Genomic DNA, 57671 nt, shown 5'->3' on the forward strand with positions numbered 1-57671 from the left:
ATAATATAAGTTGATTAAGTGTCAACTTATTTTAGGACGGGACAAAATAAATATAAAAGCTCTGTTCTGAAACAGAGCTTTTTCGATTTGATATAGAACCTTTGCTTTATTGTTAATTATTGTCCGGTGTAATAAGTCTGATCTTGCCATTGACACATTTGACAGACGTAGGCGGCGTGATCATCATACAGTCAGACGCAATATTATACTTTTCATTAAAAGCTTTCACTTTATCCGTATACTCATTCACTCTTTGCAGGAAAGTCTCTTCTATTTTCTTAGGATAGGCAATGTATTGCTGAGGGCCGCCACAGGATTTTGACCCCATAGGAGCAAATGTCCATTCACTCGCATCCGTACATTTTTCTCCTGATACTTCAGATTCAATGGAAGCTTTTAATCTATCCAGCTGTGCCTGTTCGTATTTCTGACTTTCTGCGTCAGCAGGCCTGTCTGCAATATCAATAGGAAGATTGGTATTGGCATTCTTTGATGTATTACATGAAACCAATGTTAATGTAGAACACAGTACTATTGCCGGAATATGAAAGAATAATTTTTTCACAATAAACGTTTTCTTTTTTATAATTTTTCAAAACTTATGCCAAGGTAAGAAATTCAAATTCATTTCCGTATTTTTGACGAAGATGAATAATCATTTTTTTGACTTAATAGAATATACCAACAGAAGCGTTTTTTTAACCGGGAAAGCCGGAACAGGAAAGACGACATTTCTTAATGATTTTGTAAGGCGTACAAAGAAAAAGCATATTGTAGTGGCTCCCACGGGAATTGCTGCCATTAATGCAGGAGGAGTAACAATCCATTCCATGTTTGGGCTGCCGTTAAGAACCTTTCTTCCTACTACAGAAAGGATAGATACCAGTTTGGCCAATAATATTGCCGATCTGATGCCTCATTTTAAATACCGCAAAGATAAACTGAAACTTCTGAGAGAGGTTGAAATCATTATTATCGATGAGGTTTCAATGCTGAGAGCTGATGTTTTGGATATGATGGATTTCTCTTTGAGATTCATCAGAAGGAATAATCAGAGATTTGGAGGGGTACAGATGCTTTTTATTGGAGATTTGTTTCAGCTTCCTCCGGTGGTAAGGGATGAGCATATCCTGAAAATGTATTACAATTCACCCTTCTTTTTTGACAGCCACGCCATTAAGGAAATTCCTATTGTTACCATTGAGCTGACAAAAGTATACAGACAGTCTGATGAAGAGTTTCTGGAAATTCTGAATGCGATCCGTGACGGTGATGTGGATAATATAGATTTTAATCATCTCAATGAAAGGTATGATCCTGACTTTGATATGGGAAAAGAATCCTATGTGTATCTGTGTTCTCACAACAAAATGGCAGATGAGATTAATCAGGAAAAATTAGCTGAAATAAAAGTAGATCCTCAGATTTATGAAGCTAAACTGGTAGGAGACTTTAAAGAGAACCAGTTTCCTAATGACCAGTTTCTGGAACTGAAAATAGGAGCCCAGATTATGTTTATCCGAAATGATATTTCCGGAGAAAAGAAATATTTTAACGGAAAACTGGGCGAGATTATCGGGTTGGATGAAAATGAAATCCGTGTTGTTCTGGATGAAAGTGAAAGGGAAATTGTGGTAAAAAGAGAAACCTGGGAACAGAAAAAATATTTCCTTGATACGGATAAAAATATCAAAGAAGAAGTGCTGGGAAGTTTCGAACAGTTTCCTATAAAATTAGCATGGGCGGTTACCATTCACAAAAGTCAGGGATTAACGTTTGATAAAGTCATTATTGATGCCGGGAAAAGTTTTACTGCCGGTCAGGTGTATGTGGCTTTATCCCGCTGCAGAACACTGGAAGGGATTGTTTTGAAATCAAAAATTACTCCTGAAGTTATTTTCAAAGATAACAGGATTCTGCATTTCCATACGGATACTATTGCCAATGATCATGTTGAAGCAATTCTGAATCAGGAAAAATATGATTACAGCATCAGAAAAGTATTGCGTACATTAGACTGTACATGGTTTTTGAAAGAAGTGGAAGAGTGGAATAATCTTTCTATTGTCACTAAAAATATTGATCATGTTAAAACCAAACAGCTTTATCTTCAGTTGAAACATGAAGCGGTCAATCTTGGGAAAATTTTTGAGAAGCTGGAACGTATCATTTTTCAGAAGGTTAATCATTTTATTGAACAAAAAGAAGAATGGTCCGAAATTGAAAGCAAATCAAAAGGAGCTGTCAACTTCTTCTTTACAGAAATCAGAAATAAAATTTTCGATCCTTTAAAAGAATTTTATGCTGAAATAAAAGGTGCAAAAGGTTTAAAACAATATAACGAAGAATTTAAAAACTGGCTGGAAGATATTGAAGAGTATCTGAACAGTCTGAGAGATATTCACTTACTGGAAAAGAAACTTTTAGATGAAAAGAATGATAAGGAAATCAATCTTAAAATTGCTAAAGTTCCTTCTCAGGTTTTAACCTTCCAGCTGTTTGAACAGGGGAAAACTATCGGAGAAATTGCCTTAGAAAGAGGGTTGGTGAAAGAAACTGTTATCGGACACCTTGCCAAATTTGCAGAACAGGGATTGCTGGACATTGCCAGAGTCATTACTTCAGACAAGATCAAAGCTTTTGAAGATGAATTCTACAAAAATCCACACGAAACTTTAACCGAGTGGAAGAATGCACTGCCAAGTCATTTTGAATTTAACGAAATCAGGATTTTAATTAATCACTATAATTATAAAAAGGAAAAGAACTCGTAAGAGTTCTTTTTTTGATTAATAAGCGATTCTTAAAAATTTAAGGATACATCGCATTGATAGTATTGATATCTCCGGTTGTGAATCCGGTTCTGTTATAAGTGAAATTACTATTATCAGCTCTGGTAATTGTTGGAAGCCCATTTTTAGAATAAGAGGTTGGCCAGTACATCATCACAGAATTAATATTGAATGGCCCTATATCTGTTCCGGAATTATAGATATTGAAATTATAAGATTGTCCGTTTTGGATATTGTTCCACAGGATTTTTACATATTGATCTCTGTCTTTACGCGTATGCTCATGGTAAAGTCCTACCGTATGTCCCATTTCATGAATCACTGATCCTACAGAAATGTACTGATCCAGAGAAACCGTTTGTTTTCCGCCCCGATATCCTATATGAGCCCAACCATCCGATCCTGATGAGCTTCCGAAAATAAATTCAACATAATTGGACTGATTGGTACGGTAGATCCACTGAGTATTGGTTTTATTATTATACTCGCTGATCGCAGAGTTGATTTTATTGACATTGATAGAACCCATATTGCTGGCAATGGTATAATAAATTTTACCATTGGGCCATCTTGAATAGCTGGCACCCCCTTTATTAACTTCATTTCCTTCGGATAACTGTTTATCAGTAAGAACAATATCTTCCTGGAAAAAATTCATTCCGTTTTTTCTTTCATAGGTAATTTCCTGGCCGTTCAATTGTCCCTTTTTTACATTGTCTGCGTTGAAGGCATTCGTTTGTGCTTCGGAAATAATTTCTTCATTGTTCTTACTGCAAGAGGAAAATGTAGCAGCAATAAGAAAACTCATAAAGACAGTTTTTCCTGTCAGCATCTGCTTACAAAACAGGCTGTTTGTTTTTTTGTTCATATTAAAGTTTTTAAAATTTGGTATACGAATATAATAAATATGTCTCTTTTTATTGAATTATTTTTGTTGAAATACATTTTTAATATGATTATTTAATTTTAAAATCATATAGACAAAACGATGTATACAAAAATTTTATTCCAATAGTTTTTCCCTGAACTGATCAATTGTTTTTATTAATTACAAAAAGTAACTAATGAGGTTTTTATGTTTTAAATTTGCCTTGTTTTTCAACTAAAGAAAAATTAACATCATAACATGAAAAATTTTGAAATTTCTGTTTTAGATCTTGCACCTGTAAAGCAGGGCAAAAGCATTCATGATACTTTTCAGGACAGCTTATCACTGGCCAATCACGCTGAAAATTTACATTATAAAAGATTCTGGCTGGCAGAACACCACAATATGGAAAGTATTGCAAGCTCTGCAACCTCTGTTTTAATAGGTTTCATCGCTAACGGAACGAAAAAAATCAGAGTAGGTTCAGGAGGGATTATGCTTCCGAATCACAGTTCTCTGATTATTGCAGAACAATTTGGTACTCTGGAATCTCTGTTTCCGGGAAGAATTGACCTTGGTTTAGGAAGGGCTCCGGGAACAGACGGACTCACAGCACAGGCTTTGGGAAGAAATCCTGCGATTATTAATGAACAGTTCCCAAGACAAATTCTCGAACTTCAAAGATATTTTTCAAAAGAAAATTCGGATGCAATGGTTCGTGCCATTCCGGGAGAAGGGCTGGATATTCCATTATATATTCTGGGATCAAGTACAGACAGTGCGTGGCTGGCTGCGGAACTTGGTTTGCCTTATGCATTTGCAGGACATTTTGCTCCTGAGCAGATGGAAATGGCTTTTAAAATCTACAGAGAGCATTTTGAACCGTCAAAATATCTGGATAAACCTTATATCATTGCCTGTGTTAATGGCGTAGCAGCTGAAACTTCTGAGGAAGCTCATAAAATCGCGACGACTTTATTCCAGGCATTCATCAATATTATAAGAAACGACAGAAAACCTTTTGCTCCACCGGTGGATGATATGGATGAAATCTGGTCACCGATGGAAAAATCCATGGTGTTGCAGAAACTGAGATATACTTTTATTGGAGATCAGTCCGAAATTCAGGAAAAGCTTACAGATTTTCAGGAAAGATTCCAGGTAGATGAACTGATGATCAATTCACATATCTACAATCATCAGAAAAGATTGAGATCTTACGAGATTTTCAGAGAGGCGGCTAACTCCTTATCCAAAGCTTAATAAACCATTCATAATTAGTTGGCAGATGCTTATTTTTATGAGTATCTTTGCAAAAATAAAAAGTAAAAATGTCCGATATTAAATTAAATACTATTCCAGAGGCTATTGAAGACCTTAAAAATGGTAAAATAATCATAGTAGTAGATGATGAAGACAGAGAAAATGAAGGCGATTTTCTTTGCGCTGCAGAACTGACAACGCCGGAAATTATCAATTTTATGGCCCTTCACGGAAGAGGGCTGATCTGTATGCCGCTTCCGGAAAAAAGATGTGATGAACTTGGCCTTGAAGTAATGGTAAGCAGAAGCAGTGATCCTAAAGAAACGGCTTTTACTGTATCAGTAGACCTTTTAGGAAACGGAACATCTACCGGAATTTCTGCAGGAGACAGAGCAAAAACTATTTTAGCACTGATGGATGAGAAATCCAAACCTACAGATTTTATGAGACCTGGTCACATTTTCCCGCTTCGTGCAAGAAAAGGTGGTGTATTGAAAAGAGCCGGACATACTGAGGCTGCCATTGATCTTACACATTTAGCAGGTTTGAAAGAAGGAGGAGTGATCTGTGAGATCATGAATGAAGATGGTACCATGTCCCGTCTGCCTGAACTTCACACTTTTGCTCAAAAGCATAACATGAAGATCGTTTCTATCGAAGATCTGATCCACTATCAGCTTAAAAAAGGTAATCTGGTAGAAAGACTTGAAGAGAAAAAAGTAAAAACGCATTACGGTGATTTTGATTTTTATGCTTTCAGAGAAACGTCCAATGATCAGATCCACTTTGCATTGACAAAAGGAGCATGGACAGTAGATGAGCCTGTTTTGGTAAGAGTACAGTCTTCAGATTCTTATTTTGATGTATTGACCAGATTAAATAATGGTGAGAAACCGCTATTGGAAAAGGTAACCAATATGGTAAATGAGGCAGGAAAAGGCGCTATTATTTTCATCAACAACGTTTCTAATTCTGAAAATACGTTGAGAAAACTTCAGCAGTTTCTGAACTATCAGGACGGCCAGGAGCAGCATCCTACACTGGCGTACAATTACAGAGATTATGGAATCGGAACGCAGATCCTGAAGAATTTAGGAATCAATAAGTTCAAAGTAATTACTCAAAACCCTAATATCAAACCTCAGGTTGGAGGATATGATGTAGAGGTTACTGAAATGGTGCAATTGTAAAAAATGAACGGGCAGTAGTGAATTATTTTCGCAATAAATAACTGCTTGTAATACAAAATATAAGGTTTAGGATTTTTCTAAACCTTTTTATTTTTAAACGATGACTGAGTCCTTAAAGAAACATATCCGGGAATATATTGATATTTCAGACGAAAAGCTTGAAAAATACTGCAGTGCCTTCATGCTTCGGAAAATAAAGAAAAAAGAATTTCTTTTAAAAGAAGGGGAGATCTGCGAATTTGAAGGATTCGTGGTAAGCGGATGTTTTAAAGTTTTTCATACCCATCATAATGCAGCCGAACAGATATTGTATTTTGGAATTGAAAACTGGTGGATCTCCGATATTGATAGTTTTGTGAATCGTATTCCTTCAAAGCTCAATATTCAGGCGCTTGAGGATAGCGAGATTCTTCTTATTCCCAAAAATGAAAAAGAAGAATTATATGCTGAAATGCCGGAGATTGAAAGATTAATGAGACTTAAGTTTCAAAAATCAATAATAGCATTGCAGCGTAGAATTATTGATAATCTAAGCAAGCCTTCAGATGAACGTTATGTTGAGTTTTTAAAAGATTATCCACAGACAGCACACCGTCTTACCAATATTCAGATTGCGGCCTATCTGGGAGTAACACCGGAATTTATAAGCAGAATCCGGAAGAAAATTGTCAGTAAAAGCTGATGGCTGAAAAATAAAAAGTCCCGAAAGTTTATCTGTAAACGCTTTCGGGACTTTTCTATGTCAGATAAAGATCTATTTTAGTTTAATGTAATTCCGTCAAAATTTCGGAAGCCATTCAGAAAATCTTTTACCATCATCCTTTTTTTACCTTCCAGCTGAAGTTCCAAAGGATAATAGATTCCGTCCTGAGTATAGATTTTAAATTCATTTTTAGAAATATCGAGACTTCCGGCTGGTTTTCCGTGATCAGAAAGTTCAAATTTCCCTCCGAATATTTTTAATCCTTTTTCTTCGTTTTCAATTTTTAAAGTGGTGAAAGCTGCAGGATAAGGGGACATTCCCAGAATAAACTGATGAACGGTTTTTGAAGGCTGTTCCCAATTGATTCTCGTATCTTCTTTAAAAATTTTATAAGCGTTTTTAGGATATTCTACGTGTGGCTGGGGCTTTTCTTCAATAGCATTTTCAGCAAGACCATCCAGTGTCTTAACAACAAGTCCTGAACCCATTTCCATCAGTCTGTCGTGAAGGCTTCCCGCATTTTCATCCGGTAAAATTTCTATTTCCTGCTGAAGAAGAATATTTCCTTCATCAATTTTTTCATTAATAAAGAAAGTAGTGGCTCCGGTTTTTTCTTCTCCATTGATTACTGCGTAATTAATAGGAGCTGCACCTCTGTAGTCGGGAAGTAATGAAGCATGAAGATTGAAGGTTCCCATTTTAGGCATTTCAAAAAGTACCTTAGGCATCATTCTGAACGCTACCACTACAAAGACATCAGCTTCCAGTTTTTTAAGTTCTTCCAGAAACTCTGGATTTCTCAACTTTTCCGGCTGGAAAACAGGAATATTGTTTTCTTCTGCATAGATTTTTACCGGTGATTGGTGAATTTTCTGTCCTCGTCCGCTTGCTTTATCAGCCACAGTTACTACACCTACCACCTGATGGTGAGATTGATGGATGGCCTCCAGAGAAGTTTTTGCAAACTCAGGAGTCCCTAAAAAAACGACTTTCAATGATTTCATGCTGCAAAGATAAGTTTTTGATCTGAGAGTCGGAAGATATTGGAGTTAGAGGGTAGGAGAGTTTGAGAGTAGGAGATGAGATCATAATGTTTATCATTACTCATTACTCATTACTCATTACTCATTGCTCATGATTAAGCGCATATGTTCTGAAGTTGAGCATTCTTACTTTTCCTGAATCCAAAAGGAAAATCAGATTTTCCAGGATATTTTCTTTGGAATGATAGCTGAGCTGGATAGACAGTTCTTCAATAGTAGCTGATTTTTTAGCTAATAAATTAATGATCTGCTGGGAGATATTTTTTCCAAAGATAGACTGCTTATTTTTTTCACATACAGAACACTGGCCACAGTTTTTTGAATTTTTTTCACCAAAGTAGGCCAGGATAAGTTTCATTTTACAGTAGTCATTGTTTTCCACATAAAACTTCATCTCTTCCCATTTCTGAATTTTGTTTCTCTGAATATGTTCAAATAGTTTCCAGTAAGCACTATTTACGGCCCTTTCATCGCGGGGTTTCAGGAATTTAATACTGGCTAGTGCTCCATCTATATATTCAAGATAGTTCTTTTGCTGAAATTCTTTCAGTCGTTCTTTGATCAAAGGAACACTGATGTTGATTTTGTTGCTTAGCTGCTGTTCACTGAACATTACTTTGTGGGTGGTAATCCCTGATATGTTACGGAAAAGAAGCTCTATAAAATAGGCGTCCTTTTGTGGCAGCAGGTCTATCTCATCAGCTTTGATAAACAGCTCGATTGAAGACAGGCTTTTGTAATCATTATAGTAGACAATTTCCTGGTTATGGAGAAAATTGAGTACATTGCTGATCTTGGCTTTCGACAGTTTGGTGAAATTCTGTATACTAAGATTATTCAGTTGAAATGTTTTTTCCGGAAGCTCAAATTCTGCTACCTGAAAAATAGAGTAGAGGTAGCTAATGATCTTCAAAAACTCAGCTTTGTTTGGGGTCTGATTTTTTAAAACCTGATCAAAATTAAGAAGTTCCTGTTTATTCCAGAGCATGAAAGCAAAACTGTCTTTTCCATCTCTTCCTGCCCTCCCGATCTCCTGATAATAATTTTCCAGAGATGCAGCAGGGGAATAGTGAATGACAAAACGAACATTGTCTTTATCGATACCCATTCCAAAGGCATTGGTAGAAACAAGAACATGATTATCGCTGTTATTCCAAAGATTCTGTCTTGCATTCTTTTCTTTGGTTGTCAGGCCGGCATGAAAATAATCCACATTTTTCAGTTGATTTTTCTTCAGAAATTCTGCCAGCAATTCTGCCTCTTTTCTTGTTCTTACATAGACAATTCCGGAGTCATTGCTGTATTTTAAAATATCAAAAACACGCTGAAATTTATCAGCTACTTCATCAGTAAAGATTTTAATGTTCTCTCTTTTGAAACTTTTTTGAAAAACAAAAGGATTTTTCAGTTCCAGTTTATTTTTGATTTCTTCAAGCACTTTTGGGGTTGCCGTTGCCGTTAAAGCAAGACAGGGAATTTCAGGATTATTACTTCTGAATCCTTTTATATTCTGATAGCTGGGTCTGAAATCCTGGCCCCATTCTGAAATACAGTGCGCTTCATCAACTGCAATGAATGACAGTTGAATTTCCTCCATGTTTTGAATAAACTGAGTATTGGTAAGTCTCTCAGGAGAAACATAGAGTAGTTTGGTAAGTCCTTCCTTGCAGCGGCCGTAGATGGTTTCGGCATCGTATTCATCCAGTTCAGATGAAAGATATTCTGCTTCTATCCCACGTGATTTAAGCTGATTGACCTGATCTTTCATCAATGCAAGCAATGGAGATACAACAAGGCATGTTCCTTCTTTCAATAAGGCGGGTAATTGATAACATAAAGATTTTCCTGCTCCTGTAGGTAACAGAACCAAGGTATCTTTTTCGTTGATGACAGCATTGATAATTTCTTCCTGAGAATCTCTGAAGTCGTTATAACCCCAGAAATACTTAAGAGTATCATATTTTAGCTTTTGAAAATCCTGCGGAGAAATCATGTTGTAAAAATAAGGAAAGAATTAGGACAAAAAAAGTCACGCCCTGCGTGACTTTTATATGATATATCAATATATTTATTATTTAGCTTCGAAGTATACTCTTCTGTTGGCTCTGTTTTTCCATTCAGGGCACTTCGTAGCCGGTTCACATTCAGGATATTTAAGGTCTTTTTCACCTTTTCCTACTGCCTGTAGTTTACCTGTCTGAACACCGTTTTTGATCAGATAGTTCTTAACGTTGTTTGCTCTTCTTTCAGATAGTTTTTGGTTGTAAGCATCAGTACCTCTTGTATCAGTAGCTCCGATTACATTGTAAGAACCGCTTGAAGAATTAATGTAATTTACAGCATTATTTAAAATTGGAGTATTTGATGGTAAAATTCTGTCAGAATTTAAATCAAATTCAATTCCTTCCAATTTAGTTTCTGTTTCTACTACAGGTCCGGTTGTAGCTACAGGACATCCGTTGTTTTCAACAGGTCCTGGAACGGTTACACACTTATCGTAAAGGTCAATTACACCGTCTAAGTCTGTATCAAGTGCAACTCCGGCACCGTCCACTCTTGCACCTGCAGGAGTATCAAGTTGTCTGTCCCAGTCGTCGCATACCCCGTCGTTATCAGCATCTCCTTTTTTACATACTTCGATATCCTGGTTTTTATTAGCCAGTACATCAAGTTTATAATAGATTTCCTGAAGCGGATCATGCCACATTAAGTGAGATTCGTGCTTTCCAAGTTTAACAGAAAGACCTAAAGTAGCATTGAAGAAGTTATCTGAAACCTGCTCAGAACGCTTGTTGATAGCGCTGTATTTATCTCCGCCACCGTCAAATTCATCATCACCGGTTACCACATACATTAATCTACCTTCAATATCAATTCTTCTGTTGACTTTAAATTTAAGACCTGTACCAGCCTGCATGAACATAGAACCTAATTCGAAAGGTTTGATTTCAGTCATTAATGTCAGTCTGTTACTTCCGTCTTTCTGGTATGCTCTGTATGCAATGGTACCAATACCTGCATATCCATGAAGCGCCCATCTGTAAGGAGAGTGGTTATCAACTCTTCTTAATAAGTTTGAAAAGTTAATATCTCCTAAGATAGAGATGGCGTCATACTGAGTTCTTGCTCCTACTGCTGTAGCATCTGGTGCTGCATTTTTAGTATTGAACCATCCTTGTCTGGTTTCACCTCTGTCATACTGTAAATTGATCCCAAAAGCATGGGTAATTGCTTTATCAATACTTACATAGGCTGAGTATCCAAAAAGGTTTTTACCGTTACCATTTTTGATCGAGGTTAAATCTGCTGATTGAAGAAGTGGAACACCTACCCCAGCAGAAATAGACCAATCATTAAATCTTTTAGATTGACTGGTGAATGGGGAAACATTAGCAGATCCCGAAGAAAATGTATTAGGATATTCTCCTTTTGAAACTGCCGTTGAGTCTTGTGCATACGTGGCAGAAGGAATTGCCAAAGCTAATGCAACAATTGCTAAACTTAATTTCATAGTGTTATTTTTTTAAGTTAAGTTATTTAAATGATTTTTTTTTACGTTAAAAAGTGATTTTGGGTTGGTTTTCTTTTCAAGGACAAACTTGCTGATTTCTAATGTGTTTTATACAGTTGTCCTGAAAATAATGATAAAGGTATGTAAAAAAATTCGTAGTAGAAAAAAAATAAACCGAAAAGAGCAATTCTTTTCGGTTTATGAAGTATTTGAAAATTATTTCTTCTTTTTCTTAGCAGGAACTTTTTTTACTGCTTTTTTTACAGGAGCATCTTCATAGTCTTTCTTTTTAATAGAATCCCATTCTGAACTTTCTATAAATCTTACCGTAACTTTTCTATCTGCCATTCTTTCAGCATCTGAAGCTGATGCAGGAATAGTAGCTTCAGCAGAACCTACTCCTCTTGACTTCAGCACATTTTCATTGATGCCTCTGCTTTCCAGAGCACCTACTACAGCGGCTGCTCTTTCTTTAGACAGTCTAAGGTTGTATGCTGCATTTCCTTTGATATCTGTATGTCCTGTTAACAGATAATTACCTCCGTTTTCTTTAATAATTGAAGCAGCCAGATCCAGTTTTTCGTTAGATTCAGGTCTGATTGTAGCTTTATTGAAATTGAAATAAATATCTTTCAGGGTTTTTTCTACCTCTTTAGCAGTTTCGTTATTGTCTTTTTTTGCTACAGGGCATCCGTTATTTTCTACAGGTCCCGGAACGGTTACACACTTATCGTAAAGGTCAATGACACCGTCTAAGTCTGTATCAAGAGCAACACCGGCACCATCCACTCTTGCTCCTGCAGGAGTATCAAGCTGTCTGTCCCAGTCGTCACATACCCCGTCGTTATCAGCATCACCTTTTTTACATACTTCAATATCCTGATTTTTATTAGCCAGTACATCAAGTTTATAATAGATCTCCTGAAGCGGGTCATGCCACATTACATGAGACTCATGCTTCCCTAATTTGAAAGAAAGACCTAAAGTAGCATTGAAGAAGTTGTCTGAAACCTGCTCAGAACGCTTGTTGATAGCACTGTAAGCATCACCGCCACCGTCAAATTCATCATCACCGGTTACCACATACATTAATCTACCTTCAATATCAATTCTTCTGTTGACTTTAAATTTAAGACCTGTACCAGCCTGGAAGAACATAGAACCTAATTCGAAAGGTTTGATTTCAGTCATTAATGTCTGTCTGTTACTTCCGTCTTTCTGGTATGCTCTGTATGCAATAGTACCGATACCTGCATATCCATGAAGCGCCCATCTGTAAGTAGAGTGGTTATCAACTCTTCTTAATAAGTTTGAAAAGTTAATATCTCCTAAGATAGAGATGGCGTCATACTGAGTTCTTGCTCCTACTGCTGTAGCATCTGGTGCTGCATTTTTAGTATTGAACCATCCTTGTCTGGTTTCGCCTCTGTCATATTGTAAATTGATCCCAAAAGCATGGGTAATCGCTTTATCAATACTTACATATGCTGAATAACCAAAAAGGTTTTTACCATTACCATTTTTGATTGAGGTCAAATCTGCTGACTGAAGAAGTGGAACACCTGCTCCTACAGAAATAGACCAATCATTAAATCTCTTGGATTTGTTGGTAAATGGTGCAACATTGGCAGATCCTGAAGAAAATGTATTAGGGTATTTTCCGTTTGAATCTGCAGTTGAGTCTTGAGCATACGTGGCTGAAGGAATTGCCAAAGCTAATGCTACAATTGCTAAACTTAATTTCATCGTGTATTATTATTTGATTTCTTTTTTTGAAAAAGAATTTTAAGTTTGTTAAATTATTTTACTGGACAACCGTTATTTTCAACAGGTCCGGGAACAGTTACGCATTTATCGTAAAGGTCAATAACACCATCAAGATCCATATCCAAAGCAACACCAGCACCATCTACTCTTGCTCCTGCAGGAGTATCAAGCTGTCTGTCCCAGTCATCGCATACTCCATCATTGTCTGCATCACCTTTTTCGCAAACAACAAGATCGGTACTTGCGTTTTCAAGAACATTTGTTCTGTAATAAGCTTCCTGAAGCGGGTCATGCCATGCCAGGTGAGATTCATGCTTTCCTAGTTTGAAAGATAATCCTAAACTTACTGTCCAGGCGTTATCAGATCTTCTCGAATTTAGCATGTTATATTTTGAACCTGGAGTGGAAGGATCATAATCATTAGGATCTGCCCATCCGCCGCCATCGAATTCATCATCACCACTGATGATGTACATGGTTCTTGCCTCAACGTCAATAAGTTTTGAAACATTGTATTTTATTCCCACACCTCCCTGATAGAAGATAGAGTTGATATCAATGTCCTGCTTGATGAACAAAGGAGTTCTTCTTGGAGTAGTGCTCCATCTGAATTCGTCATTATCATGCAGTGAAGTTCTGAATCCCTGAAGTCCAATACCCATATATCCATGGAAAGCCCATCTGTATGGAGAGTGGTTGTCTACTCTTCTGAATAAGTTCGAGAAGTTGATATCTCCTAATAAAGAGATGTTGTCAAACTGTGTTGTAGCAGTAGCTACTCCTGATTTTACACCTGCAGCACCGGGAAGCTGGGCTGTCTGTTTCGTTTCTCCTCTCATATACATAAGGCTTAGCCCGAATGCATGTGTGATTTGTTTGTCCACGCTTACGTAAGCATTGTAACCCCAATTGGTCTTATCCTTGCGGATAGATTTTAAATCGGAATGTACCATAAATGCAGGACCTCCTCCGACAGAAATAGACCAGTCTCTGAAAAGTCTGGATTTATTGTCAAAAGGTTTTACATTAGCGGAACCTGAGGAGAATGTATTAGGATACTCTGTGGAAGAGTTTACTGTAGTGCCGCTGTTCTGTGCGAAAGCTGCAATCGGCAATGACGTAGCCAATAATAATAAACCTAATTTCATACAATATGTTTTATGTTTTAAATAAAATCTTTTAATAATATTCTGGAAAAATCCCTTTCAAAAAGATGTTTTTTATGAGGGATTTCTAATCTTTCTGATTTAAAATTTAACTCATTATACTTAATGATATCAATGTCTATAATCCTGTCTGTATAACCTCCGGATACTTTTGAATCATTAATTCTTCCCATCTCAACTTCTATATTCTTAATACAATCAAGCAGTTGAATTGGTGAAAGATGTGTAAATATTATTGCTGCAATATTACAAAAAATATTGGAACTGACAAACTCTACAGGGGCAGACATTAAATATTCGCTAGTTTGTGAAATGTTGTTTCCGGCTTCATTGATCTTTTTTAATGCAAGCTCTATATTTTTTTTTTGCTCTCCTAAGTTACTTCCCAGTAACAAAACGACCTTATGCTGCGACATATTAGAAAATTGATTGATTTATGAGAAGTTTCTTTAAAAATGTTTTGGCAAATATAGTAGCAATTATCATACTTTGCGCTCTATTTTTCATCTTTTTCATCATGATGCTTGTGTTTAGCGCGATGGGGAATGATAAGTCGGTGGCGGTAAAAAAGAACTCCGTTCTTACGATTAATTTAAAGACCAATATAATCGATAGTCCTACGGAAGAAGAGATGGGATTATTCGGTATAGGCGCCCAAAATAAAAGTATCCTTATATATGATGCTTTAGAGGCCATCAATAAAGCAAAAACTGATGATAATATTAAAGGAATCAGTATAGAAGCTGATGATTTATCTGCAGGACTTACTCAGATTGATGATCTTAGAAATGCTATTGAAGATTTCAAGAAAAGTGGAAAGTTTGTATATGCATATGGGAACGGAGTATCACAGTCTGCTTATTATTTGGGATCTGTTGCGGATAAATATTATCTGCATCCGGCAGGAATGGTAGAATTAAAAGGTCTTTCTACAGAGGTTACTTTCTTCAAGGATTTTGCAGATAAATACGGGGTCGGAATTGAAGTCATCCGTCACGGTAAATTCAAATCTGCGGTAGAACCTTTTATAAGAAATGATATTTCTCCTGAAAATAAAGAACAGTTAAGTACGCTCTTGAATGATCTGTGGAAAAACACTTCCAGTAAAATGGCTGCTTCAAGAAAAATTGATACTGCTCAGTTCAGAATGATTACAGACAGCTTATATGGAATGATTCCCGAGCAAAGCTTACAATATAAACTTGCGGATAAACTGATCCAGAAATCAGAATACGAAGATCTTCTTAAGGCGAAGCTCAATGTGAAAGATAAAGAAAAGCTGAACAAGATTTCTTTGACAAGTTATATCAATTCTTATGAGGACGAGGATAAATCCGGTGAAAAGATCGCAGTATTGTATGCTTCGGGATCTATTAATAATGGAGATGAATACAGTGATATTCATTCTGAGAAATATGTGAAGTACATCAAAAAGCTTCAGGAGGATGATAAAGTGAAAGCTGTTGTTTTCAGAATCAACTCTCCGGGAGGAAGTGCTAATGCTTCAGATGAAATCTTATTTGAATTACAGCGGCTGAAAAAGAAAAAACCACTGATCGTTTCTTTTGGAGACTATGCAGCATCAGGTGGATATTATGTAGCCATGGCAGCGGATAAAATTTATTCAGAGCCTAATACACTTACCGGTTCTATCGGAGTATTTGGAGTGATGCCTTACTATAAAGATATTGCCGCTAAAAACGGAATCCGTGCAGATATTGTTTCTACTAATGCCAACTCGATGTATTATTCCGGATTAAACGGTGTAACCCCTTATGGAGTTAATATGATGACAAAAAGTGTAGAGGGTACCTATAAAAGATTTGTACATTTTGTAACTCAGAACAGAAAGAAAACTTTTGAGCAGATTGATAATGTAGGAGGCGGTAGAGTATGGAGCGGAGTTCGTGCAAAAGAAATAGGATTGGTAGACGAATTGGGTACTTTAACAGATGCTGTGAAGTTTGCAGCACAGAAAGCAGGATTAAAATCATACCACGTAGAAGCGTTCCCTAAGAAAATGAGTCCGTTTGAACAAATCTTCAAAGACCTGAACGAAGAGGATGTTTCTGCCAGAATTATTAAAAATAAGATAGGGAAGTCCAACTATGAAATTTTACAGCAAATCACAGACAAAAAACTACAGTCTGAGGTGAAAATGGAAATGCCTTATCAGATTAGAATCAACAACTAACTAAATTTTATATTGTATACAAAAATCCCGGATCTGAAATTTCAGATCCGGGATTTTATTTTTATCAACGTTATTATCAGCTTTTCTTTGTAGCCATTCCGTAAATCCAGAGGATAATTAATGCGCCTCCTATTGAGAGAATCCAGCTTCTCGGATTCCAGAATGAAGTGACATCTCCCCAGTGTAAAACGTAAACTCCTATAGCTCCTCCTACAAATGCTCCCAGAATTCCCAGAATAATAGTGATAAGCCATCCTCCTCCCTGAGTTCCCGGCATAATCATTTTAGCGATAGCACCTGCGATAAGGCCAAATAGAATCCATGTAATAATTCCCATAGTTGCAAATTTTTTTATTGTTAATATTTAAAATGATTGTTTGCTAATATAAGGGAAAACATGATATAAATCATCTTTTCTTGAAGAATGAGTCTACAAATTCCGTACCATTAAAAAGTTGTAAATCCTGCATTTTTTCGCCTACACCAATATATTTCACCGGAATCTGAAACTGATCGGAGATTCCGATAACAACACCTCCTTTGGCTGTTCCGTCCAGCTTTGTTACTGCTAAAGCATTTACTTCTGTTGCTGCTGTAAATTGTTTTGCCTGTTCAAAAGCATTCTGCCCTGTAGAGCCGTCAAGTACCAATAGAATCTCATGGGGTGCATCAGGAATTACTTTCTGCATCACTCTTTTGATCTTGGAAAGCTCGTTCATCAGGTTGATCTTGTTGTGAAGTCTTCCTGCAGTATCGATGATGACAACGTCTGCATTTTGAGCAACCGCACTTTGTACGGTATCAAATGCCACAGAGGCAGGATCTGATCCCATTTCCTGTTTTATAATAGGAACTCCCACTCTTTCGCTCCAGATAACAAGCTGGTCAACGGCAGCAGCTCTAAAGGTATCCGCAGCTCCAAGAACTACTTTTTTACCTTCCGATTTGAACTGGTGAGCCAGTTTTCCGATAGTTGTTGTTTTTCCCACACCATTTACTCCTACTACCATAATGACATATGGTTTTTTGGAGGTATCTATATTTCCCGTACCGGCATGTGGGTTTTCAAGCAATAACCCCGAAATTTCTTCACGGAGAATTTTGTCAAGTTCGTTAACGCCTACATATTTATCTCTGGCAACACGTTCCTCAATTCTTTCAATAATTTTGATCGTGGTAGAGGCACCTACATCGGAAGCAATCAGGACTTCTTCCAGATCATCCAGAACTTCATCATCTACTTTGCTTTTACCGACTACGGCTTTCGTCATTTTTTCAAAGAATCCCTGGCTGGATTTTTCCAATCCTTTATCTAAGGTTTCTTTTTCTTCTTTTTTGAAAATATTTTTAAACCAACTCATAGTTTTAGTTTATTCTTATTTATTTTTAATCACTGCTGTGGCTTCCACTTCTATCAATACATCATCTCTGAAAAGCCTGCTCACTTCTACAAGGCTGCTTACGGGAGGGTTTTGAAGGTTGACATGCAAATCCCTTACTTTTCTGAAATCAGGTGTTTTTTTGATGTCTGTGGTATAAATTACCAGTTTGATAATATCTTTTCCTGTACCTTCATATTCTTCCAGGATATTTTCAATATTTTTGAAAACCTGCTGCGTCTGCTCTTCAATAGTATTTCCCACAAGATTACCTTCAGAGTTCAGAGGAACCTGTCCTGATAATAAAATCATTTTAGAATTTCCACAGTCAATACTTACTGATTGTGATAATCCTTTAATAGTGAAAACTTTTGGCGAACTTTTATATTCTACAGAATTCATTGTTTTCTGACTGAATGAAAATAGAAAAGTTGCTGTACAGGCCAGAACAAGTATCTTTTTCATACTTTACTGATTAATAATCTGGTGAGCAAAGATAACAAAAAAACTACCCAAAACAGGAGTTGTTTTTTTATATGTAAACAAAGTCTTTATTATTTTTATTTCCTGAAGTTAATTATCAAGAGTTTTATTGCTGTCTCCTCAATGAAACTTATTGTCGCTATAATTCAAACTCATCTGCCATACGTGCAATATTAAATCCTTTTTCCAGTACCTCTTTACTTTGTCTGCTCTCCGGATTTAAAATTTTATTGGTATGATTAAAGTGGATAAAGAAAATTCTTTTTTTATGTTCCGGTGACAGGTTTTTAAACAGTTCCATACTTTCCACTACCAATGGATGTGGAATATCTTCAATATTTCTGTATCCTATTTCTTCCGAGTCATAGAATGTACCGTCCAGAAATGCATAATCTACTGTTTTTATCAGCTCTGCAATATTGTATTTCCATTTATTCCATTTGTCTATATCCGGAATAAATAATGCTTTTTTATGAGGGCCTTTAATGATGAAACCAACGGTTTCCGAATATTCATCACGATGGGGAACCTGTATAGGAGTAACTTCTAAATGAGAGTTCATCTTTATCGGTGTTTCATTCTGCATTTCATAAGGAATAATATTCTGCAAACGGATCAGCTGAGACCATGGCCCATTGTTTTCGAAAAACTTTTTAAGCCGCGGCATGGTGTACACAGGAATATCCCTGGAGTTCATCCCCTCTTTTCCTAAAAACATAAGACCTGTATAATGTCCGATATGAGCATGGGTGATAAAGATACCATCAGGTACCTTCTTTCTCGGTTCTGATGAATGCTCCATCAGTAATTCTACCTGTCTGGTAAAATCCGGGCTGGCATCGAAGATGTAGTTTTTCTGCAGTATTTCATCAATGACTCCCAGAGAAGTTACTTTTCTGTTTTCCTGAGGGTGTTTCCAGAGGTCTATACAACATTCTTTATGACATCCGATCTGAGGGGAGCCGGCATCCTGTATATTTCCTAAAATAATAATTTTTACATTCTCCTGAGAACTGATTTTCTTTTGAGTAGTTTGAGAATGGTAGGGAGACCCCGTAAACAGTATCGTGGAAAATAAAATAAAGAATTGTCTCATAATGTGTTTTTATGAAATGAGTATAACAAAAAAAAACTACTCAAAAATATGAGTAGTTTTTTATATTGTAAACAAAGTACTGATTATTTTTTTAAATAACCATCTACTTCATCAGCATTCATTACTTTTTCTTCGAAAACGTAAGCTCCTGATTTAGAAGACTTAATCATTTTCACCACTTTAGTCATCTTTTTAGACTGACCGCTTTGTAGGGTTGCTACTACTTTCTTTGCCATGGTAAGTTATTATTTATAAATTACTTAATTTCTTTGTGAAGGGTAGATCTCTTAAGAACAGGATTGTATTTTTTCAATTCCAATCTTTCTGTAGTGTTCTTTTTATTTTTTGTAGAAATGTATCTAGACATTCCTGGCATACCACTTTCTTTGTGCTCTGTACATTCAAGGATTACTTGAACTCTATTTCCTTTTTTTGCCATGATTTATTAATTCTTTTTAATCAATCCGTTTCTAGTAGCTCTTTCAATAGCTTCCTCGATTCCAATCTTGTTAATCACTCTCAATCCATGAGCTGATACTTTCAGTGTAACGTGCTTATCTTGCTCCGGAAGGTAAAACTTCTTCTCTAATAAGTTAATTTCAAAACGACGCTTCGTTTTGTTATTAGCGTGAGAAACGTTGTTACCAACCATTGCACGCTTTCCTGTTATTTGGCAAATTCTTGACATATCTCGATGTTCTTATTTGTATAATATTTGAGAGTGCAAAATAACAAAGAATTTTTTAGATAGGCAAATCTTTTGGAAAATATTTGCAAATAAGTGGCTGATTAATAATATTGAATTTTTAAAATAGTAGAATCCTTGGGATACAGCAGATAATCAGTGCTGATATATTTCATACGGGCTTTTTTTTACACAGAGAATTTAATACTCTATCTTTGTTTTTAATTAATCTAAATAAAAATAAATATGAAAAAGATTTATATTTTATGCTCTATGTTACCAGTCGGCATCATGGCTCAGAACTTTACCGAGGTGCAGACAAGCATGAATAACTTTTATTATTCTGCAGCTGATATTGCGGATATAGACAATAACGGTACACCGGATATCGTGCTCAACGGAGCAATAGATTCTGATGGGGACGGAAATGTAGACAGTACTTATAATGAAGTATATCAGAATAATGGGACAACCTTATTGCCGTTTGTAGGATTGGGAGCAGATGTAACGCATCTTGGAGATATTAAATTCATTGATTATAATAATGATGGGTTAATGGATATTATTTCTACAGGACTCAGCTATATGGATGTTGTTAATTATAAACAATACCGGTTCAAAAATACCGGGACAGGATTTGTAAAAGAAGCAGAATTACCAGGTAAAATTTACGGATCCCTTGAAGTTTTTGATTTTAACCACGATGGAAAACCTGATTATGCTATTAATGGAACTCAATACGCTCATGGAGGAGGTTTTGGAAATAGACTGGATTATTACAAAAACACGGGTGCAGGTTTTGATCTTACAGAAAATTGGGTAGATGGAACTCAGAGTGGAAGTTTTAAAGTAGTAGACCTTAATAATGATAATCTTCTTGATCTTGTGATTATTGGGTCAGATATCAATGGAGATGCGGTATCCAAAGTATATATGAATCAGTCTGGAGTTCTTGTTCCTACACAGGATCTTGCGCCTGTAGCGGTGGGGAAGATAGATTTTGCAGACTTTAATGCTGATGGTTTTCAGGATATCGTGGTGATTGGAAGAGATGGCAATGATGATGTCTATTCTGCTGTTTTAATAAATGATGGTAACGGAGCATTAACTCCACAGATAATTCCTGTAGGTGATATTTCAGATGTTGCACTAAGTGTAGGAGATTTAAATAATGACGGCTATTACGATTTTATCATTTCAGGAAATGAGAATTACACCGCTGTTGTGAAAACCTATATCTATGATGTTTCCAATCATATATTTAATGAAGGAACTATAACGGGGCTTACTAAACTCGGAGGTCCTGGATTGGTGCAGCTTTTTGATTGTAATAATGATCATCATCCGGACATATTATTGGGTGGGTTCGACTGGTCTGCTTCAGATTTTCCTTCACTGACTAAAATATTTAAAAATAATTCTACAGAGTCAAACGCAAAACCTGCAGCACCAACGCAGCTGAATCTGACTAAAAACGGAAACCGTTTCAATTTTACATGGAGTGGTGCTTCTGATGATAAAACTCCGGTGAATGCATTGCGTTATGAAATTACCGTAGGAACCGCACAGGGCGCTCAAGATATTGCTAAATATGTAGTAACAACACCATCTTGGTTCCTTGAGCTTGATCCGTCCATTCAGAATGTGTACTGGAGTGTGAAATCTATTGACGCTTCAAAAGTATATTCTGACGCTTCTACACAAGGTGTACTGGGAACAGCTGAAATCAAATCTGAAAAACAACTTGTTGTCTATCCAAATCCTACGTCAGATAAAGTGTATATAAAAGGAGAAAAAGTTTCAGAAGCCGAAATGTATTCAATGGATGGAAGAAAACTTAATATCAGTGTCAATGGAGATCAGTCTATTGATGTTTCTCATCTGCCTAAAGGGGTGTATTTATTACAACTGAAGATAAAAAACGAAATAACCACCAGAAAACTTACGATTAAATAATTGAATCAATTCAATCTTCTATCAATGAGAAAAGCCAGACGTCCAGCTGGCTTTTCTCTTTTTTATGGAACAAAAATCTGCGTGATCTGCAGAGTTTGCAAGTGTGCTATTTTCTCGTTGATTGTGCAGATTACACTGATTGTGTTATTTGTATAAAGATTCCTGTAATTTGTGCTTAAAAACTAAGCTTTCTTTGTTTTCTTTTTGAACCATTCAATCAGATAGTAGAACAATAAAAATCCCAGTGCAAATATGGAAAACCTTGAAAGAAGGTCACCTGCTCTGGTGTAAAACGTCATAGTGTCATACAGATTTACTTTCGCAAATAAAGCGGTTTGGTCACCATAGAAAGTGTCAGCGGTTATCTCACCTTTAGCATTGATATGTGCAGAAATTCCACTGTTGGCCGCACGGGCAATTTCTCTTCTGGTTTCAATAGCTCTCAGTTTAGCATAAGATAAAAGCTGTTTGTGCCCTTCTGTAACGCCCCACCAGGAGTCATTGGTCATGATACCTAAGAAATTAGCTCCTTTTTTTACATAGTCTGTTACAAATTCACCATAAATACTTTCATAACAAATGATAGGGGCTAGCTTTCCTCTGTTATAAGGGTTTGAGAAAGCAACTCTTTCTTTATCTGTTCCCAAAGAAGCTACAGTTCCTCCCAAGTTAAGCATGGCATCTCCCAGCAATGGTTTTAAAACATTCATATAAGGAAATATTTCAACACCAGGGACTAATTTTCCTTTGTGATAAGCCTGGACTTTTTGATTAGGAACCAATTGAATGGCAGTATTATAACTGCTTACCCAAACTCCGCTGTTGATCTGATATGCTTCTTTAGGTAAGTCTGCAGGATTATAAAAAAAACGGTGTGAAGAAATTCCTGTGGCAAAAACAGATCCTGGGTGACTGGATAAAAATCCTTTAATATTGTTGAGAAGTAAACTCTTTTCAAAAGCAGTTTCGGAAATAGATCCTCTTCCAGGAAGAGCTGTTTCCGGTGCTATATAATAATCAATCTTACCTGTTGAGTTTTTTTCAGCAAGTGCTAATAAATCCTGTTCTATGGTCAGACTGTCTTTCGAATATTTTTCAGCATAAGGGTCAAGATCAGGCTGCAGCATCAAAACATTGACCTGTCCTATGGGTTTTTCATCAAAATTGTTGTATTTGATGACTGAAATAATCATTGGCAGAACAATTAAAGCCGCAACAATAGCTGAGTTTTTGATGAGGTCTTTTCGTTTTCTTCCTGCCTCCCATGTTCTTACGGTGTAAAAAATAAGAACATTAATAACAAGAATCCAGAAACTTCCTCCGGTTGCTCCTAAAGTATCATACCATTGGATCAGTTTTGGGTAATCTGAAAATACATTCCCAAGGTTTAGCCAGGGCCACGTCAATTCCCATCCCAAATGAAATTTTTCGAAACTCATCCAGATGGCGATCAAGAATCCTAATCCCCAATAGGTTCCCTGTGCATTTTTGTACCAGTGATAACATTGGAATACCAGTGAATATAAAAGAGAATTGACCAGTACCGGGAATACAACAGCCATCAGAGAATGGCTTCCGTCAGGATTTTTTGAGCCATAAAGCCATCCTGTAGTAACTACGTTCCAGATCACAAAACATAGATAAGACAATCCGAAGACCACCCAGCTTTTCCTTTTATAATCTGAAAATTTTGAGATTCCATGCTCCATCATGAGAAGAGGAACAAGAGCGAAAAATATAAAAAACGGAACCCCATAAGTTGGCCATGAAACCGACAGCAGCATTGCTGAAATAAGTGTAAGCAGAACGTATTTCATTAAATTATTTTAATACACAAATTTAATGTTTTTGAAATGAATATATTAGCAGTTCCATGTTAAAGAAAATTTATAAAATTATTATTGTTCCGTATACTCTGTTTTTGCTCTATCTGATGTTTTTAGGAATGGGCAGATTTCAATATGAGGAAAATCTCATTACGGTAGAACCTTTTTTTTCTACTATAAAATTTATTCAGGGGCCTAATAAGACTATAGATATTGTGAGTATTGTTTTAGGGAATATCATAATGTTTATTCCTTTTGGATTTTTGGGCTGGATTATTCCCGAACTGAAACAGCTGAAACCTCTGATGTTTGGCTTTATCTCATGTATTGTTATTGTGGAAGCACTTCAGTATTTTACAAGAATGGGAATATTTGAGGTAGACGATATCATCCTGAATACTTTTGGAGTGTATCTTGGGTGGGAGTTTTGCAGAATGATTGAAAAAAGATTTAATTATTAAGTTCCCTGGCGCGTTTTTCGGCGTTCAGAATTCCCTGTTTCAGAATTTCTTTGAAGCTGTTTTCTTCAAATGTTTTTAAGGCAGCTTCGGTAGTTCCGCCTTTGGATGCAACATCTTTAATCAGCTCTTCAAGATTCTTTTCTGAATTATTGATCAGATGATAAGCTCCCAGCATCGTCTGTTTTACAAAAAGTTTGGAAAGATTTTCTTCAATTCCCATTTCAATCCCTGCTTTAATCATTGCATCGATAATATAATAGAAATAAGCAGGTCCGCTTCCTGAAAGAGCGGTAACACCATCCAGCAGTTCTTCGTTTTCCAGATAAACAGATCTTCCGGTGCTGTTCAATAACCTTTCAATATTGATTAACTGGCTGAAAGAAATGCCATTGGCTGCAGTATAGCCAGTGATTCCCATTCCCAGAAGGGTAGGAGAGTTGGGCATTGCTCTTACAACAAGCGGATGATTCAGTAATCTTTGGATTTTTTCAATATTGATTCCTGCCATGATGGATAAAACCATCTGGTTTTCTTTGAACGTAAATTGAATATTTTGAGCCACATTTTGAAAATCCTGAGGCTTTACAGAGATGATAATCAGATCAGCATCGATGTCTTTTACTTCTTCAAAAGTGGAAATTTTAGATTTGGGAAATTCTTCAGCTATTTTGGAGAATTTTTCCTGACTTCTGATAATAAGGTGAAGATGTTCCGGTTTGATCAGTTCGTATTTTAAAAATGATTTTGAGAAAGAAAGGCCCATATTTCCGGCTCCAAGAATAGCTATTTTCATCGCGAATTGTAATTTTTAAGCTAAAATAATGATTTTCCGGAGACTAGATGTGAATTGATTCTGAATTAATTTTTGTTGGGTACGTGAAAAGGCGCATTGATTTTGAATAATAGATCACTTTTAAGGATAAGAAAATCGGAGGTTTTCAACAAAATTTGGATAAAAGTCATTTTTCCAAACATCTGTGTCATCTGCAAAATCTGTGAGAAATTATATTATAAAAAATATAAAATCCTTGCGTTTTTAAGTTAATCCAAAAAATGCTATAAAAAAAGACTGCATCCATACGAATCAGCCTTTATCTATTTTTAGATTAAATAATATTTACTTCCCGTTCAAGCTCTATTCCGAACTTATCTTTCACAGAATTGATGATCTCTGTAGAAAAATCAAAAATTTCTTTCCCTGTAGCATTTCCTGTAGCATTGATGATGACCAGAGACTGCAGTTTGTGTGACGCTACATTCCCGATCTGCTTTCCTTTCCATCCACATTGCTCAATCAGCCATCCGGCAGGAACTTTTACCATCTCTCCATTCGGGTAGCCCTGAATATTTTCAAACTGTTGTTTTAATGCTTCAAACTGAGCCAAAGGAATAGTAGGGTTCTTGAAAAAACTTCCGGCATTTCCGATTTCTTTAGGATTTGGTAATTTGCTTTGTCGGATATTGATCACTGCTCTGGAAACATCCTGAATGGTAGGGTTTTCAATGCCAAGATTTTCCAGTTCAGATTGGATAGCTCCATATTCTGTCTTGATGGAGTGATTTTTTTGAGTCAGTTTAAAAGTAACTTCCAGAATAACATATCTTCCTCTTCCTTCCTGTTTGAAAATAGAGTCCCTGTACCCGAATCTGCATTGTTCAAGATTAAACGTTCTCAGTTCAAAACTTTCTAAATCCAAAACCTCACAGCTTACAAAAATGTCTTTAATTTCGGTTCCGTAAGCCCCGATATTCTGCATCGGAGAAGTGCCTACATTTCCGGGAATTAAGGAAAGATTTTCAAGACCGCCATAATTTTTTTGCAGGCAGTACATTACAAATTCATGCCAGTTTTCACCTGCTTTTGCGGTTACCCACACTTCATTTTCATGGATGCTCTCTTCAGAAATTCCTCTTAAATTAAGTCTGATGGCAAGGCCGTCAAAATCTTTGGTAAGAAGAATGTTACTTCCTCCTCCTAAAAAAAGAAGCTGAAGAGACTGCGTTTCCGCGAAAGTGAGTGCTTCTTTTAACTCATCAATGGTATTGACTTCAGTGAAAAATCGGGACCTGGCTTCAACACCGAATGTGTTATAAGGCTTTAATGAAAAATTTTCTTGCATGTTTTATTGGTATTCTTTGGGAAGAATCTTGTCTAGTTGTTTTTTAAGTTGCTGTAACTGCTCGTAATGTAAAGTGTCTGCATAAGCATTCACATAGATATGAGATTTTTTGGGAGTCCGGATCTGGAAGGTTTCATCTGTTCCGCCTACAGACTGCTGGCTGGGAGAGCTTTTGATATGGTCAAGATCTGTAATATGGACGGATGATACCAGCTTTTTCCAAATTTGCGGATGGATGGCAGATGCCCATGATTTATGGGTTTTACGGGCTGTCACTCCTTTTTCTGCAAAAACAGAATCTTTTGTGGCTTTGATAATCCTGTAATTTCCAAGATTCCCTTCAATATCGGATACGCTGATGAATGTAATCTCGTGTGGATTTTTATGAGGAACTGACTGTTCTGTCTTTTTGGAATCACAAGAAAAAAATGCCGACAGCAAAAGAATCGAAAACAGGATTTTCAGATAGAGTTTTTTTGTTGTCGGCATAGGATTTATTTTACAGACTGAATTCTTCTCTGTACTTCTTTAAAGCTTCTTTAAGAATTTCAGCACTTCTTTTTAAGTCTTCTTCTTTCAGAACGTAGGCAATTCTTACCTGTTTTTTACCTAATTCAGGATTGCTGTAGAAGCCTCCTGCAGGCGCAACCATGATGGTTTCGTTGTCAAGAGAGTATTTTTCAAGCAGCCACTGGGCAAATTTTTCAGTATCGTCTACCGGAAGTTCTGCAACACAGTAGAAAGCACCTCTTGGCTTAGGGCAGATCACCCCAGGAATAGCGTTTAAAAGATCTACCAATACATTTCTTCTGTGGGTGTATTCTTCTCTTACGGCTCTGATGTAGGGGCCATCATTCTGGTGTGCTGCTGTTGCTGCAATCTGTCCTAAAAGAACAGGGCTTAATCTTGCCTGTGCAAAAAGCATGGCAGCATTGCGGATCTTGTTGGAACGTGTTACCATACACCCGATTCTTACCCCACACATAGAGTAACGCTTGGATTCAGAGTCAATGATGATACAGTTTTCTGCTAATTCAGGGAAATCAAGCATTGAAATCTGCTGCTTTCCATCATATACGTATTCTCTGTATACTTCATCAGAGATGATTACAATATCATATTTCAAAGCAATTTCTGCCAGTTTTTGAAGCTCCTCACGGGTATAAAGGTATCCTGTAGGGTTTCCAGGGTTGCAGATAATGATTGCTCTTGTTTTTTCTGTAATTTTTTTCTCAAATTCCTCAACAGGTGGCAAAGCAAAGCCAGTATCAATTGTAGAAGGTACAGCGACTACATTCACATCAAATGTGCTGGTGAAACCATTGTAGTTGGCATAATAAGGTTCAGGAATAATCACTTCATCCCCTTCGTCACATAAAGTAGAAATCGCAAAGTTAAGCGCTTCAGAACCTCCGTTGGTAACAATAAAGTTGTCAGGAGTAAGATCTGAGAAGCCTAAAGAGTGGTAGTATTCTGTAAGGGCTTTTCTGTATTCAATATTCCCTTCAGAAAGCGCATATTCCAATACTTTTAAATCGATGTTTTTTAAAGCATTTAAAGCTGTTTCCGGAGTTTCAATATCAGGCTGTCCGATATTAAGGTGATATACTTTTATTCCTTTCTGTTTTGCTTGTAATGCAAAAGGAACCAGTTTTCTTACCGGCGATGGCGGCATATGCAGTGCTCTGTTTGAAATATTCGGCATTGTTCAAAAAATTTGTATGACAAAAATAGGATTTAATTTCTCAATAATAAAATTATGAGTTAATTAAGAAGGAGTTTTCTCAAGTTTTTATATACCTTTTAAATTCTAATTATTCTGATAAATTTTGATGTTGATATTTTGTTAATATTAATTAAATATTGATTTTTAATTAAAAATAATAATTTTATATTGTTATTTTTTATAAATTTCGCCGCAAATGTAATTAAAATGATAGTAAATTTATTTTCTAGAGCGGTGTCTGCCATCGCTCTTTTCTCAGCCAGTGTAATGATGGCTCAAAATTTTCAGCCAATGCCGGTTTCTTCAGGCTATACGGCAGACGTAATTGCAAACGGAATAGGTTCCTCATCAGTTTCAACAACTAATGATGTAGATGGAGTTTCTTACGCTTTTGTTGCAAGAGATTTTCAGTTAACTTCTACAAGCCCGGCTCTTACTTATGGTCTGCCAATAAATGGTATTATTAATTCTGCTGTTGCAGGAACTCCCGGACTTAGCTATGTTTTAGGAAACTTAAGTGGGAATAACTCATTAAGACTGGCTGCTACCAATGATAGCGGAACTCTTACTTTTACCACTCCTAAACCGGCTTTTACTTTGTATATGCTTTCTACCAGCGGTAGTGGAACATCTGCTGTAAATGTTACAGTTAATTTTACGGATGGAAGCAGCCAGGTATTTTCCAATATAGGTCTTGCTGACTGGTATGGGGGATCCAATTTTGCCATCCAGGGAATAGGAAGGATTAAAAGAACTACGGATGCCTTAGAATCCAGTACTACGGATCCAAGACTTTATCAAAATGCATTAGTAATAGACGCTGCTAATCAGGCAAAACCCATACAAAGTGTGATGGTAACCAAAGCAAGCGGCTCGGGTTATCCTAATATTTTTGCTTTTTCAGCAGATGTGTATTCAGACTGTGCACCTCCAGCATTGCAGGCGGTTTCCGGAATCACAGCTAATTCTGCTTTAGTTTCCTGGACGGGGAGCGCTGCCAGTTATGATGTGTATCACAGTACCTCAAACACAACTCCTGCAAATTCAGTAACCCCTACTTATCCTGGAGTAACAGGAACAAGTACAACAATAGGAGGTCTCAATTCAAATACAACCTACTATTATTGGGTGAGATCCAACTGTAATACTGCAACCAGCCAAAGCGTATGGTCTTTTGCAGGAACATTTAAAACAGCCTGTTCTACTTTCACTGTTCCATATACAGAGAATTTTGATACAACAAGTACAGGTTCAATTTCAAATACCAATGCTCCAAGCTGCTGGGCATATCTGGAAAGTGCATCATTTGCAGGTTATGGATATGTAACAACAACAAATAATTATTCAGCTCCTAACGCTTATTATATGACCAATTCAAGTGCTACTACGGGTAGTCAGATGCTGGTTGCACCTCCTGCTATCAACCTTTCAGATGGTACGAAGCGTGTAAGGTTCTATGCAAGAGGAGGAGGAAGTAATTATACATTATTAGTGGGAACATTATCAAATCCTACAGATCCCAATTCTTTTACACCCATTGGATCTCCAATTGCTCTAACAACTACCCACACTCAATATACAGTTAATATTCCGGCGGGTACTGATTTACAGTTAGCATTTAAACATGGTTTAGGAGGTTCTTCACGTTCTATTTATATTGATAATATTACCGTTCAGAATATCCCTTCCTGTCTTGAGCCAACGGCACCTACTTCATCAAACGTAACAATGAACTCAGCAACAATCGGTTGGACCGCACCCGCTTCAGTTCCTGCAAACGGATACGAAGTATATTACAGTACAACCAATACTGCGCCTGATGCTACAACGGTTTTGAATGCTTCCAATTCTGTAACTTCTACCACTATTTCTGCGCCATTGAATTTACTATCTGCGGATACGAACTATTATGCATGGGTAAGATCTGTATGCAGTGCCAGTGACAAAAGTATCTGGAGTGAAGCTACTGCATTCAGAACAGGGTACTGTCTGCCTTCATCCGGTTCTCAGAATTCCTGGCTTTCTGATTTCAGTTCTACAGGAGGACTTGTAGATATGGCTTATTCGTCCGGTTCAAGTGTTGCAGGTGGGTATCAAAACTTAACAGCAAGCAGCAACAAAATAATAAATGCTCCGGGATCCAGTACTTCAGTATCTTTTACTGCCGGTGGTCCTACATGTGGAATTGGCGTTTGGGTAGACTGGAATAATAACTTAACTTTTGAAGCTTCAGAAAGAATGTTTGTTACCAATACCTATATTACAAGTACTTCGGGATCTATCACTGTACCTGCAGGAACACCTCTTGGAACTTATAGAATGAGAGTGGTGACTGATTATAACAGTACAGCTCCTTCAAACCCCTGCACTGCTATTTCAAGAGGAGAATTCATTGATTTTACATTTGAAGTGGCTACCTCTTTATCCACTTCAGAAACGCATTTGAAGAAAAAAGAAGTGAATGTATATCCTAATCCTTTCAAAGATGTCCTGTATATTGCGGATATCAAAGATGTAAAATCTGTAACCGTTACGGATGTGGCAGGAAGAGTAGTGAAAACTATTGATAACCCAACTACGGAACTTCAGTTAGGTGAATTAAATGCCGGGTTATACTTGGTAACAATGAACTTTAAAGATGGTTCAAAATCAACAGTAAAAGCCATTAAAAAATAAAATTTTTTGAGTTAATAATTTCTGTAGGCAGCTGCATTCGTGTGGCTGCCTTTTTTGTGATCAGGTGTAACTTCCCGAGATTTGATATTCCAATTTTTATGAGGCAGATAATTTCTAGCTTCCAAGATCTATTATTCAGAATAAGTAAATAATATTCATTATAAGTTTTTTGAGTACTAATAATTTTAGCCTTTTTGTAGCTTTTTTTTGCAATTTAAGTCAATATGTTATTTATTGTTATGTGAAATAGCTTTTTTATTATGGGTTTTTTATTTTTGGATTAGATTAAACACAAAAAAGATCTCTTTATGAAAAAAAAATTATTCTTACAAAAGCTTTCATGCGTTGTTTTATTCTCTACCGTTGTAATGCAGGCTCAAAATTTTCAAACAATGCCTGTTCTGTCCGGATATACGGATGATGTTATAGCTAATGGTATCGGATCTTCTTATGATTCCGTTTCCAATGATATTGATGGGGTAGGGTATGCTTTTGTAGCGACAGATTTTAAAGCAGTGAGTTCTGATCCGCCTCTGGCTTTTGGTATACCTGTGAATGGTATTATTAATTCTGTAGTAGCCTCAACTCCCGGATTGAGTTATCAGTTGGGAGATCTGAATTCCAATAATTCGCTGAGGTTGGAAACTGCCGGGCAAAATGGAACCCTTGTATTTATAACACCACTAGCAGCTTTAAAACTATATATGCTTGCAACAAGCGGAAGTGGTGCGGCTACCGTAATGGCTACAGTGACATTTACAGATAATACTTCTCAGGTATTTTCCAATATCAGTATTCCTGATTGGTATGGCGGCTCCAATTATGCGGTTCAGGGTCTGGGAAGAGTTGTTGTGGGTATTGATGATATAGAAGCTGATAGCTTTAATCCCAGAATATATCAGTTTGCACTGAATATGGATACAGCCAACCAGTCTAAATCTGTAAAAAGTGTTACCCTTACAAAAAGCGGAGGTGATGGTATTGTCAACCTTTTTGCTTTTTCTGCAGACAAAAATACCCAACTCAGTACTGCTGAAGTAAGTGGTTTTAAAAAAGGAGATATTTATCCAAATCCTTTTAAAGATGTTTTTCATATTAATGATATAAAAAATGTTAAGAGTATAACAGTTTCAGATGTGGCGGGAAGAGAAGTGAAAGCCATAGATAACCCATCAACAGTACTTCAGTTAGGTGAGTTAAATGCCGGTTTATACTTGGTGACAATGAACTTTAAAGATGGTTCAAAATCAACAGTAAAAGCCATTAAAAAATAAAGTTTTTTGAGTTAATAATTTTTGTAGGTAGCTGCACTCGTGTGGCTGCCTTTTTTTATGAGCAGTTTAATAATAACTGGACAAAATATTATCAGAAATTGTCCATAAAATTATTATACATTTGCATTGAAAACTATAACATCCATGAATAAATTTAAACTACTTTTTTTAATACCATTATTTTATTCCGAATTTTCCCAGGCTCAGCGAATTGATAAAGAAGTAATCAGTTTTCAGCTTTTAAAAGAACCGGTGTTTCCTACGGAACTTTCTAACAGAAATTACATGATTACGGTAAAGTCTCCCTATAATATTACAAAAGACGATGTCATAAGAATTTCGAAAGAAGACCATCAGAAAAAGGTAGATAATTATCATACTAATGTTGAGAATGCCAAATATGAGCATCAGGAAAGATTAAAAGACTATGATGCTGAGGTGAAAAAACTTCAGGAAAAATACAAACTGGAATCTGCAGAATACAGCAAATTATCAGCGGTTGAAAAAATTGCAGCTACCAACGGAGCTCCTGTGCTGAGGCTTCCTTCAAGACCTGTACTTAATATTCCTTCAATGCCGGTTTATCAGCAGCCCGATCTGAGAGATGCTTTAATTGTGGATAACAAAATTCTGGCTTCCCAAATAGATGTGACCGGCTTTTCAAAAGGTGGGAATTATCTTGATATTGTGATTGAAATGGAAAGAACAAATTTTCAGGACAATCAGGGAAAGACTTTTGCCAATCAGCCAACAAAAATCACAGCGAAGCAAGGCGGTACCGTAAAGCTGGATAAAACCTATTTCTCAGATTTTACAGAAATAGCAAGTGTTCCGACTAATGAAATTAATCTGAATGCTCAGGAAAAAAGATCCCTGCAAAGAACGATTGACCGTATAAGAAATATTATCAATGAAAACTTCGGGTATCAGACCATCAGTTCTACAGTAACATTGGCGACTGTAAAAAATAAAGGAGAATATGATGATCTGGAAAAAGCGTATATCTACGTTACAACCAATCTGAAGAAACTTCAGGCAAAATCAGATTACGCACCAAACAAAGTAGCCATGGAAAATATGCAGAAAGGAATTGATCTTTGGAAAACAGCTTTAACAAAAGTAAATTACAACGATAAGAAAGCTGTTTACAATCAGAAGATTGGAGAATATCTTTATTTTAACCTGATCAGATTGAATATTGCTTTAGGAAACTATCAGGAAGCAGAGAAATATTTAAATGAGTTACAGGAGCATTTAGTGGATATCAAACTATCCTACGATGCCAATCTTGAACTGAAAAGACTGGAAGAAAAAATTTATAATAACTAAAGAAAACAATATGATTAAACAGATTTTTGCTTCGGCATTAATTACCGCTTCTGTGTACTCTTACGCACAGACCAAAGTGACAGAAGGAACAAAATTCACTGTGGATGCCAATCTTGAAACGGATGATAAACTGGTACTGGCAGATGATTATAATTCTTATATGTTCAGTGTTATCAATATTGACGGACTGATGAGAAATGTTTTTCCTCATAAGAAACTACTGATGAGAAAACTGGATCAGAATGGAAGTCTTGTAGATACTTATGTAAAAGATTATGCCAACAAAACGAATGGTGTACTTCACAATTATCTGGGATCACAACAGATCGATGATGATAAATTGATAGCATTTACGGAAGAGTATTTCGGAAAAGAAAACAGAAAAGAAGTTTTTCAACATGTTTTCAGCAGAAAGGAAGGCACTTTTACCACAAAGAGTATTGCAAAATACAACATTGAATCTACCAACAGATCAGGAACTACTTATGTCCTTTTCTCAGAAAATGGGAAATATGCAGCCATCTTCAATGACAGATATGCGAATAAAAAGACAGATAATGTAAATGATGTGCTGGTATTGGATCTGAGAACACTTACTCCCGTTTGGAACAAAGAAATTATATTGAGCAATGATTATGTTGAAAAGTCTTTAACATTAACTAATTCGGCCAAAATAGTTTTGTTGCGTAAGGCTGCAGGCTGGAAGGAATCTTATAAGCTGGAACAGGTTTCCAATACTGAAGATAAAGACCTTCCGTTTGATGATAAATATATTCCTGAAAAATTATATGCTTTCAGTAAAAATGACAATGATTATCTGGTGACTTTTGGAAGAAAAAATGCAACAGTTACTGTTGGATCAAGTACTTTCGGAACAGTAATGTTTTATGACATGAAATCCGGAAAAGCGGTCATCAGCAATACCAATCTGGCAGGAAGTAAAGATATGAACGATGTAAAGGTCATCAAAACGATTGTGAAAGGGGATGAGACTTTAATGGCTGTTCAGCAGGAAACAGTAACAAGACCGATGCCTACAGCAATGAACCGCTTCCCTGATCCTGTATATTCTCTGGATGCGGGAATGCTGATTAAGTTTAATAAAGAAGGTGAGGTAAAACAATTTGTAGCAGCTGGAACTTCTACCGGGAAAAGAATTCATGTGGTGGAAGCTGGAGACAAGCTTTATATTTCCGCTTTCTACCCTAAAGGAGCTTTCGGTAACACAGGGTTTTCAATGAAAGTTTTTGACTTTGCCAATCTGAAACCTCAGGAAGTAAGCCTTGATTATAAGGGAAAAAATTTCTTCCAGAACTACGGTTTTGCAGACGGGAATATGATTCAGTACGTTCCGAATGTGAATAAAATGATGTTCCTTCAAAAGAGCAGCAAAGATGTTCAGATGTTCAGTGTATACAATTTCATAAAATAATCGTATTTTAGAAAAAAATACAATATGCAGATTCAATCGGTTTCCATAGAAGATTATATCTCAAAAACTCCTGAAGAAAGACAGGAAGCTTTTAAAAAACTTTTTGATACGGTGAATAATAATCTCCCGAAAGGTTTTGAAGAAGCTACAAATTACGGAATGATAGGTTGGGTAGTTCCTTTGACAACATATCCTGCCGGATATCACTGTGCACCCGGAACGCCGCTGCCATTCATTAATATAGCTTCCCAGAAGAATTTTATAGCACTCTATCATATGGGATTGTATTCCACACCGGAATTACTAGAATGGTTTGTGGCAGAATATCCCAAACATTCCAAAAAGAAGCTGGATATGGGTAAATCCTGTGTACGCTTCAAAAAAGCAGAAGATATTCCTTTTGAACTGATAGCTGAACTGAGTCAGAAAATGACGCCTGATGACTGGATCAAAATTTATGAATCACAGTATAAGAAATAAAAAAAGCCCTGATATCAAATAGATTTCAGGGCTTTTTTATGCTGGAGGCGGGAAGACTTGAAGCTGGAAGTTATATTTGTGTTTTTAGATTTATTGATTGCAATTTGATGATAATTTTTTGAGTTTTTAAAAATTATTGATATTTATATACAATTTTACATTAATCCTGCTGCCCTCTGTCATTCTGAATGTAACGTAGTGAAATGAAGAATCTAGGCTTTACATGGATTCTTCCTTCGTCAGAATGACAATGGTGTAAATTGTATATAGTTGCCAAATTAATAAAATGATTTTCATCTATCCACGGCTTCCATAAAACTCCCAGAACCCATCTTCCAGCTAAAAATGAATATCCCAGATTCCCGCTTTTCGCTCAAGCTCAATCAAAGCGGCTGCGTTATCTGCAAGAGCCTCATAATAATCTTTTCTTACATTGTTATACGTTCGCTGGGCATTCAAAACTTCAAGGATAGAGCTTTCTCCTCTTTTATAGCTGTAGGTAATCCCTTCCAGAATGCTTTGTGCTTCCGAAAGCATTCCGTTATGAAATTGTCTGAGCTGTTTCTGAGTGGCTGCATAGTGTTGATAAGCTTGTATCACTTCAGCTTTTATTCCCTGTTCAATCTGTTTATATTCAACTTCCGCCTGCGAATGGGCCATTTCTGCTATTTTCAATCCTGCATTTCTTCTGTTGGAAAATTTTAAGGGAATACTAATGCCCATTTTTACCGCATTTACAGCTGGGGAAGGAGCAATTTCGTTAGTCGCTTCCGTATGTCGTTCTGCTCCGGCACTGATACCTAGATCTATGACTCTGTTTGCTTTTTCAAGATTGATCTGGCTTTTGGTAACTTCCGTATTTTGTTTGGCGGCCATTAAATCTGCTCTCTCATTCAAAGCCTGGAGGATCAGATCATCCATACTGAAATCTCTGTTGAAGGCATTAAAATCTCCGGCAACGTCTCTGCCGGTTATTTTGCTGTCTCCCAGAAATACCGATAAACCGGTGATAGCCTGCTGTTCTGCACTTTCAGCCTGATATACTTCATTGAGCAAAGAAGCGGCTTCCAGCTTACTCTGTTTGGAAGAGACTAATGTTATAGTTCCCAATTGGTAGCGGATACTGTCGGATTTTGCCAGTTGCTGCATATTTTTGTAAGAATCCTGCTGCACTTCAAGCAAAGCTTTGGATTTTAAAGCCTCAATATAACCTAAACTGGCATCTGCACGAAGATTCCTGAAAAAATCCTGCAATAGTATTTTGCTCAGCTCGGATTGATTTCTGGCGAGATTAACTCTGGCTTTTCTTTTACCACCCAATTCAAGTGTCCAGCCGATGGAAGCACCGTAGGCATATCCCATATTTTGATGTACACCGTTATTAGTGGTTTCCATTTCCAGCTCAGGATCAGGAAACATATTAGCCGTCTGGATAGCAGCTTCTGCCATACTTACATTGTACTTTTGAGAAGCATAGCCTAAATTTTTATTTCCGACAAGACTCAGGTATTCTTCAAATGGTAAAAGCTCTTTTTCCTGTGCCTTCATACCTGTAATATTAAACAATACGACAGATAATATGATAATATGAACTTTAATTTTCATCTGATTCCAAATTTTGTTTTTTGCTTAGGCGTTCAGCCATAAAATAAATAGCAGGCAGCACGAATAGGGTTAAAATAGTAGAGAACATCAGCCCGTAAACAATGACAGTTGCCAATGGACGCTGTACATCAGAACCAATTCCTGTGGCCAGTGATGCCGGAAATAATCCGATTACAGCAACCGTTGCGGTCATCAGTACAGGTCTGAAACGGTCTTTTGCGCCTTTGATGGCAGCCTGTTTCAGCTCATATCCTTTCTTCCGGAGATCATTGATATGAGAAATCATAATCACTCCGTTCTGAATAGCAACTCCAAAGAGTGCGATAAATCCTACTGCGGAGGATACATTCAGAGACATTCCCCGGATATTGAGTGCGAGCATTCCGCCAAATAATGCCAGCGGAACAATAGACATCAGAACCAAAGCTTGTCTGAAATCTCCAAAGGCACCATACAGCAGCAGAAACATAATGGCCAGCGCTAACGGAACAATAAATGCCAGCCTTGAATACGCCCTGTTTTGATTTTCAAACTGTCCGCCCCATTTGATCTGGTATTTCTCATGATCGTATTTGATCTCTTTTTCAATTGTATCCTGTGCTTTTTTCAGGAAAGAAGAAAGATCAGTACCTCTTAAATTCAGTTTTACCGTAAGATGTCGTTTATTCATTTCTCTGGTAATAGTGCTTTCGCCGGTACTTAGTTTCACTTCTGCTACCTGTGATAAAGGAATCTTTGCTCCTGAAGCTGAGGTAAGCATCAGGTTCCCGATTTTATCTGGTGTGTCGCGGCTGTCTTCTGTATAACGGCATGAAATATCATACACCTTATTGCCGATAAAGATCTGGGAAATGGCTTTCCCTCCCAAAGCGACTTCAATAAGGTCGGCAACATCTGCTACATTCAAACCATACTGAGCAATTTTGTCTCTGTTGGCAATAATCTGCAACTGAGGTAATGGCGGTTCCTGATCAATGGCAAGATCTGCCGAACCCGGAATTTTATTTAAAGTAGACAATACATTTTCAGCAATTCTTCGGGTTTCTTTAAAATCTTCTCCATACACCTTTACTACTAATTCGCTGTGAGCTCCGGAAATTTTATCCATTACCCCGTCAATCATAGGTTGTGAAAAACCTACGGTGAATCCCGGCATATCTTTATAATCAGCTGCGAGTTCTTTGATGAGGTCTGCTTTTGTCTTTCCTGCCGGCCATTCGCTGTAGGGCTTTATTCCGACAGAAACTTCAAAGTGGGAAGCCGTCCACGGGTCGGTACCATCATCATTACGTCCTGCCTGAACCATCATATAAGTAATTTCGGGATGTTTTAAAGTACGGGCGCGCAAGGTATCGCTCATTTCCTTTGATTGGGCTAAAGAAATCCCGGGTGGCAGCTGTACCTGAAGCCATATAGAACCTTCATCCAGCTCCGGAAGGAAGTCTTTTCCTACATGCCAGGAGAGAACTCCGGCAGATACCAGAACAATCATAATAGGAATGATAACTCTTTTGGGAGTCTGCATTATTTTTTCAATGCTCTTTCCGTAAGCTGTGCTTAGTTTTTCCAGCCATTTGTTGTGATAGATCTTTTGTGGTTTTCTATAGATCACATACGCTAATCCGGGGATCAGCAGTAATGCTACAGCCAGAGCTCCCAACAGAGCATATCCAACAGTAAAAGCCATAGGGGTAAATAATTTTTTTTCCACTCTTTCAAATGCAAACAATGGAAGATAAGCAGTAATGATAATGATGGTGGAAAAGAAAATAGGTTTGGCTACTTCAATCACTCTTTGAGTAATCGTTTTTTCTTCCAGTGTTTCTTCTGAATTTTCTTCTCTTTTTTTCAGAATGGTTTCCAGCATGACGATTGCCCCGTCTACAATGATTCCAAAATCAATTGCTCCCAATGAAAGCAGATTGGCCGGAATATTGGTAAAATGCATCAATATAAAAGCAAATAACAAAGAAAGCGGAATGGTAATAGCCACTAATAATGCTCCACGCCAGCTTCCCAAAAATACAATCAGCACAATAATAACCAAAACAATTCCTTCGGTGAGGGTGTGAGAAACTGTGGTAAGCGTGGTTTTTACAAGGTCTGTTCTATCCAGGAAAGGATGGATTTTTACACCCGGTGGAAGTGTTTCGTTATTCAGTTCTTCAATAGCTTCATGTACTCCTTCCAGCACTTGCGAAGGATTTTGACCTCTTAATAAAAGTACGATTCCTTCTACGCTTTCGGAATAATTACGCTTATGGTCTGTGTAGCCAAGGATTCCTTTTCTTTCCAGATTTCCGTATTTCAATGTTCCTACGTCATTCAGAAAAACAGGAACTCCATTTTGGGTTTTGACTACAATTTTTCCAAGATCATCCAAATCTTTTACCAAACCGATTCCGCGGATTACGTACGCAAGGTTCCCACGGGGAAGCATACTTCCTCCGGCACTCACATTGTTTTTGGAGATCGTTTCGGTAACTTCGGAAAGGGATAATCCGTATTGTTCAAGCTTATGCGGATCCAGTTCAATCTGGAACTGAGTGGTAATTCCCCCGAAGTTGGTCACATCAGCAATCCCTGAAATCTGTTTAATACGGGGGATAATCACAAACTTCTGTAAATCCGTAAGCTCCCGCAGGCTGTGATTGTTACTTTCGATAATATAACGATACACTTCGCCGATGGGCGAGGTAAGGGGATCTAATCCCGGCTGTGCACCATAAGGAAGCTCCACATCCGTCAGTCTTTCCTGGATACGCTGCCTTGCCCAGTAATCGTCTATACCATCATCAAAAACCATAGTAATAATGGAAAGCCCGAAGGTACTTTTGCTTCGCATCACATGCATTCCCGGAAGACCATTCAGGGATCTTTCCAAAGGGATAGTGATCTGCTGTTCCACTTCTTCAGCAGCCAGACCCGGAACCTGCGTTACCACCTGAGAGGTTACATCAGCAATATCGGGATAAGCTTCTATGGATAATCTGGTCCAGGAATAATACCCGAAGAACCCCAGTAAAAGGAAGAGAGCCAGCATAAGCCATCTCTTCTGTATAGAGATTGTCAGTAATTTCTTCATCGTTTTTCTTTTACATTATTTTGCATCCGGCATATAAATTCCCCCTTCGGTCATGATGGTTTCTCCGGGTTGTAAGCCTGATGTTATTCTAACTGTTTTCTCATCGGTTTCTCCTGTTGTCACAGAACGTTTTGTATATTGATTCTTACCGGTTTTTACCCATACATACTGGGAATTGTCCTGCTGCATTAAAGCGGTTACGGGAATCATCACTGTCTTTTCCGGAGTTGTTGAAAAGTTGACTGTAGCGTACATCCCTGGTTTTAACTTTCTGTCCGGGTTGTCACATTCAATAAGGACTTTGATGCTTCGGGTATCTTCGTCTACAACTTCATTGATATGGTATACTTTTCCGGTAATATTGCTGTCGGGATAGGCACTTACTTTTACAGAAACCTGATCTCCTTTATTGACAAATCGGATGTCTTTTTCTTTTACATCACCGGAAATCCAGACTTTTGATAATTCTGCGATGATTATTACCGGATCTGCATCTCCTTTCAGATATTGCCCGTTTACAATTTTGTTGGAAATAATTTCTCCGTTAATGGGTGCTCTTACAACGAGTGGACTTCCTATACCTCCGCCTTTACTGTTATAGACTTTCAAGGCAGAAGAAGCATTGGAGAGAGATGTTTTTTTATTTTTAAAATCAGTTTCTGCTTCATCCAGTTCTTTCTGAATGCCAACTCCATGTTTTACAAGGTCCTGCTGGCGTCTGTAATTTTTTTCTGCGAGCTGTACATCATTCAGTGCATCTGTATAATCCTTTTGAACTGAAAAATAATCTGATGATAGAATTTCAAAAAGAGGACTCCCCGCAGATACATGTTGTCCAAGCTGAATAAACGATTGGATAATTCTTCCGGAAAAAGGACTGGCAATTTCCGCATAATGATTGGGTATTGCCTGGATTGTTCCTGCTGAAACCACACCATCACTATGTTCCTGTTCGATAATAACCTGCGTTTTAATTTTTTTGAAAACAGGATGGGTTTCCGGAACAGTAATCTGATTACCGCGGGTCATTATTTCAGGTTCTTTGTTTGGCTGGGTTGTATTGTCTTTACAGGAAACTGCAAAGAGAATAATACTACTTAAGATTACTTTTTTCATGATCTTAATACAATTGAGTGCTGTTGCTGATTTTTACTTTTTCTTTGTTATTTTTCCTGGTACTGAGCCATTTTTTGCTTCTGGTTTCTTTCTGAGAGGCCATAGTAGGTCTCAGAAATATATTCGTAGAGACAATGAAGAGAACTGTGATGAGGGCTTCCAAAGGATATCCCAAAGCGCATAGTGCGCCTATGGCCGCCGAACACCATAATGTGGCTGCCGTGTTTAATCCTCTTACGGTAAGACCGTCTTTCATGATAACACCGCCGCCAAGGAAACCTATTCCGCTGACAATATAAGAGGTGATTCGTCCGGCCGCATCGCCACCAATTCTGATGGCAATTAATACAAAGGCTGCAGAGCCGATACATACTAGCGTATTGGTGCGAAGGCCTGCATTTTTTTTACGCCACTGTCTTTCGAAACCAATACCGGCTCCCAGACAGAATGCGGTGAGTAATCGTAGGGTGAATTCAAATGTATTCATAACTTTTCCTGTTTTATAAAGCTTTTCAGCTGTACGGGAAAAGTGAGTACAACTAAAGCTTTTAAGATTGATAATGACGGTAAGGATCTGAGTCCATATGCTTTATTTTTTACTGTGCAAAAGTAAAGACCATTATGCTTTTTTACTGTTAGAGAAACTTTAGAATGTTATTAGAAAATCATTAGAGAAAATCTGTGCGAAAATTTATATGAAATCTGTACCCATTGTAAGAGATAAAATTTCAATACATTTGGTGCAGGCTATTTTATATGCTGAATTTTATGATTTTTATATGAAATAAGAACTTGTTTAATCCCGGAAACTTCCTTCCAACATCTTTTGAACATTATAGTTTAGAAATGAAAAAATCAAACATAGCAATACCTGCCACGCTTTTAGCCATTATATGTGTGCAGGGAGGTGCTTCTATTGCAAAGCAGCTTTTTCCTGCCATTGGAGCTATTGGTACGGTTACTTTAAGAATTGTACTTTCAGCTGTTTTGCTTACATTGATTAACCGTCCGAAGTTTTTACAATTTAACAGCCAGAAATGGAAATATTGTGCAATCTACGGAATAGGGCTGGCCGCAATGAATCTTATTTTTTATATGGCCATTCAAAGAATTCCTTTGGGACTGGCGGTTACGGTGGAATTTGCAGGACCTTTGTTTCTTGCTTTAGCTTTGTCCCGTAAACTGCTGGATGTGATATGGGCTTTACTGGCCTGTGTGGGAATCCTGCTTATTGTCCCATGGCAGAATGATCATGTAGATTTGGTTGGACTTGGGCTTGCCTTTCTGGCAGGAATATTCTGGGCTCTGTATATTGTAATGGGTGGAATGGTTTCCAAAATAATGGATGGAAAAGATGCGGTAACCACCGGGATGATATTTGCCAGTCTTGTGATTATTCCTTTTACGATATGGGATGGAGCCGTTTTCAATCTTACCCCCAGTATTTTTATAAAAGGTCTTGGTGTGGCTGTTCTTTCCAGTGCTTTGCCTTTTTCACTGGAAATGATGGTGCTGAAAAAACTTCCGGCAAAGACTTTCAGTATTCTGATGAGTCTGGAACCTGCATTTGCTGCACTTTCAGGATTGGTTTTTCTTGCTGAAGAATTATCTTTTTTACAGTGGATTTCCATTGCATGTGTGGTTACAGCAAGTATAGGAACTTCCATTTTCAATAAAAAATCTCTTTCTCATGAGTAAGAAAGAATATTTTTAAAACATTAAGCTAATTAAGGTTTTAAGGGGAATTAATATTCAAATAAATTTAAATGAAGTCTTTTTATACGTTAACTGATCATAAAATTAACTTTAAAAGTAGTTTCATTATATTCTGATACTACAGTAATTTTTGCATGATGAAGGTGAATGATTTTCTCGGTGAGAAACAGTCCTATTCCATGACCTTTTTCACTTTTGGAATTCTCACTTCTGTAGAAAGGCTTGAAGATATGCTTTAAATCTTCTTCATTTATAGCATTTCCTGTATTGGTAAAATGGATGGTGAGAATTTTTGAATCTGTACTTACGTCAATCAGGCAAGTATGTTCCGGAGAATATTTACAGGCATTGTCAATAAGATTATTGAAGGCAACCTGCAGAAGATATTCATTTCCCTGAATGATAAGCTGGTCTTCTTCTACCGAATCTTCAATGTTCAGCGAAACTTTATATCCCGAATTTTCTTTTGTGATTTTAGTATAAGATTCCAGAAGAACTTCATCAAGACGAACTTCCGAAAAGCTGATCTCATTGGGATCATAGCTTGCTTTGGCCAGATCCATTAAACTATTGGAAAGCTTTACCATATTTCGGGCATCATCCAGTGCGAATTGAATGGTTTCCTGATATTCTTCTTTGGTTTTATCTTTTTCAGAAGCGAGTTCCAGCTCGGTAATGATGGCTGATAAAGGCGTTCTCAACTCGTGTGAAATATTGGATACAAAATGTTTTTGCGAATCAAAAGAATTTTCAAGCCGCTCCAGCATTCCATTGAAGTTCTGGGCTAGTTCATTCAGCTCGTCTTTTGCTTTTGTAGTTTTCAGACGCAGCTGTAGTTTTCCGGCTGTGATTTTTTTTATCTGAATAACCATTTCAGTCAGCGGACTTAATGCTTTTTTGGAGAGAAATATTCCAGCCAGATAAATCAAAACCAGAATGATGAAGAATGAGATAATGCTGATGGTAAGGAGATGAGTAAGATATTCATATCCGTACTGATCATAAGCTGCGGCAGTTACTGCATACGTTTGTCCCTCATATTGATACACCATCCCGATCACCTGCAAATCATTTAAAAAGAAATTAATTTTCTTCTTTTGAAAGATCTGAGAAAGCATTTGCGAAGTTTCTTTTACATAATCTACTTTGGCGTCATCATGATAAACCAGCTGCTTATGAACATCATAAATTGCTACCTGAACTTCATTGAGCGTTCTTGTATTGTTTTTATAAAGCTTGTGCATTTCCTGTTCGGGAAGTGAGCTTCGGAAAAATAAATCAGCCTTGGCAATGGCTTCGTTCTGAAGTTCGCTGTAAAAAGATTTTTCTCTGGCTTCTTTGGATGAATAATAGATTGAAATACTGTAAACACCCAAAAGCATTGCCGTGATTAAGGTAAAAAGCAGGGTAAGTCTGGTTCTTATTTTCATCCTGATATTTTTAGTTCATCTTACTGATTTACTGTACAGTACCTGTTTCGTAGTCTTTTTTCATAATAAATCCCATGCCGGCTTTGGTATGGATCAGTTTGGTTTCAAAATCTTTATCTATTTTCTTTCTGAGATAATTGATATAGACATCAATAAAGTTAGTGCCTGTGTCAAAATGAGTTTCCCATACTTTTTCCGCAATTTCACTTCTGGAAAGAACCCTTTCGGAATTCTCCAGCATGAATTTTAAAAGATTAAACTCTTTAGGAGTCAGCTTTATGGGCATTTGATCGCGGTACACAGTTTTTTGTTCCAGATTCATTTCAATACCTTCGTATTTAAGAACAGAAACCTTTTGATGCGGCTGTTGTGAAAATCTTTTCAGGAGTACTTTAATTCTTGCTATCAGTTCACGCATTTCAAAAGGCTTGGTAAGATAATCATCAGCTCCTGCATCAAATCCTTCCAGTTTGTCATCCGTAGTTCCCAATGCAGTAAGCATTATGACCGGAAGATTGGGTTTTAAAGCTTTGATTTCGTTACAGAATTCAAGACCATCTTTTCTGGGCAATACAATGTCTGTCACTACCAGATCAAAATGGGTCTGTAAAGCCAGCTTCAGACCCGTATTTCCATCGTAAGCTGCAGTGACCTCAAATTCTGCTTCCTGAAATCCCTTTGCAATCAATTTTGATAGTCTGTCGTCGTCTTCAATTAATAAAATATGCGGCATAAGATTCCTGGAATGTTTGGGTTGGTGTGAAGAATAGATCAATATTACCACAAATGTAATGAATTCTATTTTGTAATTTTGGTCCTGAAAATAGAATCGAATGTGTGAATTTAGATTAAAAAAAATAACTGCTGCAGGGCTTTTATACTGTCTGATTTTATTATTGGTACAATGCAATAATACTTTTCCTATAAGTAATATACAGCTCAAAAATGGTGATCTGCTTTTTGTGACAGCCAAAGAATCCGGGCTTTCGGGAGCGATTAATAATGTCACTCAAAAACAAAAAACAGCCTCATTTGATCATATAGGAATTCTGGAAAAAGAAGGTAACCGGATCTTTGTTCTGCACGCTGCACCTAAAGGCGGTTCTCAGAGGCAGGATGTAAAAGATTTTATTAAAGATCAGAAAAAAGAAGGGCAGGAAGTGATTGTTTATCGGTTAAAACCGGAATATCAGAAAGCTATTCCTGAAGCGGTTAAAAAGGCGAATACCATGTTGGGTAAATCTTACAATTTCAATTATATTCTGGATGAAAATTCCTATTACTGTTCAGATTTTGTGGAAAGAGCTTTTCGGGAAGAACATATTTTCAAACTGGAACCCATGACATTTACTGATCCGAAAACAGGAAAAACAAACACATTCTGGGAAGAATTTTACGCTAAAAAAAATCTGAAAATCCCTGAAGGTGAACCTGGCTGCAATCCAAACGGACTTGCCGGTTCTGACAAATTGGAAAGAATAGGAAATTTTTAAAATATAGTGAGAAGCTGAACAGGGCTTCTTTTTTTATGTTAAATTTTTAAAATATTAGTCTACTAATTTGGTGGACTAATATTTTTTTATATTTTTGTCACAGATTTAAAAGCAGAGTGCCCTATGATCTGACAGATTTTAACCCAAAATGTTTAGCAATGATTACACTGAATCCCGGCCTGCAGGTTTTACAAAATAAAATAAACCTGCCTAAAAAAGAATTATTACTGGAAATAGAGTTGAATGGCAAAATGAAATTTGAACATTTGATGAATACGATCTATAATCAATTCGGCATTTGTCATAAAGTGTTATCTGCTAATGTAGAGTATGTGAACGGATACAGTTTCGGTTCAGTACAGTTATATATAAATGTGAATTCAGATGATTTTCAGCAGCTTGAAGTGTATCTGAATAAAAATAAACTTATCAATACAGCGGTAGAATATACCTGCAGAACCTATTTTTAAGTGAGATTCATATAGTTTTAATTACTCAAAGTGTCTGGTTTTTACCGGGCACTTTTTATTTTATACTAAAAGCAAATAATCGATTGGTACAAAATTCCCCTCCTCTGGAGGGATGGCGAAAATTCAAAGAATTTTTGACGGGGTGGTTAAACAAAAAAAGCGTTCAGAACCTTCTGAACGCTTTTCTATCATTAAATAAAATAATTTTAGATTCTTTCGATGTCAGCACCAATAGCTCTTAGTCTTCCATCAATATTCTCATATCCTCTGTCGATCTGCTCGATATTATGGATAATAGATTTTCCTTCTGCAGAAAGTGCTGCAATAAGAAGTGCATTTCCGGCTCTGATATCCGGGGAAACCATGGTTGTTCCTCTTAACGGAGCTTCCTGGTTCAATCCGATTACCGTGGCTCTGTGCGGATCACATAAAATGATCTGCGCGCCCATATCAATTAATTTATCTACAAAGAATAATCTGGATTCAAACATTTTCTGATGAACCAGAATACTTCCTTTTGCCTGGGTGGCTACTACTAAAATAATAGACAATAAATCCGGTGTAAATCCAGGCCATGGCGCATCTGAAATGGTAAGGATAGAACCGTCAATAAATTTCTGGATTTTATAATGTTCCTGAGCTGGAATGTAGATATCGTCACCGCTTTGCTCAAGCTGGATTCCTAATTTTCTGAAGGTATTCGGGATAACACCAAGCTGGTTCCAGTTTACATTTTTGATGGTGATCTCAGATTTTGTCATCGCTGCAAGACCAATCCATGAACCGATTTCTACCATATCCGGAAGCATCGTGTGTTCAGTTCCTCTCAGATATTCAACACCTTCAATAGTAAGAAGGTTGGATCCGATTCCAGAGATATTCGCTCCCATTCTGTTCAGCATTTTACATAATTGCTGAAGATAAGGTTCGCAGGCAGCATTGTAGATTCTTGTTTTTCCTTTTGCTAAAGCGGCTGCCATTACAATATTGGCAGTTCCGGTTACAGAAGCTTCTTCCAATAAGATGAATTTTCCTCTCAGTTCCTTAGCTTTTAAAGAATAGAAATATTGCTCCTCATCATAATTGAATTCAGCACCTAATTCTACAAGTCCCTGAAAGTGAGTATCCAGTCTTCTTCTCCCGATTTTGTCACCTCCCGGAGTCGGCATATAAGCCTCACCGTAGCGGGCAAGCATGGGTCCCATCAGCATAATGGATCCACGGAGTTTTGCTCCGTCCTTTTTGAACTCGTTAGATTTAATATAATCAAAATTAACCTGATCAGCCTTGAAAGTATAATCTCCTTGTCCGTTTTTAGTAATTTTTACACCAAAATCTCCAAGAATTTCAATCAGTCTGTTAACATCATGGATATCCGGAATATTTTTGATTCTTACTTCTTCGTCCGTCAGAAGAACAGCACATAAAATTTGCAGAGCCTCATTTTTGGCTCCTTGTGGAGTTATTTCACCCTGCAGTCTTTTTCCTCCTCTTATTTGAAATGTTCCACTCATTATTTTCTGTTTTTATGATTGTTATTATGCCTTCTTTTGTTGGGCTGGTTATTGTTTTTATTATTGTTATTATTCCTGTTGTTACTATTGTTATTATTTCGGTTGTTGTTATTGCTCGTGTAATAGATTTTACTCTTCTCAAGAGAATCAATTCCGGTAAGATCCAACCTGTTTTCAGACAGTTCTTTCAGGTGGCGGAAAATAACATCATCCGTCACATGTTCTTTATTATAGACATTATAAGACTTCTTCATATTGTTGGCGATCACTTCGATAAGGGCTTCTTTTTCATCACCCGTTTCCAGTTCGATTGCTTTTTCAATCAATTGAAGAATACTTTTTCCGTAGAACTTAAAGTCACCTTGAAGTTTTGGATATTCCATTCTTTTAGGTTTTTCTGCTAATTGTTCAGGAGTAGGGAACGGATATGGGGACTCTACATCCAGATCATAATTGGCAAGAATAAAAAGATGATCCCAAAGTTTATGTTTATAATTTTCCTCGTCGCGAAGTTGTGGGTTTCTCTGACCCATAAAATCGATGATTGCCATAGCCATTTCATTCCTTTCGTCTTTGGAAGGAAGTTCTTTGCAGCGCTCAACCAACTGTTGTATAATTCTGCCATATTCCGGCATATGAAGCTGAGTTTTTTGGGTATTGTATTCCATAGTATGCAAATATATGCATTAAAAGAAAAATTGTCTCGGGAATCTGAAAAATTTATGATTTTTTAATGAAAAACTTGAATGTCTTTCTTCTTTATTTATTGCTGAAAATGAAAATATTTCCCATTGGTTTGAGTTTATATCTAATAAAATCGTATCTTGTTTAATACATTGATAATTTATTAAAGCGATGAAAAAAACAAACTTTTTCCTTTCAATGCTGGCTTTGGCATTGGTAAGCTCATGCAGAACCACTGATGAATTAACAACTGAGACTTCCAGGCAAGAAGAAGTTCATAACAAAACAGTGAATGTGACCCATCATGATGGCCGGCCATTCAGTACAGGAAGTAGTTCAGGTTCTGCGCAAGGTAAATTCACAGCCGGACCCGGTGGAGGAGTTCTGATGCAGGGCTTTTACTGGGACGTTCCGCAAGGTGGCAACTGGTGGAATACTGTTAAAGATAAACTGACAGCGTGGTCCAATGCAGGAATTGGCGCTGTATGGTTACCGCCGGCATCAAAAGCACAGAACGGAGCCTATTCTATGGGATATGATCCTACAGATTATTATGATTTTGGAGATTTTAATCAAAATGGAAGCATGGAAACCCGTTTCGGATCCAGAGCCGAACTGGAAGCTTTGATTACAAAGGCTCATACTGAAAATATGCAGGTATATGCAGATATTGTAATCAATCACAACAGTGGAGGGCAATCCGAAGCCAATCCTTTTACAGGAAACAATACCTGGACCAATTTTTCAGGGGTTGCTTCAGGAAAATTCCAGAGAAATTATAATGACTTTTACAAAAATTCCTATGGAAATAATGATGAAGGAGCTTTTGGCGGTTTTCCGGATTTATGCCATGCGAATCCTCATGTGCAGGACTGGCTTTGGGGAAGAGATGATTCTGTTGCCAAATATTACAAAAACGTAATGAAATTTGATGGCTGGAGGTTTGATTACGTTAAAGGGTTCGGTCCGTGGGTCGTTAATACATGGAATTCTAAAGTAGGAGGATTTTCTGTCGGAGAATTATGGGATTCAAATGTAAATACACTCGAGTGGTGGGCAAATAATGCCAACAGTTCCGTATTTGATTTTGCGGCTTATTACAAAATGGATGAAGCCTTTGATAATGGTAATTTAAATGCTTTGAATGACGATATGATGTGGAAAAGAAATCCATACAAAGCAGTCACATTTGTTGCTAATCATGATACAGACATCATTTACAATAAAATGCCTGCATACGCCTATATATTAACCCATGAAGGGTATCCCACTATTTTTTACAGAGATTATGAAGAATGGTTAAATAAAGAAAGACTGAACAATCTGATCTGGATTCATAATAATAAAGCTACCGGAACAACTTCTATTCTCTACACCGATAATGACGAATATATTGCAAGACGTAACGGTTATAATGGTAATCCGGGACTTGTTGTTTACATCAATACGTCTTCAAATTGGCAGGAAAGATGGATAGAAACCAACTGGAGCAGCCAGCAGATCAAAGACTTTACAGGGAACTCAAACTGGTACCCAACAACCCAGGGAGATAAATGGGTGAAAATCCAGTGCCCGCCGAATTCTTATTCTGTATGGTCGCTTAATTTATAAGTAATGAGCAATGGGTAATAATAAATGATGGAATTATGAATGATAAGTTGGTAATAGTTTGTTATTCAGTTTGATTTCCATTAAACATTAAACATTAAACAGGAACACCTATCCGTCTTATTTGTCATTCCGTAGGAATCTATACAATGTATTAATATTGCAGGTAACTCTTACGGAATGATCTTTTTATAAGTTAAATGAAACGGTGTAAGAACAATTAATTAAACCTGGATAAACTTTTTCTTCTGCTGCTGATCCGGTAAATAACATTTCTGATTGGCCAGTTTCATTCTGTTTTTGGAAATGAGATCATACACTTTGTCACTTAAAGTTACAGGCAGAATTTTCCCAACAACGGAAAGTTTATAAACTCCTCCCAGTAAATTAGCGATTTCCAGTACAGCTCTTGATTTGATTTGATAATACCGTCCGGGTTTCCATAAATACATGGTGTTGAATACATTGGTTTCCAGCCCTCTTTCTGATAAGAACTGCTGTCCGAAATCAGATTGAAGAGAAGCAAACATGAACTGGTCTTTCTTATCCCGCTCCAAAATCCACTGCACCCAGAAATTACAGACACCGCAATCTCCATCAAAAAATACAATATGCTTATTTTTCCAATTTCCCATGATGTTATTTATTAAACAGGATTCCTCTTTCAGTGTCTTCTTTTACTTTTTTAAAATATTGAATAAGATCTGCACGCTGCTCATCAGACAGTTTAGCATTCTGATGACCTAAATAATAAGATTCAAGAGGCATCTCTTTTTTCTCAATCATTTCTATACATTCTTCCAGTTTATGAACCTGTCTCTGAGGCTCATATACTGCAAAGGTAGAAAAATTAAGATGTTTCCTGCCTTCATTAATATGGTTTTTTACCCACCATGAAGTTGGTGAAATATTGCTGTACCATGGATACTTTGTTTCATTGGAATGACAGTCATAACATGACGTTCTGAGGGTATGGGCAATTTTCTCCGGTGTATTTTTAATTTTTAGAAAGTCCATTCCCGGAGTAAGTGGTGGATTTGTTTTATCGATAGGGAAAAACTGAATAATGATAAACGTAACGAGAATTACAACAATTATTTTTTTCATAGCAGATGTTCATATTTTGTCAATATAAAGATAGATAATTTATTTTTAGTGAGATAAAGCCTGAAGTTGGGTGATGGAAGCTGGAAATACTTTTTAGTGGCTCTTTAAATAGGGTGTTTTTTCTTTTTTTAGAAATTCTTAATTTATATTTCATGATGCTGTTAAACTTTCTCTTTCCAGCATCCAGTTTCCTTTTCCCTTTAAATTCTTACCTTGAGTAATTCTAAATTGGACTCTATACTGCTGTTTTTATTTAAGTTAATCTGAAAAATGACTAACTTAATACCACAATTGCGTCCAGAAACTGTGCCGTTAAAAATACTAATTTATAGTTTTTAACTATCATTTAAATAAAAATTAATAGATTGTATTTATCAATCAAACGTTGTAGGTTTGTCATAATCTTACAACAGAAAATTGAAACTGTATTAATCAACATAAAAAATAAAATAAACGACAATGGAAAAAGATTTGAATGACATCAGTAAATGCCCGTTTCACAACGGAACAATGAAGAAGAGTGTAGCCGGAGGAGGAACCCAGAATTCTGATTGGTGGCCGGATCAGCTTAGAGTAGATCTTCTGCGTCAGCATTCTTCCCTTTCAGATCCTATGGATAAGGATTTCGATTATGCCAAAGCATTTGAAAGCCTTGATCTGGAAGCAGTAAAAAAAGATCTTCATGCATTGATGACAGATTCTCAGGATTGGTGGCCGGCAGACTTTGGTCATTACGGTCCTTTGTTTATCCGTATGGCATGGCACAGCGCCGGAACATATCGTGTGGGAGACGGAAGAGGTGGAGCAGGAGCAGGACAACAGCGTTTTGCACCTTTAAACAGCTGGCCTGATAACGTAAGTCTTGATAAAGCAAGAAGATTGCTGTGGCCGATCAAACAGAAATATGGAAGAAACATATCATGGGCAGATCTTCTGATCCTTACCGGGAATATCGCTCTTGAATCCATGGGCTTTAAAACATTCGGATTTGCAGGAGGACGTGCAGATGTATGGGAACCGGATTCCGACGTATATTGGGGATCTGAGAAAACATGGCTTGGAGGGGATTTACGGTATGCTCACGGTTCGGAAGGAGTAGAAGAAGGTCATTCGGCAGTTCTTCCTGCTGATGATAATGCAGATGGAGATACTCATTCAAGAAATCTTGAAAATCCATTGGCTGCCGTACAAATGGGACTTATTTATGTAAATCCTGAAGGTCCGGACGGAAATCCTGACCCTATTGCCGCTGCTAAAGATATCCGTGATACTTTCGGCCGTATGGCGATGAATGATGAAGAAACCGTTGCTTTGATTGCCGGAGGACATACTTTCGGAAAAACCCATGGAGCGGGTCCGGCAGATCATGTAGGAAAAGAGCCTGAAGCAGCCGGAATTGAACAACAAGGGCTTGGATGGGCAAGTACTTATAAGTCTGGTAGCGGAAGAGATGCTATTTCCAGCGGTCTGGAAGTAACCTGGACGGAAACGCCTACCCAATGGAGTAATTATTTCTTTAAAAACCTTTTTGAAAATGAATGGGAATTAACAAAAAGCCCTGCCGGAGCTCACCAGTGGGTAGCAAAAGATGGAGCAGATATTATTCCTGATGCGTTTGATTCTTCTAAAAAGCATAAACCAACAATGCTTACAACAGATCTTTCCTTAAGGTTTGATCCTGTTTATGAGAAAATTTCAAGACATTTTTATGAAAATCCTGATGCGTTTGCTGATGCTTTTTCAAGAGCATGGTTTAAACTGACACACAGAGATATGGGACCGCGTGCCCGCTATCTGGGACCGGATGTGCCGCAGGAAGAACTGATCTGGCAGGATCCTATTCCTGAAGTAAACCACGAACTGGTTGATGAAAACGATGTGGAAGCGCTAAAATCAAAAGTTTTAAACTCAGGATTAAGCCATTCCGAACTGATATCTACAGCCTGGGCTTCTGCTTCTACTTTCCGGGGAAGTGATAAGCGTGGGGGTGCCAATGGAGCAAGGATCAGACTGGAGCCTCAAAGAAACTGGGAAGTCAACAATCCTTCACAGCTGAATAAAGTATTGGGAGTACTGGAAGGAATTCAAAAAGAATTTAACGATTCTCAAAACGGAGGTAAAAAAATATCATTAGCCGATCTGATTGTTTTAGGAGGTAACGCCGCATTAGAAGTGGCTGCAAGAAATGCGGGTCAGGATGTAAAAGTTCCTTTTGCTCCGGGAAGAATGGATGCTTCTCAGGAACAGACGGATGTAGAATCTATGGGTTATCTTGAGCCTGCAGCGGATGGATTCCGTAATTATCTGAAGAGAAAATACACCGTATCTACAGAATCTTTACTGATTGACAAAGCTCAGTTATTAACACTTACTGCCCCGGAATTAACCGTATTGATAGGAGGAATGCGTGCTTTAGATACGAACTTTGACGGTTCAAAACATGGCGTGTTCACCAGCCGTCCGGGAGTTCTTACCAATGATTTCTTTGTGAATCTTCTGGATATGGGAACTCAATGGAAAGCAATGTCAGATGATAGAGAGCTTTATATCGGAACTGATAGGAAGACTGGTCAGCCAAAATGGACAGCAACCCGTGCAGACCTTGTTTTCGGATCTAATTCTGAATTGAGAGCCGTGGCTGAGGTATACGGAAGTGCTGATGCACAAGGTAAGTTTGTAAAAGACTTTGTGGCAGCATGGACGAAAGTGATGAATCTGGACAGGTTTGATCTGGTTTAATAAATAAAAATGAAAATAGAGAAAGGCAGCTTTTATGGCTGCCTTTCTTATTGATTATAAGGGATGTATTTGCATTAATTTCAGGAGAACTAATTAATTTTGATCATTGTTAAACGTAACGTCTTTCGTAATCCATTTATATAAAGTTGTTTTAGGTATTTGATATTCATTTATAATTTCACTTCTTGTTTTTTTTCCACTTTTTATTAGGTCTAAAATGAAATCTATTAATTCTTTGGTGTATATGTTTTTACGGAATTTAGGAAGTCCTTCTTTTAAGGAATGCTTTTTTACAGAGGTTTGAGGAGCATATAGAATTAAGTGCTGGCTATATATTCTGAAAAAATCATATTCAAGTAACTTACTCCATTTTAAAAGTATATCAGTATCTATATTTTTATCATGATACATATTTTCAATTTCTTTTTCACTTATTTTCATGAAAGAACATATCCGGTCTGAATGTATACCTAAATATTGAACTCTTTTTTTTATTAATTCACCGATATTAATATTTTTATATTTCATGATTAATTAAAGATTAATTGATGTTGTGAAATGTAATGAATTATACTTTTTTACATCTCCGATGCAGGCATTGATTAATTTTTGAGGGAAGGATCCTGCATCGAAGAATCAGTAAAGATAAAATTGAACATTTATAAAATGAGAATCTTTACCAGGATAGAATTGTGTTTTTAGAATCGTTTATCTAATAATTCTCTAAAAGTTATATTTAATAGTTTCATCATTTTTACACTGAATATTATTTATTAGTATCTGCCCCTGAATTGTAAAATAAAGTATTTAAATATATTTCAACAGGTGTTATTGGATGATGCAAAAGTATGAGTCTGAATAAATCAATAAAACATATTTTAAACTAAAATCTGTAAAATGCTTTAATATTACTTATGTATTGTATTATAGTAAGTTACGATAGTTGATTTCATATAATTGATTGTTTGGTATTTATAGATGTAACTTATTCTTGAAAATAACTATTACAAAATGAAGAAGTATTTTTTACAAGATGTTTTTATTATAAATTTTGTTGCAACTATAATAAATGAATATTCAAAAAATAGAATTGGCAGATTGTAGTTTTTATTTTCGGATGATGGCTCTTTTACGAAATAACACTATCAAAGATTAAATAGAAATATTAAAATTGGTAATTTTATTTAATTCTTTGAGTGATGAACTGAATTTTCTCAGTTCATTTTTATTTATCCCAATCAATGAATATTTTAAGACCTTGGTTTTGTTGCCATGATAAGGAGTAAAGCAAATAGAAATTGTAGATTTTATGTTATACCTTAAAATATCAATTTGTTGTATGTAAACTATCGGGATTTCAATGGGTGGATAGAATTTATAGAAGCCAATGAAGTGTTTGGTTTTTATAGTAATTATTTCTCCTGAGTTTTCTAATTCACTATATTTCACTTTTTTGATTATAAAGAAATTTATAAATACAAGTATGCTAATTGAGACAAAAGTGATAGCCTTATGATATAATGGAGTAAAAAGGAATACTATATTGCCGGCTACGCAAATCACTGAAAATAAAAGTAAGACAATACTCATTCTATTTATATTTTTTTTATTATCTATTTTCATACGTTTGATTAAAGGATCTATTGTTTTTAATATTTTTTTTAATAAAAGATTATTGAAGTCTTAGTATAGCAGTATTTTAAATAGTCTTGTGGAATGTTAAAAAACTCCGATACTATTACTGTTTTTTAACTTATAGCATCGGAGAAAAGTAGGGTGAAAAAAAAGATTTTTAAAAAAATCTAAAAAATGAATTAATTAAGTTTTTTTGAAGGATCTGAAACGGCGTTAATCCGGAAATCTCCTATTTTGAATTTCATCGTACACATTTTCATAGTTTGGATATTCTGTACCTAACATTTTATCCCAAAACCTAAAATATAATCCATAATTTCCTTTAAATTTAGAATGATGCAGATTATGGTAGGTTGAGGTAGTTATTATAGTAAATAAAAAAGACCCTCTTAACCACTTTGGAGCAATTTCATACCCTAAATGTCCATAGGCGTTGATAAATAAAGAAGAGACAAGGAATAATAATAAACTTATAGGATGAAATGGGAGCAGAACTATGATGATGGGTACAATAAATGCTTCTCCAATTGCTTCTAAAAAATGGAACGAATAGGATGCGTACGGGGTTGGATTTGTGGATTTATGGTGTGTCAGATGTGCGTATTTAAAAATATGTTTTATATGAAGCAATCTATGCAGCCAATAAAAATAAGTATCATGAATTATTAAGCCCATAATAAAAGCCCCCGGAATCCACCACCATGAATATTGATTGATATCTGTATACCATTGGGTGTATTCTACCAAATCAGTATTTATAACTGTAACAATTGTTACAGTCATAACAAATGTAGACAGCAGTGAATTTATGATTTCTCTTCGAATGTCACTGCTATTTAAATTTTTCTTTTGAATCTTGGACTCTTTCAGTACACGACCGAGTATTTTATAACAAATGATATAAAAAAAACTTGCTATAAAGAAATATTCCAAAATAGAAGTTGCGTATGTATTAATTATTTCCCTTGAATCCATATCTTAAGTTTTATTTCATGAAAACCGGAGAGAACTGATGTTTTAATATAGTTCTTTCCGGAAACATATAATAATAAAATTTGAAAATGCAGGCAGCTTACAGATTCACCACCAGAAGTTAAATTATTTCTACCTGCAAAGATAGGATCCCGGATCAATCAGAAAATATGCACGTAAATCAATTTCGGTAAAATCATTTAAATTTTATTGGTTTGTAAATTAATGATTTATGGTGTGTTTATATCTAATGGTAATTATTTTTTGATTTCATTCATTTTCTTTTGAATATAATCGGAAGGAGTAATGCCTTCAATTTGTTTAAAGACACGATTAAATGTGGATTGGTTAGAAAAACCTGATTCAGTATAAATATACATCAATGTTGTCTTTTGTAAGTCAACTTCGTCTAATAATTTTTTAATATAATTTACTCTGTAATTATTGATATAGCTGTTAAAATTAGAATATCCTTTATTTCGGATTGCTTTTGAAATATAATGATGGTTAGTATGTAAAGCAGCGCTTAATGAGGACAGATTAAATTTGCTGTCCTTGAAGAATAAGTTTTTTTCCATGCTCTCATCAATCCTGCTGAAAATATTTTCCAAAGCATCAAGATCTATATCATTATTGATCACCTGTCTCTCTCTAACTTTTGCTTTGTAAGATGAGCTATTCAGTCTGCTTTCTTCCAGTTCTAATTTTATTTCCTGTTTTCTTATTAAATCCTTATAATATACTAATAGGCATACTATCAAAATATTGGACATAAAAAGTAAGACATCGGTAACAATTATTTGTGATTGCGAATATTGCTGAAAATTAAAAGAAAAATTTTCAGCAATGATATAAATGATAATGACTAAAAATAGTAAATATCCGGTATAAATTATTGTTTGTTTTTTCTGAAAGAAGATATTTGATCCTAAAGGGATGGGGATAAGCCAACATAAGCTGGCAACAGAACTTTTCCAAAAAAAAAGTATAATATAAATATTATATAAAGGAGCTAGTATTAAATAAGTATGTACAATTGAGTTTATTGAATATCTTCTTCTTACAATAATATAACCA

The 57671-nt window shown here is 36.6% G+C and carries 50 protein-coding genes and 1 pseudogene (1 of these 51 running past the window's edge); 17 read left to right on the forward strand and 34 right to left on the reverse strand.

Annotated features, from left to right (window positions below; translation table 11 throughout):
• Window positions 1-112: 112 nt before the first annotated feature.
• Complete coding sequence (locus EK417_RS09510) at window positions 113-565, reverse strand: hypothetical protein (RefSeq protein ID WP_136522049.1); 453 nt, start codon at window positions 563-565, stop codon at window positions 113-115.
• A gap of 82 nt (window positions 566-647) precedes the next feature.
• Between EK417_RS09510 and EK417_RS09515 the strand changes: the two genes are divergently transcribed.
• Window positions 648-2774, forward strand: a complete 2127-nt coding sequence (locus EK417_RS09515; protein ID WP_136522050.1) for a helix-turn-helix domain-containing protein — start codon at window positions 648-650, stop codon at window positions 2772-2774.
• A 37-nt stretch (window positions 2775-2811) separates the two neighbouring features.
• On the opposite strand, the gene EK417_RS09520 is transcribed toward EK417_RS09515, so the two are convergent.
• Complete coding sequence (locus EK417_RS09520) at window positions 2812-3660, reverse strand: M12 family metallopeptidase (RefSeq protein ID WP_136522051.1); 849 nt, start codon at window positions 3658-3660, stop codon at window positions 2812-2814.
• A 258-nt stretch (window positions 3661-3918) separates the two neighbouring features.
• Here EK417_RS09520 and EK417_RS09525 point away from each other — a divergent pair, with 258 nt between their 5' ends.
• From EK417_RS09525 to EK417_RS09535, 3 genes are all read left to right on the forward strand, one after another.
• Complete coding sequence (locus EK417_RS09525) at window positions 3919-4923, forward strand: LLM class flavin-dependent oxidoreductase (protein WP_136522052.1); 1005 nt, start codon at window positions 3919-3921, stop codon at window positions 4921-4923.
• A 68-nt stretch (window positions 4924-4991) separates the two neighbouring features.
• Window positions 4992-6113, forward strand: a complete 1122-nt coding sequence (gene ribB, locus EK417_RS09530; protein ID WP_110367036.1) for a 3,4-dihydroxy-2-butanone-4-phosphate synthase — start codon at window positions 4992-4994, stop codon at window positions 6111-6113.
• 100 nt (window positions 6114-6213) lie between these two features.
• The gene (locus EK417_RS09535; RefSeq protein ID WP_076595862.1) at window positions 6214-6795 is read left to right on the forward strand and encodes a Crp/Fnr family transcriptional regulator; all 582 of its coding nucleotides are present in this window, start codon (window positions 6214-6216) and stop codon (window positions 6793-6795) included.
• Between the two features lie 77 nt (window positions 6796-6872).
• On the opposite strand, the gene fmt is transcribed toward EK417_RS09535, so the two are convergent.
• From fmt to folK, 6 genes and pseudogenes are all read right to left on the reverse strand, one after another.
• Window positions 6873-7820 (reverse strand): methionyl-tRNA formyltransferase, encoded by a 948-nt coding sequence (gene fmt, locus EK417_RS09540; protein ID WP_110367037.1) that lies wholly within the window; start codon window positions 7818-7820, stop codon window positions 6873-6875.
• 121 nt (window positions 7821-7941) lie between these two features.
• Entirely contained in the window at window positions 7942-9852 is a 1911-nt protein-coding gene (locus EK417_RS09545; protein ID WP_076595864.1) for a RecQ family ATP-dependent DNA helicase, read from the reverse strand.
• A 78-nt stretch (window positions 9853-9930) separates the two neighbouring features.
• Entirely contained in the window at window positions 9931-11370 is a 1440-nt protein-coding gene (locus EK417_RS09550; RefSeq protein ID WP_136522053.1) for an OmpA family protein, read from the reverse strand.
• Between the two features lie 216 nt (window positions 11371-11586).
• Window positions 11587-13116, reverse strand: a complete 1530-nt coding sequence (locus tag EK417_RS09555; protein WP_076595866.1) for an OmpA family protein — start codon at window positions 13114-13116, stop codon at window positions 11587-11589.
• 62 nt (window positions 13117-13178) lie between these two features.
• A pseudogene (locus EK417_RS09560) lies at window positions 13179-14285 on the reverse strand (OmpA family protein); the annotation flags it as partial.
• A 17-nt stretch (window positions 14286-14302) separates the two neighbouring features.
• The gene (gene folK / locus EK417_RS09565) at window positions 14303-14719 is read right to left on the reverse strand and encodes a 2-amino-4-hydroxy-6-hydroxymethyldihydropteridine diphosphokinase (RefSeq protein WP_076595868.1); all 417 of its coding nucleotides are present in this window, start codon (window positions 14717-14719) and stop codon (window positions 14303-14305) included.
• 20 nt (window positions 14720-14739) lie between these two features.
• Between folK and sppA the strand changes: the two genes are divergently transcribed.
• Window positions 14740-16497: a signal peptide peptidase SppA gene (sppA, locus tag EK417_RS09570; RefSeq protein ID WP_110367039.1), complete on the forward strand. Its 1758-nt coding sequence runs from the start codon at window positions 14740-14742 to the stop codon at window positions 16495-16497.
• 76 nt (window positions 16498-16573) lie between these two features.
• Here the strand turns inward: sppA and EK417_RS09575 are convergent, their stop codons facing one another.
• The 7 genes from EK417_RS09575 to rpmB all read right to left on the reverse strand — a co-directional run bounded on the left by EK417_RS09575 (window position 16574) and on the right by rpmB (window position 20143).
• Window positions 16574-16834: a GlsB/YeaQ/YmgE family stress response membrane protein gene (locus EK417_RS09575; RefSeq protein ID WP_034694983.1), complete on the reverse strand. Its 261-nt coding sequence runs from the start codon at window positions 16832-16834 to the stop codon at window positions 16574-16576.
• Window positions 16835-16904: 70 nt separating this feature from the next.
• Complete coding sequence (ftsY, locus tag EK417_RS09580; RefSeq protein WP_076595870.1) at window positions 16905-17858, reverse strand: signal recognition particle-docking protein FtsY; 954 nt, start codon at window positions 17856-17858, stop codon at window positions 16905-16907.
• A 15-nt stretch (window positions 17859-17873) separates the two neighbouring features.
• The gene (locus tag EK417_RS09585; protein ID WP_076595871.1) at window positions 17874-18341 is read right to left on the reverse strand and encodes a RidA family protein; all 468 of its coding nucleotides are present in this window, start codon (window positions 18339-18341) and stop codon (window positions 17874-17876) included.
• Window positions 18342-18498: 157 nt separating this feature from the next.
• On the reverse strand, window positions 18499-19455 hold the full coding sequence (locus tag EK417_RS09590; protein WP_136522054.1) for an MBL fold metallo-hydrolase: 957 nt from the start codon (window positions 19453-19455) through the stop codon (window positions 18499-18501).
• An 83-nt stretch (window positions 19456-19538) separates the two neighbouring features.
• Window positions 19539-19691 carry a DUF4295 domain-containing protein gene (locus EK417_RS09595; RefSeq protein WP_073175385.1) on the reverse strand — a complete coding sequence of 51 codons (153 nt, stop codon included), beginning with the start codon at window positions 19689-19691 and terminating at the stop codon, window positions 19539-19541.
• A gap of 20 nt (window positions 19692-19711) precedes the next feature.
• Complete coding sequence (rpmG, locus tag EK417_RS09600; protein WP_027373683.1) at window positions 19712-19894, reverse strand: 50S ribosomal protein L33; 183 nt, start codon at window positions 19892-19894, stop codon at window positions 19712-19714.
• Between the two features lie 6 nt (window positions 19895-19900).
• A complete protein-coding gene (gene rpmB / locus EK417_RS09605) occupies window positions 19901-20143 on the reverse strand; it encodes a 50S ribosomal protein L28 (RefSeq protein WP_002976757.1) in 243 nt (80 codons plus the stop codon).
• Between the two features lie 243 nt (window positions 20144-20386).
• On the opposite strand from rpmB, the gene EK417_RS09610 reads away from it, so the two are divergent.
• Window positions 20387-22096, forward strand: coding sequence for a T9SS type A sorting domain-containing protein (locus EK417_RS09610; RefSeq protein WP_228457919.1), 1710 nt, complete (start codon window positions 20387-20389; stop codon window positions 22094-22096).
• Window positions 22097-22278: 182 nt separating this feature from the next.
• Here the strand turns inward: EK417_RS09610 and lnt are convergent, their stop codons facing one another.
• Window positions 22279-23913 (reverse strand): apolipoprotein N-acyltransferase, encoded by a 1635-nt coding sequence (lnt, locus tag EK417_RS09615; protein WP_136522055.1) that lies wholly within the window; start codon window positions 23911-23913, stop codon window positions 22279-22281.
• A gap of 56 nt (window positions 23914-23969) precedes the next feature.
• Here lnt and EK417_RS09620 point away from each other — a divergent pair, with 56 nt between their 5' ends.
• Window positions 23970-24383, forward strand: a complete 414-nt coding sequence (locus tag EK417_RS09620; RefSeq protein ID WP_076595875.1) for a VanZ family protein — start codon at window positions 23970-23972, stop codon at window positions 24381-24383.
• Here EK417_RS09620 and proC read toward each other — a convergent pair.
• The 4 genes from proC to EK417_RS09640 all read right to left on the reverse strand — a co-directional run bounded on the left by proC (window position 24373) and on the right by EK417_RS09640 (window position 28208).
• Window positions 24373-25176, reverse strand: a complete 804-nt coding sequence (gene proC / locus EK417_RS09625) for a pyrroline-5-carboxylate reductase (protein ID WP_076595876.1) — start codon at window positions 25174-25176, stop codon at window positions 24373-24375. The genes EK417_RS09620 and proC overlap by 11 nt on opposite strands.
• A gap of 313 nt (window positions 25177-25489) precedes the next feature.
• Window positions 25490-26503 (reverse strand): UDP-N-acetylmuramate dehydrogenase, encoded by a 1014-nt coding sequence (gene murB / locus EK417_RS09630; RefSeq protein ID WP_076595877.1) that lies wholly within the window; start codon window positions 26501-26503, stop codon window positions 25490-25492.
• A gap of 3 nt (window positions 26504-26506) precedes the next feature.
• Window positions 26507-26992 (reverse strand): hypothetical protein, encoded by a 486-nt coding sequence (locus EK417_RS09635; protein WP_076595878.1) that lies wholly within the window; start codon window positions 26990-26992, stop codon window positions 26507-26509.
• A gap of 10 nt (window positions 26993-27002) precedes the next feature.
• A complete protein-coding gene (locus EK417_RS09640) occupies window positions 27003-28208 on the reverse strand; it encodes a pyridoxal phosphate-dependent aminotransferase (RefSeq protein WP_076595879.1) in 1206 nt (401 codons plus the stop codon).
• Window positions 28209-28436: 228 nt separating this feature from the next.
• Here EK417_RS09640 and EK417_RS09645 point away from each other — a divergent pair, with 228 nt between their 5' ends.
• The 5 genes from EK417_RS09645 (at window position 28437) to EK417_RS09665 (ending at window position 35420) form a co-directional block, all read left to right on the forward strand.
• Window positions 28437-30905 (forward strand): GEVED domain-containing protein, encoded by a 2469-nt coding sequence (locus tag EK417_RS09645; protein ID WP_136522056.1) that lies wholly within the window; start codon window positions 28437-28439, stop codon window positions 30903-30905.
• Window positions 30906-31213: 308 nt separating this feature from the next.
• Window positions 31214-32179 carry a T9SS type A sorting domain-containing protein gene (locus EK417_RS09650; RefSeq protein ID WP_136522057.1) on the forward strand — a complete coding sequence of 322 codons (966 nt, stop codon included), beginning with the start codon at window positions 31214-31216 and terminating at the stop codon, window positions 32177-32179.
• Window positions 32180-32323: 144 nt separating this feature from the next.
• Window positions 32324-33508 (forward strand): hypothetical protein, encoded by a 1185-nt coding sequence (locus tag EK417_RS09655; RefSeq protein ID WP_076595882.1) that lies wholly within the window; start codon window positions 32324-32326, stop codon window positions 33506-33508.
• A 10-nt stretch (window positions 33509-33518) separates the two neighbouring features.
• Window positions 33519-34940 (forward strand): hypothetical protein, encoded by a 1422-nt coding sequence (locus EK417_RS09660; protein WP_136522058.1) that lies wholly within the window; start codon window positions 33519-33521, stop codon window positions 34938-34940.
• Window positions 34941-34964: 24 nt separating this feature from the next.
• On the forward strand, window positions 34965-35420 hold the full coding sequence (locus tag EK417_RS09665) for a DUF1801 domain-containing protein (RefSeq protein ID WP_136522059.1): 456 nt from the start codon (window positions 34965-34967) through the stop codon (window positions 35418-35420).
• Between the two features lie 339 nt (window positions 35421-35759).
• On the opposite strand, the gene EK417_RS09670 is transcribed toward EK417_RS09665, so the two are convergent.
• From EK417_RS09670 to EK417_RS09685, 4 genes are read right to left on the reverse strand one after another with little or no spacing between them, the layout of a single operon-like run.
• Window positions 35760-37025: a TolC family protein gene (locus EK417_RS09670; RefSeq protein WP_136522060.1), complete on the reverse strand. Its 1266-nt coding sequence runs from the start codon at window positions 37023-37025 to the stop codon at window positions 35760-35762.
• Entirely contained in the window at window positions 37015-40110 is a 3096-nt protein-coding gene (locus EK417_RS09675; RefSeq protein WP_136522061.1) for an efflux RND transporter permease subunit, read from the reverse strand. The genes EK417_RS09670 and EK417_RS09675 overlap by 11 nt, the downstream gene beginning before the upstream one ends.
• 15 nt (window positions 40111-40125) lie before the next feature.
• On the reverse strand, window positions 40126-41226 hold the full coding sequence (locus EK417_RS09680) for an efflux RND transporter periplasmic adaptor subunit (RefSeq protein ID WP_110367050.1): 1101 nt from the start codon (window positions 41224-41226) through the stop codon (window positions 40126-40128).
• A gap of 4 nt (window positions 41227-41230) precedes the next feature.
• On the reverse strand, window positions 41231-41713 hold the full coding sequence (locus EK417_RS09685) for an MgtC/SapB family protein (RefSeq protein WP_076595888.1): 483 nt from the start codon (window positions 41711-41713) through the stop codon (window positions 41231-41233).
• Window positions 41714-42072: 359 nt separating this feature from the next.
• On the opposite strand from EK417_RS09685, the gene EK417_RS09690 reads away from it, so the two are divergent.
• Entirely contained in the window at window positions 42073-42924 is an 852-nt protein-coding gene (locus EK417_RS09690; RefSeq protein WP_136522062.1) for an EamA family transporter, read from the forward strand.
• Window positions 42925-43010: 86 nt separating this feature from the next.
• Here EK417_RS09690 and EK417_RS09695 read toward each other — a convergent pair whose 3' ends face one another.
• Window positions 43011-44372 (reverse strand): ATP-binding protein, encoded by a 1362-nt coding sequence (locus EK417_RS09695; protein WP_136522063.1) that lies wholly within the window; start codon window positions 44370-44372, stop codon window positions 43011-43013.
• A 28-nt stretch (window positions 44373-44400) separates the two neighbouring features.
• The gene (locus EK417_RS09700) at window positions 44401-45105 is read right to left on the reverse strand and encodes a response regulator transcription factor (RefSeq protein ID WP_136522064.1); all 705 of its coding nucleotides are present in this window, start codon (window positions 45103-45105) and stop codon (window positions 44401-44403) included.
• Window positions 45106-45205: 100 nt separating this feature from the next.
• On the opposite strand from EK417_RS09700, the gene EK417_RS09705 reads away from it, so the two are divergent.
• Window positions 45206-45865, forward strand: a complete 660-nt coding sequence (locus tag EK417_RS09705; RefSeq protein ID WP_136522065.1) for a YiiX/YebB-like N1pC/P60 family cysteine hydrolase — start codon at window positions 45206-45208, stop codon at window positions 45863-45865.
• 158 nt (window positions 45866-46023) lie between these two features.
• A complete protein-coding gene (locus tag EK417_RS09710; protein ID WP_076595913.1) occupies window positions 46024-46335 on the forward strand; it encodes an NIL domain-containing protein in 312 nt (103 codons plus the stop codon).
• A gap of 206 nt (window positions 46336-46541) precedes the next feature.
• Here EK417_RS09710 and murA read toward each other — a convergent pair whose 3' ends face one another.
• Together murA and EK417_RS09720 are read right to left on the reverse strand one after the other, a co-directional pair.
• Window positions 46542-47849, reverse strand: coding sequence for a UDP-N-acetylglucosamine 1-carboxyvinyltransferase (gene murA, locus EK417_RS09715; protein ID WP_076595892.1), 1308 nt, complete (start codon window positions 47847-47849; stop codon window positions 46542-46544).
• Window positions 47849-48517, reverse strand: a complete 669-nt coding sequence (locus tag EK417_RS09720; protein WP_076595893.1) for a DUF4290 domain-containing protein — start codon at window positions 48515-48517, stop codon at window positions 47849-47851. Before EK417_RS09720 ends, murA begins: the two co-directional genes overlap by 1 nt.
• Before the next feature lie 187 nt (window positions 48518-48704).
• On the opposite strand from EK417_RS09720, the gene EK417_RS09725 reads away from it, so the two are divergent.
• Window positions 48705-50144: an alpha-amylase gene (locus EK417_RS09725; protein WP_136522066.1), complete on the forward strand. Its 1440-nt coding sequence runs from the start codon at window positions 48705-48707 to the stop codon at window positions 50142-50144.
• Between the two features lie 221 nt (window positions 50145-50365).
• On the opposite strand, the gene EK417_RS09730 is transcribed toward EK417_RS09725, so the two are convergent.
• Window positions 50366-50776, reverse strand: a complete 411-nt coding sequence (locus EK417_RS09730; protein WP_136522067.1) for a thiol-disulfide oxidoreductase DCC family protein — start codon at window positions 50774-50776, stop codon at window positions 50366-50368.
• Window positions 50777-50780: 4 nt separating this feature from the next.
• Entirely contained in the window at window positions 50781-51248 is a 468-nt protein-coding gene (locus EK417_RS09735) for a heme-binding domain-containing protein (RefSeq protein WP_110367056.1), read from the reverse strand.
• Between the two features lie 459 nt (window positions 51249-51707).
• Here EK417_RS09735 and katG point away from each other — a divergent pair, with 459 nt between their 5' ends.
• Complete coding sequence (katG, locus tag EK417_RS09740; protein WP_136522068.1) at window positions 51708-53987, forward strand: catalase/peroxidase HPI; 2280 nt, start codon at window positions 51708-51710, stop codon at window positions 53985-53987.
• Between the two features lie 93 nt (window positions 53988-54080).
• On the opposite strand, the gene EK417_RS09745 is transcribed toward katG, so the two are convergent.
• From EK417_RS09745 to EK417_RS09760, 4 genes are all read right to left on the reverse strand, one after another.
• Window positions 54081-54515 (reverse strand): transposase, encoded by a 435-nt coding sequence (locus EK417_RS09745; protein WP_076595898.1) that lies wholly within the window; start codon window positions 54513-54515, stop codon window positions 54081-54083.
• Between the two features lie 624 nt (window positions 54516-55139).
• Window positions 55140-55610: a hypothetical protein gene (locus EK417_RS09750; RefSeq protein ID WP_136522069.1), complete on the reverse strand. Its 471-nt coding sequence runs from the start codon at window positions 55608-55610 to the stop codon at window positions 55140-55142.
• A 225-nt stretch (window positions 55611-55835) separates the two neighbouring features.
• Entirely contained in the window at window positions 55836-56597 is a 762-nt protein-coding gene (locus EK417_RS09755; protein WP_136522070.1) for a sterol desaturase family protein, read from the reverse strand.
• Window positions 56598-56851: 254 nt separating this feature from the next.
• Window positions 56852-57671: the 3' portion of a helix-turn-helix domain-containing protein gene (locus EK417_RS09760; protein ID WP_076595901.1), read on the reverse strand. 176 nt of this gene lie beyond the right edge of the window; 820 of the gene's 996 nt are visible here — the last part of the coding sequence; its start codon lies off the right edge, out of view; it ends in the stop codon at window positions 56852-56854.

Source organism: Chryseobacterium candidae, assembly GCF_004916905.1.
Lineage (GTDB): Bacteria > Bacteroidota > Bacteroidia > Flavobacteriales > Weeksellaceae > Chryseobacterium > Chryseobacterium candidae.

What these genes read in the sequence shown, in the direction of transcription:
- murA (WP_076595892.1), bottom strand. Translation starts at nt 47,849, where the DNA reads ATGAGTGGAACATTTCAAATAAGAGGAGGAAAAAGACTGCAGGGTGAA.
- EK417_RS09660 (WP_136522058.1), top strand. Translation starts at nt 33,519, where the DNA reads ATGATTAAACAGATTTTTGCTTCGGCATTAATTACCGCTTCTGTGTAC.
- proC (WP_076595876.1), bottom strand. Translation starts at nt 25,176, where the DNA reads ATGAAAATAGCTATTCTTGGAGCCGGAAATATGGGCCTTTCTTTCTCA.
- EK417_RS09620 (WP_076595875.1), top strand. Translation starts at nt 23,970, where the DNA reads ATGTTAAAGAAAATTTATAAAATTATTATTGTTCCGTATACTCTGTTT.
- EK417_RS09525 (WP_136522052.1), top strand. Translation starts at nt 3,919, where the DNA reads ATGAAAAATTTTGAAATTTCTGTTTTAGATCTTGCACCTGTAAAGCAG.
- EK417_RS09680 (WP_110367050.1), bottom strand. Translation starts at nt 41,226, where the DNA reads ATGAAAAAAGTAATCTTAAGTAGTATTATTCTCTTTGCAGTTTCCTGT.
- EK417_RS09575 (WP_034694983.1), bottom strand. Translation starts at nt 16,834, where the DNA reads ATGGGAATTATTACATGGATTCTATTTGGCCTTATCGCAGGTGCTATC.
- EK417_RS09645 (WP_136522056.1), top strand. Translation starts at nt 28,437, where the DNA reads ATGATAGTAAATTTATTTTCTAGAGCGGTGTCTGCCATCGCTCTTTTC.
- EK417_RS09695 (WP_136522063.1), bottom strand. Translation starts at nt 44,372, where the DNA reads ATGAAAATAAGAACCAGACTTACCCTGCTTTTTACCTTAATCACGGCA.
- murB (WP_076595877.1), bottom strand. Translation starts at nt 26,503, where the DNA reads ATGCAAGAAAATTTTTCATTAAAGCCTTATAACACATTCGGTGTTGAA.
- EK417_RS09665 (WP_136522059.1), top strand. Translation starts at nt 34,965, where the DNA reads ATGCAGATTCAATCGGTTTCCATAGAAGATTATATCTCAAAAACTCCT.
- EK417_RS09730 (WP_136522067.1), bottom strand. Translation starts at nt 50,776, where the DNA reads ATGGGAAATTGGAAAAATAAGCATATTGTATTTTTTGATGGAGATTGC.
- EK417_RS09755 (WP_136522070.1), bottom strand. Translation starts at nt 56,597, where the DNA reads ATGGATTCAAGGGAAATAATTAATACATACGCAACTTCTATTTTGGAA.
- lnt (WP_136522055.1), bottom strand. Translation starts at nt 23,913, where the DNA reads ATGAAATACGTTCTGCTTACACTTATTTCAGCAATGCTGCTGTCGGTT.
- EK417_RS09550 (WP_136522053.1), bottom strand. Translation starts at nt 11,370, where the DNA reads ATGAAATTAAGTTTAGCAATTGTTGCATTAGCTTTGGCAATTCCTTCT.
- EK417_RS09735 (WP_110367056.1), bottom strand. Translation starts at nt 51,248, where the DNA reads ATGAAAAAAATAATTGTTGTAATTCTCGTTACGTTTATCATTATTCAG.
- EK417_RS09655 (WP_076595882.1), top strand. Translation starts at nt 32,324, where the DNA reads ATGAATAAATTTAAACTACTTTTTTTAATACCATTATTTTATTCCGAA.
- EK417_RS09650 (WP_136522057.1), top strand. Translation starts at nt 31,214, where the DNA reads ATGAAAAAAAAATTATTCTTACAAAAGCTTTCATGCGTTGTTTTATTC.
- EK417_RS09535 (WP_076595862.1), top strand. Translation starts at nt 6,214, where the DNA reads ATGACTGAGTCCTTAAAGAAACATATCCGGGAATATATTGATATTTCA.
- rpmG (WP_027373683.1), bottom strand. Translation starts at nt 19,894, where the DNA reads ATGGCAAAAAAAGGAAATAGAGTTCAAGTAATCCTTGAATGTACAGAG.
- EK417_RS09610 (WP_228457919.1), top strand. Translation starts at nt 20,387, where the DNA reads ATGAAAAAGATTTATATTTTATGCTCTATGTTACCAGTCGGCATCATG.
- EK417_RS09595 (WP_073175385.1), bottom strand. Translation starts at nt 19,691, where the DNA reads ATGGCAAAGAAAGTAGTAGCAACCCTACAAAGCGGTCAGTCTAAAAAG.
- EK417_RS09585 (WP_076595871.1), bottom strand. Translation starts at nt 18,341, where the DNA reads ATGAAAAAGATACTTGTTCTGGCCTGTACAGCAACTTTTCTATTTTCA.
- ftsY (WP_076595870.1), bottom strand. Translation starts at nt 17,858, where the DNA reads ATGAGTTGGTTTAAAAATATTTTCAAAAAAGAAGAAAAAGAAACCTTA.
- EK417_RS09725 (WP_136522066.1), top strand. Translation starts at nt 48,705, where the DNA reads ATGAAAAAAACAAACTTTTTCCTTTCAATGCTGGCTTTGGCATTGGTA.
- EK417_RS09640 (WP_076595879.1), bottom strand. Translation starts at nt 28,208, where the DNA reads ATGCCGAATATTTCAAACAGAGCACTGCATATGCCGCCATCGCCGGTA.
- EK417_RS09690 (WP_136522062.1), top strand. Translation starts at nt 42,073, where the DNA reads ATGAAAAAATCAAACATAGCAATACCTGCCACGCTTTTAGCCATTATA.
- EK417_RS09520 (WP_136522051.1), bottom strand. Translation starts at nt 3,660, where the DNA reads ATGAACAAAAAAACAAACAGCCTGTTTTGTAAGCAGATGCTGACAGGA.
- EK417_RS09545 (WP_076595864.1), bottom strand. Translation starts at nt 9,852, where the DNA reads ATGATTTCTCCGCAGGATTTTCAAAAGCTAAAATATGATACTCTTAAG.
- EK417_RS09635 (WP_076595878.1), bottom strand. Translation starts at nt 26,992, where the DNA reads ATGCCGACAACAAAAAAACTCTATCTGAAAATCCTGTTTTCGATTCTT.
- EK417_RS09515 (WP_136522050.1), top strand. Translation starts at nt 648, where the DNA reads ATGAATAATCATTTTTTTGACTTAATAGAATATACCAACAGAAGCGTT.
- katG (WP_136522068.1), top strand. Translation starts at nt 51,708, where the DNA reads ATGGAAAAAGATTTGAATGACATCAGTAAATGCCCGTTTCACAACGGA.
- EK417_RS09750 (WP_136522069.1), bottom strand. Translation starts at nt 55,610, where the DNA reads ATGAAAATAGATAATAAAAAAAATATAAATAGAATGAGTATTGTCTTA.
- EK417_RS09555 (WP_076595866.1), bottom strand. Translation starts at nt 13,116, where the DNA reads ATGAAATTAAGTTTAGCAATTGTAGCATTAGCTTTGGCAATTCCTTCA.
- EK417_RS09710 (WP_076595913.1), top strand. Translation starts at nt 46,024, where the DNA reads ATGATTACACTGAATCCCGGCCTGCAGGTTTTACAAAATAAAATAAAC.
- EK417_RS09745 (WP_076595898.1), bottom strand. Translation starts at nt 54,515, where the DNA reads ATGAAATATAAAAATATTAATATCGGTGAATTAATAAAAAAAAGAGTT.
- sppA (WP_110367039.1), top strand. Translation starts at nt 14,740, where the DNA reads ATGAGAAGTTTCTTTAAAAATGTTTTGGCAAATATAGTAGCAATTATC.
- fmt (WP_110367037.1), bottom strand. Translation starts at nt 7,820, where the DNA reads ATGAAATCATTGAAAGTCGTTTTTTTAGGGACTCCTGAGTTTGCAAAA.
- ribB (WP_110367036.1), top strand. Translation starts at nt 4,992, where the DNA reads ATGTCCGATATTAAATTAAATACTATTCCAGAGGCTATTGAAGACCTT.
- EK417_RS09675 (WP_136522061.1), bottom strand. Translation starts at nt 40,110, where the DNA reads ATGAAGAAATTACTGACAATCTCTATACAGAAGAGATGGCTTATGCTG.
- EK417_RS09705 (WP_136522065.1), top strand. Translation starts at nt 45,206, where the DNA reads ATGTGTGAATTTAGATTAAAAAAAATAACTGCTGCAGGGCTTTTATAC.
- EK417_RS09670 (WP_136522060.1), bottom strand. Translation starts at nt 37,025, where the DNA reads ATGAAAATTAAAGTTCATATTATCATATTATCTGTCGTATTGTTTAAT.
- folK (WP_076595868.1), bottom strand. Translation starts at nt 14,719, where the DNA reads ATGTCGCAGCATAAGGTCGTTTTGTTACTGGGAAGTAACTTAGGAGAG.
- EK417_RS09590 (WP_136522054.1), bottom strand. Translation starts at nt 19,455, where the DNA reads ATGAGACAATTCTTTATTTTATTTTCCACGATACTGTTTACGGGGTCT.
- EK417_RS09685 (WP_076595888.1), bottom strand. Translation starts at nt 41,713, where the DNA reads ATGAATACATTTGAATTCACCCTACGATTACTCACCGCATTCTGTCTG.
- rpmB (WP_002976757.1), bottom strand. Translation starts at nt 20,143, where the DNA reads ATGTCAAGAATTTGCCAAATAACAGGAAAGCGTGCAATGGTTGGTAAC.
- EK417_RS09720 (WP_076595893.1), bottom strand. Translation starts at nt 48,517, where the DNA reads ATGGAATACAATACCCAAAAAACTCAGCTTCATATGCCGGAATATGGC.
- EK417_RS09700 (WP_136522064.1), bottom strand. Translation starts at nt 45,105, where the DNA reads ATGCCGCATATTTTATTAATTGAAGACGACGACAGACTATCAAAATTG.